This window comes from Cupriavidus consociatus (assembly GCF_017814975.1).
GTDB lineage: Bacteria > Pseudomonadota > Gammaproteobacteria > Burkholderiales > Burkholderiaceae > Cupriavidus > Cupriavidus consociatus.
This window is the reverse complement of the sequence record NZ_JAGIQA010000037.1, coordinates 1-57,671: the sequence shown is the minus strand read 5'-3', so window position 1 is coordinate 57,671 and position 57,671 is coordinate 1. Positions and strand designations below refer to the sequence as shown.

Here is a 57,671-nt window from a genome sequence, read left to right as displayed (position 1 = left end):
CGGCGATTTCAACCACAATGCGTGTGTTCGAGATGTCGAGGCGGCTGTCGCGCGCCAAAGCGCGCGTGGTTGAGTTTCAACGGACGCACCCCATCACAGTGTTGTGGGGAACTGACCAACGAGTCTCGAGCGACTCGATGAGCCTGGATACCTCACCTCATTTGTTTTACGCTCGTGTAGATCGTCGCTCAACGCATCTGCCAGTCGCTGACTTGAACTCTGAGGTGAACGGGTTGCGATTCTTAAGGAGAGCAGGGAGCTACACCGATGATGTTCGCTGCGAGATGCGCCGGGTGCGGGCTAGCGTAGCTGCGCGCGGCACGCAGTGGTGATCTGTGTCGCCTTGCGGTCGGCCGTCAGCGATGCTCGTCGGCAAGCACCGAGAACCGGTTTGCATAATTTTTTCCGAGGCCCAGGAATTGGTGGATCGGTCTGCCGCGCAGCTAGGCTTAGGTCCTAAGCCTAGCTGTCTGCGACTATCATGATAATACTGAACATAACGCCCGATCTAGTGCTTTTCGTCGGCCGCGGCCTTCGGCTTCCCCTTCTTCAGGCCGCCATGACGGAATGCCAAAGCACCATGGCGCCAACGTTCACGGCGACAGTGCCCCAGAACGTCACTTGAAACGCCCGCTTCCGATTCTTGTGTCGAAGCAGGTGCTGGGCGGCAAGCGCGCCCGGCCAACCGCCGCAGAGCGCCAGTAAGTGCAGGGTGGTCTCAGGCGTGCGCCACGTATTCCGGCTGGCCCGCGTCTTGTCGTCTGCATAAGCGAAGAACGTGATGAGGCTGGCCAGGAGGCTGACAATGCCGGCCTGTCGCGGGAAATAGCCAATCAGGGCGCCGCCGACGATGAGCCCCAAGGCGGCCAGACCGGCGAACACTGGCCAAGGGCTTGGGTCTGAGCGCGCCTTCGGTGCACCGACGATTGCAACGTTCAGGGCTTGTATCCGGCCGTCCCGGCCTTTGCCCAGCTCGAAGCTCACGCGGTCGCCAGGCGTCGGCGTCACGGCGCGTGTTTGTAGCGCGGTGATGTGAAAGAAGACATCTTTCGTGTCCGCGTGGACGTCGATAAAACCAAAGCCCTTATCTGCATGCCATGTCTTGACCCGACCTGCTTTTTTCATGGTTTTCGTCTGGTGTTGCTCGAAGGATCCAGTTTAAGGGATACCGTTAGGCGAGACGATGGCGGAATCCGTGAAGTCAGTGGGATATATGGCGGCTGCTCTGCCACCCGTAGTTGGTGGGATGTTGGCTTGTTGCAATCCGTCGGGCATATTAGATCGGGTAGATTTGCCGATGGCGGGATGCTGCGGCAATGAAATGAAGAACAACAATAGGTCGAGAAATGGGTCGCAGAAGGAAGGAGCCGTCGGTTAGCGAGATTTTGATGGACGCGCCATGGTGGATATCCGCAGCACTGGCCGTCGGTGCCTACATTGTGTTTCGCGGGATCGTGCCAGCGATATTCGCGTCGAGTCCATTATTGACGGGCATTTCCGTGTTAAGCCGGTCATTAGCGTGGGTTCCCTCGGCCATGTTCGGCTTCCTGGGTGTGCTGTCATACATCCGTGCGCGGGGTAGGGCGGGAGCTAAGCCGCAAGAAGTCCCGATCAGGGCTCAGCGCTCTCGCACGAGCCGACCGTCATCGCCGCCCACGTCGCCCCGCTACCCCGGCGAATCCATCGGGCCCAGGGAGAAGGTTAGCCCACCCGGCGGGGCCAGCACCCGTACCTGAGAAGCCAGAAATCAATAGTTGGACGCTGGATGCCCTCCAGCAGCTTGCGATTCAAGCTGCTTTGTGTTGGGTACTACGAGGCGATGGGCTTCACGGTCAAGACGGTCCCCCATGGACCCGATGGTGGGATCGATGCTACCTTGTACAAGACAGGCCTGGATGTTCCAGTGGCCGTGGTCCAATGCAAGGCATGGAGTAAGCCGGTAAAGGTGGAACAGGTCTGCGCGCTTGCCGGTGTCATGCACAAACACAAGGTGCGTCGGGCACCTTCTGGGCGTTGTCTGGCTATGTCGGGCGGCCGGTGCAGGAGTTTGCAGAGCGAGCCGGCATTCAATTACTTGATGGGCCGGGCATCGTCGAACGCATTCGCGCACTAGATCAGTATAAACAAGCGACGTTGCTGAAGCAGACGTTTCGAGGCGACTACCGGACGCCGACGTGCGCGGCCTGCGGAATCAAGATGGTTGAGCGGAAAGAGCCGGCTGGGGCATTCTGGGGTTGCCAAAACTATCCCGGTTGCAAGGTCAAGCTGTTCCGTAACGTCTAGGAACCTGCTCGACGGCGCCTTTTCCTGTCAGCGTATTTACCCTCCAAAGGGATGGGGGTTACCAATCCATTTGGCCGATGCGCATCTCCGATAACTATTCCAGTATATGGAGAAACTCCAAAGGGGAAAATCATGAAATTTATGACTCTTAGCGTCATTATTGCAACTGCACTACTTAGCGGTTGCGCATCGACCGTAATCGAGCAGCGCACTTTCAAATCGTATACCGTTGGTCGGGATCTCACCGCGACAACCGGAAGTGTCATGTTTACCGATCAGAACGGCTACGTGACCAAACGGCGTGTATGGGTTGGAATTCTAAACTCGCCAGACGGATGGAAGACCATGACGGAGCCATCGGAAGATTTTTACAAGAAGGAGCTGATTTACTCCGGTCTCTCCGGAACGACTGTGGAACTAAATTATCGGGAATTCCGTCGAGGCTATGCTGCCCCCGCCTTCTATCAAAGCGTCAAATACGATTTAGCAGAATCTAAAACTGTGCAGTTTCAGAATCTCACAATTGATATCATCGCAGCTGATAATAGGCAGATAAAGTACAAGATCGTGCGAGACCGGTAACCTAATCTCTTGCCGATAGGAGAAGGCGCATGGGAAATCTGACAACAAAACAAAAGCGCTTCCTTAGGACGCACAAAATACCCATTGATTCAATGTTTGATGCCACGGGCCTATCAAGGGCTGAGTATCGTCCGAAGATGAAGGAATTAGGCGTGCACTTCTGCTTCGGCTGTACCCCATGCCGACGCGAAGGACACACGTTGCGTTCCCGGAAGGGCGCATGTATCCAGTGCAGTACTGCCGCAATAGCTTTTCAATTGAGATTTCTGGCAGCCGGCTATGTATATGTCGCATACTCAAGCAGCAAGAAATTCGTGAAGATTGGAAGCACTGAGCGCTCTCCCCTCTCTCGCCTCGAAACGTTACGGAAAAGCAAATATGGAGGAGTCAGGGATTGGGAGCTCCGGAGAGCGGTGCAGCTTTCCGGAAAAATTGGTGAGGTCGAAGCCCTAGTGCAACAGGGATTAGAGTGTTACCAGCTTCCAGTGAGCTATCGAAGGTACTTCGATAGGCCAGAAGAGGCTCGCGAGGTGTTCCTCTGCAGTCTCTCCGTCGATTATAAAATCCTTGGTTCTGTTATTAGTCGGCCGGAAATTAGCATCCTGGTCTGCTGAAAAATGCACATCATTCCTACAAAAATAAACCTCCTGCTCCGTCTTAAAAACCCCCACCAACGGCGTTGAGCCATTACTGCGACGGAGTGCAATGATGGCTGCGGTCATATTCTCAAAGAATACAACTCAAAAGCGGACAAGCCAATGAGGTCATTGATACTTTTGACCGCGATGGCGGTTAGCATGCCGGTTTCCGTTGTCGCGGAACCGCCGCCTAGATACTATGAATGAAGGCAGGTCGGTAACGCACGCGAAGCGATCCTAAAGTAAAGGTGCCACCCATTCACCTTGGAGTACGTCATGCAACCGACCCGCATCAGTAATTCTATGCCCGGAGAAGATGTATTGGCAGTGGCCCTGGAGCTATCGAGCGGTGCTTGGAAAATCGCCCTGCACGACGGCAAACGGGAGAAGCCTGCAATCCAGACTGTAGCTGCAAAGGTTCCGGCACACCGCTTGGACGAAGCGATGCAAGCGATCGAGAAGATCAAAACGAAATGGGGACTTGGCCCTGACGTGCGCACTGTCGTATTGTACGAGGCTGGCCAGGACGGCTTCTGGATCGAGCGGGCGCTATCAAGGCTGGGATACGAAGTGGTGATCTGCGATGCGGCAAGCATCCCGGTGGAGCGGCACGCGCGGCGGGCCAAGACCGACCGGCTCGACGCGATCAAGCTGGTGTTGTGCCTGCGCGCCTGGCTGCGCGGCGAACATGACCGCATGCACGTGATTCGCGTACCGGCCGTTGAAACCGAAGCGCAGCGCCACCTGGTACGCGACCGGGGCGAACTTCAAAAGGAAGCGCTACAGCACCGTGACCGGATCCGCAAGCTGCTGCGAACAGTGGGTTGCTGGCAAGAGGTCGAAGGCGATATCGCAAAGCGGCTAGCAAAGGGAGAAATCTCCTGCTACGACGGCGCGGCAATCCCTGCGCACTTGCATGCGCGCCTGACCCGGGAGTGTCAGCGCCTAGCCTTAGTCCAGCAGCAGCTCGCTGCACTGGAAAAAGACTTGGTCAGGCAATTGCCGGAACCCGCACAAAAACGCATTGCCGACCTTCAACGGCTCAAGGCAGTCGGCCAGGTCGGCGCGACACGACTGGTGCTCGAGCTGTTCTGGCGCAGCTTTGACAACCGCCGGCAGGTGGGCGCCTGTGTTGGCTTGACGCCGCAGCCGTACGACAGCGGCCAGAGCCGGGTCGACCAAGGGATCAGTAAGCAGGGCAACCGGCGCGTGCGTTCTCTGCTTATTGAAATGGCGTGGCTCTGGTTACGCTATCAGCCAGGCAGCGCGATGACGCAGTCGTACCTGCAGCGCACCCAAGGAAATAACCAGAACAAGCGGGGCAAGCGGATCGCCATCGTCGCCGTGGCGCGACGACTGGTCATCGCTCTGTGGCGCTATCAGACGCATGGAATCCTGCCCGAGGGAGCGCTTCTGAAAAACAGAAAGACCACAGGATTAAAACGTTCAGCCGGCGAGGTGGCAGCAATTTGAAGCAATGGCGGCAACTCGCATTAGCTATTGCTATCCTCGTATCGGAAGTCAGTTCGAAGTAGACAAGCCCGTGCAGCCTGCTGGTTGCAAACGCAACCGACACTACTAGATGGGGCTTGTCGCATCAAGGTCGCCTTAGCGCAACGCGCATACAGGATTGGGCTGGGCAATACCAGCGGATAGAAGTTGGTGGGACGTCGAAGTCTCACGTAAAGATGACCGGGAACTTTGAAACTGGTGAACAAACGCGACAGACGCTCCAAGGCAACTTCGACGATAAGCGCCTTCGGCAAGCGCGAGCTAGATTAGGAGGGAAGTTGGATCAATTTGCGCAAAAATTCTTGCCTTCCGACTCATCATAGAAGCAGGCTGCTGAAATACCGAGCCCCGAAAGTCAGCGGGGCAGCATGCCAAAGCGTTGATTACCAGACACCACTCCATCCGAGATTCATGCGCGGCGCTGACACCTTCACCGAGATACTATGAAGGGCTGGACAGATTAGCCACTTGAAGTAAAACGAAGCTTCGAGAATCCGTTTTACAAAAGGAGCCTGCAAATGAATGCGCCTGACACAGCCCTTCAAGGACAGGATACGGCAGTTATCGGCCATCTGTATATCGCCTTCGAACTGGGTGAAAAGAGTTGGAAGCTATCACTGAGTGACGCCGTGCTCGCGCCGAGCCGCCATACCGTAGCTGCCGGTGATAAGGAGGCAGTGCTGAGTGTGATTGCCAAAGCCAAAGCACGCTGCCGGCTCCCAACCGGCGGGGCGATCCGCAGTTGCTACGAAGCCGGACGCGATGGCTTCTGGCTGCACCGATGGCTCATGGAGCAAGGTATCCAAAACCTTGTGGTGGACTCAGCTAGTATTGAAGTCAACCGCCGCGCACGACGCGCCAAGACCGACCGGCTTGACGCCGACAAGCTGCTCTCGATGTTAATGCGTTACCACGCTGGCGAGCGTCGCGTGTGGGCCATCGCACGGATCCCCACCCCAGAGCAGGAGGATGAGCGGCGTTTGCACCGCGAACTGGAACGACTCAGCCGCGAACGCACAGCCCACACCAACCGGATTCGTTCGCTTCTAACCTTGCACAACGTACGAGTTGCACACGTTGGCACCCGATCCTGGAAACACTGGTGGACCGTTCATGGCTCACAACTGCCTCCCGGCTTGCGTGCGGAAATTGAGCGTGAAGTCGCGCGACTGGCGTTGGTGGCAACGCAGATCAAAACAATTGAAGCCCAGCAGCACGAGGACATGAAAGCTGGCGCGCAACCGGCCATCGCGATGCTCGCGCGACTCAGCGGGATCGGAGTGCGCAGCGCTTGGGTGCTGACCAAGGAACTGTTTGGTTGGCGGCGTTTTCACAACCGGCGCGAAGTTGCGGGTTGCTTAGGCCTGACACCGACGCCTTACAGCAGCGGCGAAAGTCAGGTAGACCAAGGCATCAGCAAGGCAGGCAACAAACGATCTCGCTGGCTGATGATTGAACTGGCGTGGAGTTGGTTACGCTACCAGCCAACGAGTCATCTCACGCAGTGGTTCAATGCGCGCTTTGCGCCAAACGGTAAGCGCATGCGGCGCGTCGGTATCGTCGCACTTGCGCGTCGTTTGGCAATCGCTTTATGGCGCTATCTCGAGTGCGGTGAGATACCCTCCGGCGCGAGCCTCAAACCAATCGCGAAATGATGCTGCTTAAGGCAACGAAGGGTCAACGGTAGCGACAGCAGGTCAGCGCGCCCGGAACAGGCTTGGGCTACCCAGCGGATAGCCGTCACTGAGATTGGGCGCGCAGGTAACAGGGGTTGTTCCAGCTTTGCGCATGCGGTATGTGGTGCCCGGCCGTCGCGCCGGCACGGATAGAAGATGGTCCTGGGCTGAAGCCCGGCAAATAGCAACCTCGACCTGGCTTCGTGCCGCGTCACTCAGCAAATGAAATCAAATAGCTTGCAAGGAGAAAGCGTATCGCGCCAGACCTGCGTACGATGAAATCGGACGATAGAGTGGTCTTGACACTCTCGCCCTCATAGAAAAGCCTGTTCACCATGCGGCGACTCGAAGATTTCGTGCCGCAATCGCATCCGTTGCGCCCGATCCGCACCATGGTCAACAAGGCCTTGGGGAAGATGGATCGGCTGTTCGCAAGCATGTACGAAGCCGATATCAAGGGCGGGCGCCCGAGCATTGCGCCGGAGAAGCTGCTGCGTGCGATGCTGCTGCAGGTTCTGTATAGCGTCCGGTCGGAACGCCAACTGATGGAGCAAACGCAGTACAACTTGCTGTTCCGCTGGTTCATCGGCCTGTCGATGGACGACGCAGTCTGGGTGCCAACGGTGTTCACCAAGAACCGTGCACGGCTGATCCAACACGATGCAGTGATCACGTTCTTCAACGAGGTGCTGGCCATCGCGCAAAAGCGCAACTTGCTGTCGGGCGAGCACTTCAGCGTGGATGGCACGATGATTAAGGCCTGGGCCGGGCACAAGAGCTTCGTACGCAAGGACGGCGGTGATGGCGATGACAGCGACAGCGGTGGCACCGGCGGCTTCCAAGGAGAGAAGCGCAGCAACGAGACGCATCAGTCCAAGACTGATCCGGACGCCAAGCTCTATCGCAAGGGCAAGACCGCCAGTGAGCTGCGCTATATGGGCCACACCTTGAGCGACAACCGCCACGGCCTGGTGGTAAGCGCGGTGGTGACCCAAGCCGACGGATATGCTGAGCGCGAGGCCGCGAAGGCCATGCTCAACGACGCCCGGCAGGTCGCTAACGAGCCGGGCGTCGAAGTTACCGTGGGCGCGGACAAGGGCTACGACGCCGAGGAGTTCGTTCAAGCCTGCCTTGATATGAAGGTGACTCCGCACATAGCGCAAAACACCTCAGGGCGACGTTCGGCGGTGCCGGATGAGATTGCCCGCAGTGTTGGCTATGCCATCTCGCAGCAGAAGCGCAAACTGATCGAGCAAGGCTTCGGCTGGGTCAAGACGGTCGGGCGCATGCGTCAGGTGATGGTCCGCGGCTTGAAGAAGGTCGACCAGATGTTTGTACTTAGCATGGCCGCTTACAACCTCGTGCGGATGCGATCGCTAGCACAAGTCCGTCCGCAGGGCCTGTAATGGGAGCAAGGAAGCCGAAAATGGGTCTCAAACCGCGTGAAAAATCGATGAAATGACGCGCGGCTTCCGGATTATGAAAAATACGAGGCATGTGCGTCCCGCAGGGGGAAACTCTGCCCTGTCTGCAGCGAGTACTTCAGCGGCCTGCTAGGAGCGGCCGGCGTCAGCCCACCTTGCGCATCCAGTCTGGCTCCGGCACCTTGTTAGCCGCGTAGAACGTCTCGAGCCGCCTCCGGTTCGGCATGCCGGACTTCAAGCCTAGGAACTCGGCCGCGTTGTGGCCGAAGAACGCGTTCGATAGGGTGGTCTGCCGCACGGTGACGCCGCCCTGGGCGGCTTCGACCTTGCCCATCACGTCGATGAAGTCCGACAGGTAATCGTCCACCTTCTTCTGCGGCAGGATCATGGTCCAGTCGGTTCCGTACATCAGGCGCTCCCGCAGGACATGGTTGTCCGAGGCGGTGTACAGCATCTGCAACACCTGAGTCATCTTTGGCTGGTTGGAAAGGACGCCAGCGAAATAGCCGCTGTCGGCAAATATGTTTGCACCGGCCGACCCCGCCGCGCTGCTCATCAGATCGAGGAACTTGCGTGATTTGTTTCCCTGATGATCCTCCAGATCGGTGTCACCGAAATGGCCAAAGCTGGCCCGCAGGCCAGGGAACTTACCCAAGGCCTTTGACCAGTACTCACTGCCGGCAAGGTCCAGGAATGCCTTGTCGGGCCCGTTCGAGTGATTGGAATGCGCCATGATTGGCACGTCGTTGTCGGCGCAATACTTGAAGAGCGTTTCCATGGCCGCGTCCAGATGCGCGCCGAATGCTGGATCCGATGCGGCCGCCGGTAGTCCGGGCTTGCCCACCCAAATCGTTTGACCCGTGTTGCCCCACGGCGCAAATCCCATCGGGGGATACAGCTTGACGCCAAGAAAGCCCTGGGTCTCCACGGCCCGCGTGACAAGACGCATTGATTCTCCGATGCCATCCGCCCCCTTGGTCATCGCCTCCCTGAACGGGCAGAACGGTGCGAAGCCATGCACGCGACCGCCCAGCAGCACGGAAATCTCCCCCATCAGGTCGACCTGCTCCGCGAGCGTGGTCGGAGTTTGCTTACCCTGCGCCAGCCACCAATCGTAGTCCACCATGCTGGCGACCATCAGGTCCACCTTGCGGCTCGAATTTCGTGAGTAGGTCGTCAGGTAGTCGATCGCATTGACATGGCGATGGTTGAAGTTGTGCAGGATGAATCGCAGATACCCGAGAAGCGTGGGATTGGAACCCAGGACGCCAGGTTGTGTCCGCTTCGCCTCGAAGCCCTTGTAGGTGGGCGGAAGCGACCGGATCGCGTCTTCCAGGCGAGAGCCCCCCTTTGTCTTCGGCCCCAGCACGGCGGCGCCCTGAGGCGTCTGACTGAGCGTCTGCGCCGCGGCTTGCAGCTCGCGCCGCCCCAATGCGTAGCCTTCTTCAAAGGCGGGCGCGGCCAGCGTTCTCAATGTCTCCGCACCGCCGCAGCTCCGCGTCTCGGCGGCGTATTGCGCGATGGCCCGCCGTTCGCTTTCCGCATTGGGGGCCAGATGCCAGCCCAGTGTCTGCAGAACGGCACCCATGGCGCTGGCAAACGGGTACAGTTCGGAGCCCTGTTGGACCGTCGTCTTGGCGAAGAATTGGCGAATCTGAAGATCCCGCCCGTTGAAGATGTGGGCGTGCACGTCGATCGTCAACGGTGCATTTACATCCGAAATGGCCGGGTCGGTCGAGCATAGTGGTGCTATGCGACCAATGCTCGGCACGGGTGCCAGACTGGCGGCAAGCGCCACGAGGAAGTTCCGTCGGCTAAAGGGCGTTGTCATAGTTACACTAATGTCGGAAGAAGTCGGATTCAATAGCGAAGGGTTGCGGCCGGGTCGCCGTAGTACGCGTAAAGCAGTCCCAACGGATTCTTCTTTTCGGCATAGAGTTCACGACGGACCATCGTCAATGCGTCACTCACCGCGTCGCCCTTGCCGAGCTTGCCGATCAGGCGGGTAGCTACCTCGTGGCCGAGCGGAATCCAGACTGAGACCTCCGTGACGACCACGCCCTCGGCGCCGAGCAGGAACAGGGCGTCCTGCAGCTTGACGTGGGGCAGATGGGTCGACGGGCCGGTTTCGCAGGCGTTGAGAATGACAAGCGGCATGCTGGTCAGGTAGGGAACGCGCGATTCGAGTTCCTCGGCGGACATGACATTCAGCAGGTTCTCCAGGTTTTCGCTGGTCACGAGGTCGCCGGTGTTGAATTCCAATTGTGGGCCACTCATGTAGTCAGCCGGAGTTTGCGCGCCGGACGAGGCGTGCAGGAATGTCAGTATGGCGGAGACCTGCCGGCGATCCCGTGTCAGCGCATCGTTCAGCAGTTTCGGGCCAGAGTCCACCACGAGTGGTTCCCTGAACGTGATCTGCTTCAGTTGCGCTATCTGCTTAATGGCCTGGTGCACGCTGTCGTCCGCGCTTTTTCCGTAGCGCGCAAACACCACCGTGGGGACCGTTGGCTGGCCAACTTGTGCACCCCGTCCCGCGCCACCGGTGCTGGTGCGCAGCACGCTCAAGCTGAAGCGCATGCCCCAGAACTTGTTCGGATCGACCGACGGGCCAACCGGATGAAGATACTGCCACGGCAACGAGATCCGGTCGGTGATCACTTTCAGGCGCAACGGCCTGGCCCTAGGTTGATCGGCCGCGGATTCGATCTGGCGAATCGCCGTGCGCAAATCGGATTCTTGCGATCTCGTAAAGAGGTGCCGGTACAGTTGCCGTCCGCTTGCCGCGATCGTCTCCGCAACGACCTTCGCTTCAGCATCGTTCAGCTTGAGGGTGGTCTGCGATGCGTCGGACACCGCCGCATCCACGCCCGTGGCACTGAGCCGATCGAGAAACTCCCCTTGTAGGCTGACGGCCGACATCACGCCGTACGAGGTCTTCGTCATGGCGTCCACCATAGTTGCGTCGTCCACGCCTGAGCGAAACTTTCTTCGCGCCCCACTGGCGTCGAGCGTGAGACTGCCGATCAATGCCTTCATCTCCGCGCTGACCGGCTCGATCTCGATGCTGACATAGCGTCCGAGTTCCTCGTACGCGTAGAGAATGAGGTCAGGCTGCCATGCGGGGGATGCCTCGGACGGTTCGACCGCCTTCACCGTCCGCGTCGACACCGTGGAGCCGACGGCCGCCGTTGCGGGCTTGGCCGCATCGACAGCAACATCGATGCTCAGCCGGTCGTGCTCGGTGCCCGTCGTGTCATTGATGATGAGGATCTGCAACGTCGCCGTGTAGGCGCTGCCATCCGCAGATGCCAGAGGGGTGAACGCAAAACTGGCGTCGTTCGATTGGCGCGCATCGGGCTTGTAGACGATGTGCCTTAGGGAGTCCGCACGCGGCGCGCAGAACGAACAGGCGAGCACCACGCTCAGCGGGACATCGGCCTTGCTTGTGCGAATCTCGGTGGCGGCAATTTTCGCCTCAAGGATCGACAATGGATCCTGCGGACCGAGATGGAACCGCAAGGTGGTGGCCTGTCCCGACTTCAAGACTTGGCGCTTCGGGAATGCGCTGCTTCTGGGCAACGCCGGAGACAGGCTGGCGTTATAAACGACGGGGCCATCTGCCCGAGAAGGCGGCGGTGGTGCGGCCACTGCTGTTGCCACTGCTGCTAAGACTGTCGATGACGCTATTATAGTGTGTACTTCCTTGTCATAAACACTGGAACACGCAGCGAGCGCCATGGCGATCCCGATGAACCAGGTGTGGCTGGCAAATGAAAATCCCCGGCGTTGGTTTTTGAATTTAATCATATGCCTTCCTCCCCGGAAGCAAATTTATTCACCACTGGAAGATGTCAATTCTATCCCCAGGATGGGAAAATATTTCCGTTTCAATTCCCGCACGCGGATCATTTGATGCTAGCGACAGCTAACGACCGTTCTTCGCCCTTCGGCCGCTCCGGGGCAGAAGACCGAACATTTTGCCGAAGCGGTCGTTCGCACCCTTTGGCCGGCTGTGAAAACAAGGCGCGTCCGGGAGCTAGAATCGTGAATCGACCAGATGATCTGGCTATGCCTGCGTCGTTAGTAGAATTTTCGTGCGCTACAGTAACTCGTCAACCTAGTGGGCCACGAAGTCTTTGAAGGATTCCCGCTGCCAGGCTTGCACATCTGGGCTTGTCGCACACTAGGTCAGTATCGTCAAGGACCACTCAGGCTGAGGAAAGGTTGGATAGATTTGCTGTAGCCATGTTGAATGCCGGACGAGAAGAAACCACCGCAGTCCGACTTCCTGATGCAAGGCCCGCATTCCGTCGCATACTCGTTCTTCCAGTCAGAGATGGACTTGACGTAGGAGGGCTCGACGTCACGATTCACAAGGCACAGCGGATGGTTATACACGGATGTCCTGAGGCCATAGCTGCTTAGAATTCTCACGGCCTTGCTCAGTTCCGATTTGTATTCGATAGGGTCGATCCAGAGCGCATCGAGGTTTGCTCGTGTGAAGCCTGTCATCTCCAGCGCCATCAGTGCGACATGGTCCACGAACAACAGATTGCGCGCGATGAACTCGGCCAGTTCCGGCAAACTTTGGCAGGTTTGCTTGTGGAGTACGACGCGAATCTCGACCTTCTGATTCAAACGTTTGAGGTTAAGGATGCCCCGGATGGTTTCGTCGAACGCGCCCTTGGCTTGCACAACATAGTCGTGGCGAGCCGGATCGGCGGAGTAGACCGGTATGCCGACCATCATATCGGGGTGGTTGACAGCAGCATACTTCTCGGAAAATTGCGCGTCGGCAAATGTCCGGCCGTTGGACAGGATATGCAGCGAGGTATGCGGCAGCCAATTTTTGATGTGATGGAGCAAGCCAATGAACCCGTCGCCATACAGCGTCGGCTCACCTCCGGTGATGCCCAGATTGCGCGTCTCTCGAGGGATAAGGCGAACGGTCTCCTTGGCTTCCTGTAGGAGCCAACTGTCATCCGCACGCTTGGGAGGCTGCGAGCACATCAGGCAGTAGTTGTTGCACTGCTCTGTGAGCAACAGGCTGTTGTGGTTGGAGCTTGCTCGGTACAGAGAGCGAACACGGCCGTCGCCGCTCAGAGCGATGACATCGCCATCATCCAGATACTCAAACTCGTCACCCAACAGAGTGCATGGGGCCCCGTCCTCGAGAGCTTCAGGCCGAGTGTTGAAAGCCAGGTAGTGAGCAAATCCCGCTGGTATGGGACCCGAGCCTTTTGCTAGGAAAGCCTTGCCTCCGCGTAGCGGTTGGGGAAGGGTACGATTTGTGCTCAGACTCAATATCTGGCGCTGAACGGTACGTTTTTCCTGCCAGATGACGCGCCCTGTGAGAGTTAGCATCGGTTCACCCACCGCATAAAGATTTCTTTTGCTTCAGCATCTCGACGCATGATATCCAACAAGTGTTTTGTCACGCCCATCATGCGTTTGCAAAATTCAGATTCGGGTTTTCGACCTAGGACATCGCCATACATCGCATGATGGAACACCGGCTCGGCTCCGCACCACGGTTCAAAGGCGCAATCGCTGCACATAGGTGCAGAACCCGTAAATGAGTCTTCAAGCGCGTTGAGAAGAGCGTCATTTGTGAAGATCTGCTCGTAGGTGTTCTCGTGCACGTTCCCAAGTCGGAACGTCGTATCGCCCATTTCTCGGAGCATGCGGCTTTCGTCCGACGCATACACATCGCCGTCGTAATTGAACACCACCGCGGCGATACCTGCGCCTGCCGGATTCATCAAGTCAACGAAGCCAGGATCGTTTGATGTCAACATCTTGGTCAGAATGAGACTGGAGTAGTACTCGGTAAACGGCAGGCCGGCCTTGTTGAGTTCCAAGATGTAGTCCAGCCCTTCCTTGTAAAACTGCAGCCAGCGTTCGGCGTTGTATGCCTGGAAGCTCTTCGTCTTCATGGCAAAGCCATAGGGAGACAAGTGTCGCAAGAAGATGCCGCTGAGGCCGTGCTTGACGTACTCGTCGATGATGTCCCTGACCCGATTTAGGCTTGCTGGGGACGTTGTCATCAGGGCCGACACGGAGTCATATCCGACAATGTCCCTAGCCCGCTGGAGTCCTGCCACGAACCGTGCGTGACTATCACGGCCAGGGCGCGGACGATTCTTATTGTGCAAATCCTCCGGGCCATCCAACGATGAAGATAGATAGATGTGATGGTCCCTACAGTACTCGAGGATTTCATCCGTAGCGAGTGCAAGAGTCGTGGTAATAACGAACTCAAGGTCGCGACCTTCTGCTTGGCCGCGTCGCTCGGCTTTGTCAACCACATATCGAATCAGGTCGAAGTTGAGCAACGGCTCGCCGCCCTGAAATTCGATCTTGATGGCTGGGTTGGGCGACTGGAAGACTAGGCCCAGGGCCTTGTCAGCAGTCTCACGCGTCATGTCGAAGGCGCCCTTGTCTTCTGACTGACGAGATACTTGACAATACTGACAGCTATGGTCGCAACGCAATGAGACGACGAACAGATGCAGGTTTGTGAAGTTTGCAAGCTTATTGAATTTCGTGCGTGTCTTCAGCGCGAGGAGTTCCAAGCTCGCCTCGTCTCCCTCTTCGCTAATAAAGTGCCGCGACCGTAGCGCGACGTAATCGCTGTCTGTAGGCTTCAGGCGGTGACCAACCAAGTCATCGAGCTTTTCGCGCGACAAGAAGGTGAACTCACCAACCGCGTTAGTGAGAACCACTTCTTCAGCGTTCAGCGGCTCGAATCGAAAGGGCAAGAGATGATACGTGCCGGAACTATCAAGGAAGCCTTCCAGTGGCAGGAACTTGCTCATCCTTGGAGCCCCGTGCGCGAAAAGGCGTATGCCAGAATGAGATTTCGGGCTGGCTCCGTCTCTTCTTTGATTTGAAGCCGAAGCTGCTGGTCAAGCAACTCCCGCTTGAAGTTAGCCACCATATCGTCCAACGCAGTGCTTCCAGGCTTCACCGGGTCGATTTCGCAGATTAGCTTGTCCCCGCTTTGGGATATCAGGATGGTGAGGCGATCAATGAACCGATAGGCTGCCTTCTGAACAGCCTCCAGACGATAGATGGCAGGGTCCAGTTCCAGGCGTAATGTCATCGTAGGCTCAAAAAAATGGCTCCCAGAAGGAGCCGGTACTAACAATCTGGCAGCCTATTAACGGCCAGAGTAGTGCGACGCATGGGACGCGTGCGAAGCATGAGAGGCATGCGAATGGTGATAGGCCATCAGCTTGCCTTCTTCGCTATTGCGCTTCAGCACAAAGTTGAATGCATCACCGCTCTGGGTACGAACCGCAATTCGTTCCGTAGTTGCCATGTCGGACGGCGCAACTGAATTTTGCGCGGAAGAATCATGCGTAGGAGCTTGCATAGCCGGCGCATTTTGAGCGGCGAAGCCGGCAGCGACTGCGGCGAAAGCTTTGAGAAATCCCTTCATTTTGACCGTCCCCCTGGTTGTTGGTATGGATTTTCCCCTACTTCAACGAGTGCCCGTCTTGAGCGCATTGCTTAAGAACGCTTGCTCGACCTTTGTCCTGACTGCCGCACGGCGTTACAAAGAGTTACGAGTCGGGTTATGCAAGTGTATATCGGCCACAGACGGCATAGTGCATACGCTAAAGGACACGATGGCCCCCCTTTGGAGGGGACATGCCTAGCGGTCGACGAGAATGCGGGATTTCTCGCCGTACACTCAAGAAGTGACGCTTGGTCGCCCCGGCAGGGGGCGCGATGTGGCAACGGACGTGACACGCAGCCAATCTCGTCGGCGCTACACGCCCGATGTAACCGGGGGCTTTCGTGGACGGCTAGCCAATAACGCGCTCTTGAGAAGCTCGACCGCATCGAGGAGGGCGGCCAACTTCGCACCAACAAGCTGACGTCCTGCACGGGCACCACAATAGAGCGCTGTCAAAATCATGTCTATCCTGGTAGTTCGCCTTCCCCATTTCTGCGATGATCTTTGACGGCTTTTTCGCCCAGTTCATCCCCACTATGGCGGGCCGTCGTGAGGGTGGCCTTTTCACCCAGGTCACGGGCTATTCGCCTCGAGCGGGGCGCCACTTGGCCGCCTCCGCCGAGGGCTCGGCGACGCTGCGCCTCTATGTGGCGGCGCAAGCCTTTGAGCTCATGCTCCTCCGCCGTCGCGGAGAGGCTCGCTGCGCCAGGGCGTCGACGATCATCACGCTCGGCGCAGAGCTTTACCAGCGCCCGTGGGAACGCCGACTCGCCGCCGCGCGCGCCGGCGGCGCAGTCATTGCCGTCAAGCCGTGGCCCGAAGGCGCTGGCCTAGGCCTCACTCGCGCTGCCGCTCCAGGCGCTCGCGCCAATCATCCGGACGCCCATCTTCCCTGCGCGACTGCCAAAACTTGTCGGACTAGGGGTTGAGCTGCCCCGATCGGTTGTCGTCGCGGGCTTTGTCCTGGGATCCAACTCCAAGGTTGCCGCCATTGCCACTGTTGCCGCCACTGTTTCTGCTTCCCACGATGATCCTCATTTGGTCGGGGTTGCCGCCTCAAGTCCGGGCGGTGAGAGCATTCTGGATGGAGGCTGCGCGAGATTAATCCCGATTTCTTGCGGAGATGGCTTCGCCAGGCTGGGCGACACCGGCAAGACCGCGAGGGCGATGCCCGCCGGCCACGCGATTAAGGGCGACCTCGACGGAGCGGTGGCCACGGCCGTCAATGCCCGAGCCCTGGCTTCTCGCCGATGCTCTTCGCGCTGGGCCCGTTGGGTAGAAGGGGCGTCGAAACCAAAAATATCATTGGGAGCATTAGCCATGAGGGTCTTTCGGGAGAGGATCGGCTGGCGCACCACTCTGGCGGAAGCGGCCTCGATGCGATCGGCTGGGATGCGACGGGAGGTTCAATGATGGGCGCCGGCGCCGTGGTGCTGGTCGACTTCGAGAGCGTCCAGGATATCGACTTCTTCCAGCTCGCGGGCTCGCGCGGTGGTCTTCGCCGGCGAGGTCCCCATTGAAGTTGGCCATGGGGCTGCAAGCGCTCGGCGAGCGCGCCCGGTGTGTTCGCTCAAGCGGGGTCGGGCCCAACGTCCTCGACTTCCACATTGCCTTCGAGATCGGCCGCATGGTGGAGAAAGGCGAAAGGGGGGGCCGTGTTCGTGCTCTCCCGCGACAAGGGATTCGACCCGCTGCTCGCCTGGCTCGGCACGGAACTTGGGATTCATGCGCGGCGCGTGACCTCGCTCGCCGAGGCGTTCGGGGCCGGCCCGGCCGACGGGGGTGCAGCCGCGGGCCAAGCCTCAGGTTCGGCTCAGACGAGCCTTACGCCCGCGCAGCCCGCGCGCGGGACACCGGCTCCGGCTCAGGAGGCTTCCGCAAAGCCGACCGCGAACGCCAACCATCAGCGACGCCGAAGGGGCAATCGCCTACCATTTCTGTGCGGCAGTTGGCGGGGAAGCACGATGAAGCCGCCGCAATGATGGCGGCCTCATCGCGCGGGCGGACGTTGGCGCCGCTGCCCGGGTCTATCGCGATGGCCGGGCCAACCAGATTCTGATGGCGACTGCGCTCAGCGTCGGATCCGCCCGAATGCGGCCATTGCAGGTCGTTAGTTTAGGCGAGCGTCCCCTAGCGGCCGGCTAATGCCGTTGCATATCCCTAGACTCGCATCAAAGGTGGGCTGCTGCGGGCGCGACAGGCATGGACTCCACTCTGGTGTTACTAGACCATGCGATAAGGCACGATAACGCGCCCTTATGGCGAGTTGCCGGGCATTGCTGCGGCTTGAGCGTCGGCCTCGTCTCGTAGTCCAAGAGAATCATGTCGCTTTTCCGTTATCTAGTGCGCGAGGACCGCGCCGAGATTGAGTTCATCGGCAACCTTCTTCAATCGCTTGTCGCGCGTCCAGATGGTGATGCCTGGTTGTAGGCGCGCGGACGCCAACAGTGACGTGTCGACATATCCGATTCCACGATTGAACAAACCTTCGCGCTCGATTAGGTAGAACGTCTCTTCGGGAGTTGCGACTGGCGCGCGCGGCAGATCGAGCAATGCGCCAAGCACGACATCACGGTCACGCAGACTACCGAGCGAAATCTCGCCTATCACATATGGATGCGCCAGCACACGCTCCTCGGCTAGCAGGCCAATCAGCATAGGATCAGAAGCGTTGATGTGGTCAATCCAAATCGACGTGTCGACAAGAATCATTCGACGTCCTGCCGGCGACGGGGTGCTCCCTTGATGCCCGGTTGGCTACCGCCAAGATTTGCGAGTCGTTTTGCCGCCTCCCGCTGGATCAAGGCCCTGAGCGCTTCGCGCACGAGGGCCGTCTTTTCCTCCAAGCCCGTATAGGCTTGGGCCTTGGCGATCAAATCGTCATCAAGCGCAATAGTCGTACGCATGGGGATCTCCGCAAGAACACGCACCGATTATAGCATCGATTGATGCCTATTATCGTGCATTTTTCCACCTCATAAGGAGCGCGCTTGCCGCTCGAACCCGATGCAGTTGCATCCAAAACTGCGGAAAACCTGACGCGTTATCTGGCCAGGCCATGCGACAACGGCAACTGAGAGTGGCCTCATCCGTAATTTCACGATCGCGAACTTATCTCTGTCGCTGCCGGCTGTACCCGAAGAAATCCGCATTGCGGACCGCACATGTGCCGCTTGGCCAGTCGCCGGTGGCGCGGTTTCCGTAGCTTCCTTCTGGAAGGTCTCAGGTCCTCCTCTCAGCAAAGTGATGAGGTCTACGTAATCGATGGAAGGCCGATTCTGTCTGCGTCAGCTTCTAGGTTTTTAGCCAGCAGCAGCAGTGCCACGGCCGAGAGCAATGAAGCGCCGATCATGTACCAGGCTATCGAGGAGCCACGTCCCGTCATCGACAGCAGAGCGGTCGTAACAAGCGGCGTTGTCGCGCTACCCAGCAGCCCGGACAGCATATAGCTGATTGAAAGGCCCGAGTACCGCACCCGCGCACCAAACAACTCAGCCAGAAACGTGGCGATGGGGCCATAGTTCGCGGCAAAGGCGACCATCATCAGCAGATAGCCGGCAATGGCGAAGCCGACTTCCTTCGTGTCCATCAGCCAGAAAAACGGGAACGCGAATACGGCTTCGGCAAGGATGCCACCAATGATTACCTGCTTGCGTCCGACCTTGTCAGACAGCCAGCCGAACACCGGTAGCATTACGATACAGACGGCGCATGCTAGCAGCACGATCACTAGCATGGCGTCGCGCGTTAGCCCCAGTGATTGCGTACCATAGGTGAGGCCGAATGCCACCAGCAGGTTAAACGAAGCCCCGGTTGACATCGTGGCCACGCCGCCAAGAATCACCTGTTTCCATGATTTTCGGAACACCTCCGCGAGCGGAAGCTTTGCTGCACCTCCAGACTGTTTCACTTTGTCAAAATCTGGCGTTTCCGACGTATGAAAACGAATATGCAGACCGACGCTGATCAGCACAATGCTGGCCAGGAATGGAATGCGCCAGCCCCAGGATAGCAGCGCTTCGGACGACAGCATCGACGCGCTTAGGAGAAAGGCCAGGTTGGCGATCAGGGTGCCGGCCGGTACGCCGACCTGTACCCAAGAGCCATAGAATCCACGCTGACCAGGCGGCGCGTGCTCAACCGCCATCAACACGGCGCCGCCCCATTCGCCCCCGAGTGCCAGCCCTTGTATGACGCGCAGCGTAAGCAGTAACACCGGCGCCCAGATTCCTATCGTAGCGTAGTCGGGCAGCAGACCGATGCAGAACGTAGCCGCACCCATCACGACCAGCGAGATCAGCAGCATCGACTTTCGCCCCAGGCGGTCGCCAAAATGGCCGAATACGGCTGCCCCTACTATGCGGGCAACGTAGGCAGACGCAAAAGTTCCGAACGCCAGCAGCGTGCCGACCAGCGAGTCGAAGCTGGGAAAAAACACTTTGTTGAACACGAGCGCCGACGCCGTAGCGAAGATAAACAGGTCATACCATTCCACCGTGTACCAATAATGCTCGCCACGGCGACTTTCCTGATCTTCGTCACATCCGCTTGCCGCGTAGCCGCCGCGCCAGTTGAAATAGCCTTATCCATCCCAAACCTCCGTCAGGTTTTCCGCACCTCGCGTGAGATGCGAATGCGCAATGCCGGGGCAGCGCCGTCTGGTTACAGCGGCGTGCCCCGGCATCGCTCCTAGTGCGAACTCAAGCGCGAACTCGGCGACCGGACGTGCGCTCGATGTACGAGATCACCTCGTCAGCCGTCGAGATGTCCGCATACCGGCGCCCGACGTCGCGAAGGTTGTCCCGATGCGGTCCTTCCTCGATATCGCCCACGCAGTCCTCCGGCACGATGGTGCGAAATCCCCATTGGAAGCTGTCGATCGTTGATGCACGAATGCAACCGCTGGTATTGCAACCGGTGATGATCACGGTTTCGACGCCCTCACGGATGAAGTAGGGCACAACCGGCGTCTGAAAAAAGATTGACGGTCCAAACTTGCAGACGACGACGTCATAGTCCTTGTCGTAGATCCTTGGGTCCAGCTCCGAGCTGGGATGGTCCAGCCGGAATTGCTCTCGCACTGCCGAAATTTTCCAGTGGGGCATGTCGCGCTCGGACTTGTACGCAGTGAAGCAACTCGCGACAGGCACATTGTGCTGGCGTGCGACGTCGAGCAGCCGTGCCGTGTTCTGCAGACCGCGCATGACCAGCGGCGCGCCGCCCAACGGGTATTGCTCATCGGTGAACGCCATTTGATAGTCGATCACCACGATGCCGACCTTGCCGTGCATGCCGATCTCGACAGCGCCGTATGAGCGATTCTTGTAGTCATCCATGCTTGTATCTCCTTGGTTGAAAAGAACATCGCGATCTGATACGAGGCAGTCTATGGCGCGTATATACTTACAGCAATACGTGTCGGATACCTAAGGAGAACCCCTAGCGCAGCGCTTCGGTGTGCGCCATATCGGGATGCAAAAGCAATGAAGATGACCAAGCCCGCACTTCAGGACGCTGTCGACTACGGTCGCGCATTTGCCCACATGCCTGCCGCCATGATGATCACGAGGCAGCGCATCATCACCGACTGCAATCTCGCCTTCCTGTCGATGTTTCGCGCCGCGCGAGAGCAGCTCGTCGGACAAAGCGTGCGGGTGCTGTATCCGAACCAGGTTGATTTTGAACGCTTTGGAAAGCGCGTAATTCCGATCCTCGCCCAACATGGGCGCTTCACCGACTCGCGGTTGATGAAACGTCTGGACAACGACTTATTCTGGGTCAACGTCGCGGGCGCGAGCGAGTATCGCGACGATCCCTACGCTGAGGCCCTATGGATGTTTGCAGAGATGGCCGATGACGAGGCCGTCCCGGTTGGAACGAAAGGCAAGGGTGTGTGGCAGATCGATTCGCAGGCGCGTAGCGCGATGACTCGCCGTGAACGCGACGTGGCGACCCTCTTGATTGACAGCAAGACTGCGAAGGAGATCGGAAAAGCCTTGGGCATCAGCCCTCGGACCGTCGAGATTTACAGGAGTCGACTGTTGCGCAAGTTCAATGTCCCGAGCACGCCAGAGCTGGTCGAGAAGCTGCTGTCCTGAGGGTAGTAGAGGGATGAATACCTGGGGGCAGGCGGGGGGAAATCGCAGGACCGATGGAACAGCGGCACCACAGGACTGCTACTGCGCCATGGCATCGACCGCGTGAGCAAATCGTTGCGCACCGTCGCAGACCCCACAGGTCCACCTTGGTGCGCATTTCCTCGAGCGGCAGTCGCTTAAAGCTTGGGAGCGTCGAAGTAGTCGGCTCGGACCGCTGCCCCGATCAAGTTGACCATCAGTCGCCCTGCTGCAATGCAACTGATGTTGTTGACGTCTGTCGACGGAGTAATTTCGACGATGTCCATGCCGACTACCCGTCCCTTCTTCACGAGACCGTGAATCAACTGGCGCATCTGCACGTACGTGATGCCACCCAAGGCGGGCCCGGCCACAGCGGGCATCACTGAAGGATCGATTCCGTCGGCGTCAATCGTCAGGTAGTAGTTGCCACCATCGGGAATGTCATCGAGTACAGACTTCATGCCGTTCTCGTGAACATCGTAGGCCGTATACAGGTGCGCTCCATAGGCGAGCGCCGCCTCGTACTCTTCCGGGCGGCCGCTGCCCTGGGCGCGCAGGCCAATTTGGAAAATTTCGCCGACATGATCCATCTCCGATGCGCGACGAATGGGACTGGACAGACCATCTCGAACCCCAGACGTGGTCTCGCCAGTCTAGGTGAGCATCGATATGGATCAGTGTGATCGGTCCACGTCCCTCGTATGATCGCAGGATTGGAATGGGAATACCGTGGTCACCACCTAGCGTTATGGGAAGCGCGCCAGCATCGAGAATCTTGCGCACGGCTTGCTCCGCCCTCTGCGAGTGAGAACTCAGGTCCTGAGGATCAGCTGGAACGTTACCGCAGTCGACCACTTTGAGCGCGCGGTTGTCATAGATCGGCCCACCGACGTCAAAATCGTAATGATTGAGATTGCGACAAATGCGATCACTCATGGCACGTACAGCATCGGGTGCCTTGCTCTGGTCATTGCTGATATGTTCCGCAGAGTAGGCTTGGCCATAAGGAATACCAAGGATAGCAACGTGAGCTTCGAGCTGATCCAGGTCTGTGCAGAGCGGCGACCACAGGAAGCTCTGGTGCATTTTTGACGGGGGAACGGTGAGCGGAAAGGACATGATTTTCTCCATACAGCGAGGTGGTGCCGGAATTTCGGGCGAACAGTGGCCAACCACCGCACGCAACGGCAGGCCACATAGAGACAACGGAAGATGAGTGTTTAGTGGATGCTGGAAAGGAACTGCCGCAGCTCGGGCGTCGCTGGCGACGAGAAGAGTCGATCAGGCGGTCCCATCTCATGCACCTTTCCCTGATGCATGAAGATGACGCGGTCACTGACCTTTCGCGCGAAGTTCATTTCATGCGTCACCATGAACTCGGAGAGGCTTATGGATATTGATCGGCTAGCGGTCTTCGATTGCGTGCTCGAGGAGATCAGCCTTGATAGGACCCAGCGCAAAGATGTAGATGAGGCAACCGACGAGGGCGACGATAGATGCGGACACCAGCCCTGGCGTGAATGAGCCGGTCCGGTCTTTGAGGTAGCCTATGACAACCGGGCTGGCGAGCCCCGCGAAGTTTGCGACGCAGTTCTGGAATCCGGCGATCGCCGGCTGCAGCTGCCATCTATTTCAAGTCACATTGCATGCAGAGACCTGGTGGCATTCCCGCCGACGTTAAGGTATGCGAGGTCCGTACACTGACAGGAAGGGTGATCGTAGATACCAAAGAAAAGCCGTAGCGAGAAAAGAAGCTGGGGCACTTCGCGGTGGCAAGTACCGCGCGTTCGCACCCCTCTGCGCGCGCGCGCATTAGAACGGCCGAAACCAAGTGCTTCGCAATACCGCGATCCCGATACTCGCGCAGGACCGCTACTAGACAGACAACCACTACGTCAGCGTGTCTCTCCCCACCAGCACAAGCGACAATGCGGCCATCCATCAGCGCAATATGGAACATACGCGGAAGCAACGATGCGTCGTTCGTCAAACCACATTCGTGTAGCACCGTGTTGATCGCGGGCAGGTCCGCAGTGGTGGCGGAGCGGATCTGTAAAGCTCTAATCATTACTGCTCTATGACGAAGTGCATTATTCGTAATGCACTTACTTAATATCCGTGGTTGAACACACAATAGCGCGGCACAGTATTTTTGCCTACCTGTCCGATTTCGGAAAAAGCCAAAATTCAGGGTAAATCCGGAGGGTACGACGCCTCAGGGCCTGGCGTCTGGATTCGCGTCGGCTGCCCATCGGTATCGTATCCGCGATAACCAGGTCATGGGCTACCCAGCCGTTGCGGCTTTTGGCTCGACCGTCATGCGTTGGCCCCCCGGGTTGACGTCACGCTGCATGGCACCGCCGCCACTGCCCACACCCTGGAAGCCATTGTCGCGGCCTTGAACTGGCGCGCAGGCAACCGGTTCGACCCCCAATCTGTTGCATGCGTGAAACGCCATACGGAGGATGCCGTCAGGCTTCCCCGTTGCCCCTGTTGCGCCATTTGCAGGATGGGCGCACGTCCGACCGTCGCATACGCTTGCAAAAAACGTCACACCAAATGGGACCGGGGGAACCATGGATGGATGCAATCGACGCATGCGTTGTGCATGGCACGTGGCAGCGGCGGGCTGCGGCAAGCTGGTGGCGCCATGCCAAGCGGCACCGCAGCGCGGCAGCGCGCGCGGACGCTGAGGCGCGAGGGCCCAGACCATGCATGCCGCCGCCATCCCTGTGCGGGAGGTCGGGGATACCGGCTGGAACCTGCCGGACCCGGCATGCCGCGACGCGCGCCCGGACGATCCGCTGCTGGATTGCCTGCTTTGGCTGGCCCGCCACTTCCACCAGCCGGCGACGGCCGAGGCGCTGCTTGCCGGCCTGCCGCTTGCATCCCATCGCCTGACCCCGGCGCTGTTCGCGCGGGCGGCGGCCCGGGCTGGCATGTCGGCGCGGCTGGTGCGGCGCAAGCTGGAAGAGATCCCCGACCTGGTGCTGCCCGCGATCCTGCTGCTCGACAAGGGACAGGCCTGCGTACTGCTGCGCCGCGGCGAGGCGGGCACGCTGGTGCTCGCGCTGCCCGAGTGCGGGAGCGGCGAGCAGGCCGTGCGCACCGAAGACCTGCTGGACCGCTACTCGGGCCATGCCATCTTTGCCCGGCCCGCACATCGCCTGGATGCGGCGCACAACGGTGCGCCGGCTCTGCCCCATGAATGGTTCTGGGGGGTGATGCGCGAGTCGTGGCCGGTTTATGGCGAGGTGATGGTCGCCTCGCTGCTGCTGAGCCTGTTCGCGCTGGCCATGCCGCTGTTCACCATGAACGTCTATGACCGCGTGGTGCCGAACCATGCGCTGGAGACGTTGTGGGCGCTGGCCATTGGGGTCGGCCTGGTGCTGCTGTTTGAGTTGGCGATGCGTACGCTGCGCAGCTATTTTGTCGACGTGGCGGGGAGACGCATCGACGTGACCGTGTCCGCAACGGTGTTCGGCAAAGTGCTGGGCATCGAGATGAAGTCACGGCCTGCGTCGGTGGGCAGCCTTAGCAGCCAGCTGCACGAGTTCGAGTCGGTGCGCGATTTCCTGACCTCGGCCACCATCACGACGCTGATCGACTTGCCGTTTGCTGCGGTCTTCATTGCCACGATGTTCTGGGTCGGCGGCCCGCTCGCCTGGGTGCCGCTGCTGACGGTACCGTTGGTGCTGGGCGTCAGCCTGGCCTTGCAGGGACCGCTGTCGCGCGCGGTGCGCGCCAGCAGTGCCTGCGCGGCGCAGCGACAAGCCGCGCTGGTGGAAACCCTGGTGGGGCTCGAGACCATCAAGACCGTCGGCGCCGAAGGGGCCGCGCAGCGCAACTGGGAGCAGGTGGTCGGGCAGATGGCAAGACTGGGTCTGCGGGCACGACTGCTGTCGGCGTGCGTGATCAACGTGTCGCTGTTCGCGCAGCAGGCCGCCACGCTGGTGGTAGTGGTCATCGGCGTCTACCTGATCGCCGAAGACCGGCTCACCATGGGCGGCCTGATCGCCTGCACCATCCTGGCCGGGCGTGCGCTGGCGCCACTGTCGCAGATGGCCGGGTTGACCACGCGCTACCACCAGGCACGCACCGCGCTGGCCGGCATCGACCGGATGATGGCATTACCGGTAGAGCGCGAGCCCGGCAGGCATTTCGTGCACCGCCCGCCGTTGCGCGGCGAGATCGAATTCCGGCAGGTCAGCTTTCGCTACCCGGGCCGTGAGGGCGCCGCCCTGGACGGCGTGTCGTTCCGCATCGGCAGCGGCGAGCGCGTCGGCCTGATCGGCCGCATCGGCTCGGGCAAGACCACTATCGAGAAGCTGATCCTGGGTCTGTACCCACCGGATGCTGGCTCGGTACTGGTTGATGGCGCAGACGTGCGGCAGCTCGACCCCGCGGCGCTGCGGCGCGATATCGGCTATGTGCCGCAGGAGGTGATGCTGTTCAGCGGCACTGTGCGCGACAACATCGTGATGGGCGCACCATACGCCGACGATGAGGCGATGCTGCGCGCGGCGCGGCTGGGTGGTGTCAGCGACTTTATCGATCGCCTGCCGGACGGCTATGACCTCCGGCTCGGCGAGCGCGGCGAAGGCCTGTCGGGCGGGCAACGCCAGGCTATCGCGATCGCCCGCGCCGACCTGCTGCAACCGCCGCTGCTGCTGCTGGATGAACCAAGCAGCGCGATGGACAACCGCACCGAGGAGCAGTTCAAGTCGCGGCTGTCCGCGGCGCTGGGTGGACGCACGCTGCTGCTGGTGACGCACCGCGGTTCGCTGCTGAGCCTGGTCGACCGCCTGATCGTGATGGACCAGGGCCGCATCATCGCCGACGGGCCCAAGGCCGATGTGCTGAACGCGCTCGCGGGGAGGAAGCTCCATGTCGCTTCCGCCTGAGACCCGGAACCTTTTGCATCGCGTGGCCGCCGCACTGCGGCCGCACGCCGACGACACCGCGTTCATGGGCGAGCGCGAGGCGGCAGCGGTGGCGGGGCCGCGCTGGTTCACGCACTGGATCCTGTTGTGCGCGCTGCTGTTCGTAGTGGTGGCGCTGGCCTGGGCCGCGCTGGCACGCGTGGATGAAGTGACCGTGGGCGAGGGCAAGGTGATCCCGTCCAGCCAGGTGCAGGTGGTGCAGAACCTGGAAGGCGGAATCGTCGCGCAGATCATGGTGCGCCCGGGGCAGGTTGTGAACAAGGACCAGCCGCTGATGCGCATCGACGATACCCGCTTCACCGCCTCGTACCAGGAAGGCCGCACCAAGGACGATGCGCTGGTGGCGCGCATCGCGCGCCTGAGCGCCGAGGCCGCCGGCACCGCGTTCGTCGACAGTGCGGCCGGCGATGCCGACAGCCGCCGCTTTGTCGCCGAGGAGCGCTCGCTGTTCGAGTCCCGCAAGCGCGCGCTGGAAGCCAACCTGGCGGTGCTGCGCCAGCAGTCCGAGCAGCGCCGGCAGGAACTGACCGAGAAGCGCTCTCGCGAACAGCAATTGCGGCAGAGTCATCGCCTGGTGGCGCAGGAGCTGGCGATGATGCGGCCAATGGTGGCGCAGGGCGTGGTGTCCGACGTGGACGTGCTGCGGCTGGAGCGGCAGACCAACGACCTCAAGGGCGAGCTCGACGCCACGCGGCTGGCCATGCCGCGCCTGGAAGCGGCCTACCGCGAGAGCCAGCAGAAGCTGGACGAGGCGGCCACGCATTTCCGCGCCGAGGCCATGCGCGAACTGAACCAGGCCAAGGCGGATCAGGCCGCGCAGAGCGCCACCAACACCGCGCTGCAGGACCGCGTCGACCGCACCCTGGTGCGCGCGCCGCTGGCCGGCATCGTCAAGCAGCTCAAGGTCAATACCGTGGGTGGGGTGGTGCAGCCCGGCATGGACCTGGTGGAGATCGTGCCGCTGGAAGACACGCTCCTGGTAGAGGCGCGCGTGCGCCCGGCCGATATCGCTTTCCTGCGGCCCGGGCAGCCGGCGGTGGTCAAGCTGTCGGCCTATGACTTCTCGATCTATGGCGGCTTCCCCGGCACGGTCGAACATATCAGCGCCGATACGCTGACGCCGGAGCGCCCGGGCGAGCGGCCCGAGAGCTACTACCTGGTACGCGTGCGCACGCGCGACAACCGTCCCGGCGGCAGCGCCGTGCAGGTGCCCATCCTGCCCGGCATGGTGGCCACGGTCGATGTACTGACTGGCCAGAAGACAGTGCTCCATTATCTGCTCAAGCCCATTATCAAAACCCGGGAGCTGGCGTTCCGGGAACGATAGGCGCAAAAAGGCATCCACGCTGCCTGCGCACAAACATAACCAGCAAGACGCGGCTACCAGGCCGGCATTCAGGACGGAGAGAGGGAAACCATGGCAACACTGACCGGCGGCAACGGCACCGACAACATCAACGGAACCACTTCCAGCGATACCATCCTGAGCGGCAACGGCAATGACTATGTCAGCGCCGGCGATGGCAATGACTACGTCGACGCCGGCAACGGCGACGATATCGTCGAAGGCGGCGACGGTAACGACACCCTGCTCGGCGCGAATGGCAAGGACCGCGTCTTCGGCGGACGCGGCAACGACAGCCTGTCGGGCGGCAACGGCGCCGATGCGGTCTATGGTGGCAGCGGCGACGACGTGATCGGCAGCCCGGATGGGAGCTCCACGCTCTACACCAGCGACAATGGTGGCGATACGCTCTACGGCGACGGCTTCGACAGTTACGCCGATTACCAGCTCGGGCGCGGCCATGAGTCGGCCCAACCCGGCAACGACCGCATCGTCGGAGGCAATGGCGACGACCTGATCTACGGGGACAACGGCAACAACGGCGCCGTGGGTGGCGACGACGTCATTAGTGGCGGCAATGGCAAGGACACTGTCTATGGCGAAGGCGGGAACGACACCATCGGCGGCGGCGCTGGCGGCGATCTGCTGAGCGGCGGCGCGGGCCGCGACGTGTTCGTCTACACCGCCGTGCTGGATTCCACTGCAGGCGGCATGGATGTCATCACCGACTTCCAGCGCGGCATCGACCGTCTCGACCTGCGGCCGGTGCTGGGACAGACCGGCTTCGAGTGGGGCGGGCGCACACCGACGGCTCACGGAGCCTGGTTCGCTCAATCGGGCGGAAATACCTATGTCTATGTGGATGTCGATGGCAATCCCGCCACGGCAGAGATGGTCATCCAGCTCAACGGCCTGCACGAACTGGCCAAGACCGATTTCGCCGGCTACGACAACCATGCGCCCACGGCCGCTGCCGATACCCATGGCATGGGCGAAGACAACCATCCGAATCCGATCACCGGCAATGTGCTGTCCAATGACAGCGACATCGATGCCGGCAATGTGCTGGCGGTGGCCAGTCCCGGTACCTATGTCGGCCAGTATGGCACGCTGCAAATCAACGCCGACGGCAGCTACAGCTACACGCTGGACAACAGCAATGCGCTGGTGCAGGCACTGCGGGCGGGTGACCATGTCGACGACACGTTCAGCTACAGCGTAACCGATGGGCAGGCGGTGGCGGCGTCGACGCTGAGCATCCGGATCAACGGTGCCAACGATGTGGCCTCCATCACGGCATCGGCCAGCGAAGATACATTGTTGACAGAGGCTGGGGGACTGGCCAACGCTGTTGCCGGCGATCCTTCGGCCAGCGGCACGCTGGCGGTCAGCGATGTCGATACCGGTGAAGCGCATTTTGCTTCGGTGCCGCCGGACAGCCTGGCGGGCCAGTATGGCACCTTCAGCTTCGACAGCAATACTGGCGCCTGGAGCTACACGCTCGACAACAGCAAGGCCGATACGCTGACCGCAGGTCAGCAGGTCAGCGATTCGCTGACGGTGGTGTCAGCGGACCAGACCGCGCAGCAGACCATTACGGTCAACATCACTGGTGCCAACGACCACGCCACCATCACCGCATCGACCAGCGAAGACACGACGGTGACCGAAGCCGGCGGGCTGGCCAACGCTGTTGCCGGCGACGCTTCCGCCGGCGGCACGCTGGCGGTCAGTGATGTCGATACCGGTGAAGCGCATTTTGCTGCAGTGCCGCCGGACAGTCTCGTGGGCCAGTACGGCACCTTCAGCTTCGACAGCAACAACGGGGCCTGGACCTACACCCTGGACAACAGCAAGGCCGATGCGCTGACCGCGGGCCAGCAGGTCAGCGATTCGCTGACAGTATTGTCGGCGGACCAGACCGCGCAGCAGACCATTACGGTCAACATCACGGGTACCAACGACGCGGCGACCATTACCGCGTCGACGAGTGAAGACATAACGGTGACCGAAGCCGGCGGGCTGGCCAACGCGATCGCCGGCGATGCATCGGCCAGCGGCACGTTGACGGTCGGCGATGTCGATACCGGTGAAGCGCATTTTGCTGCAGTGCCGCCGGACAGTCTCGTGGGCCAGTACGGCACCTTCAGCTTCGACAGCAACAACGGGGCCTGGACCTACACCCTGGACAACAGCAAGGCCGATGCGCTGACCGCGGGCCAGCAGGTCAGCGATTCGCTGACAGTATTGTCGGCGGACCAGACCGCCCAACATACCATTACGGTCAACATCACCGGTGCCAATGACGCGGCGACCATCACCGCATCGGCCAGCGAAGATACGTTGGTGACGGAGGCTGGGGGACTGGCCAACGCTGTTGCCGGCGATCCTTCGGCCAGCGGCACGCTGGCGGTCAGCGATGCCGATACCGGTGAAGCGCATTTTGCTTCGGTGCCGCCGGACAGCCTCGCGGGCCAGTATGGCACCTTCAGCTTCGACAGCAACACCGGGGCCTGGACCTACACCCTGGACAACAGCAAGGCCGATGCGCTGACCGCGGGCCAGCAGGTCAGCGATTCGCTGACAGTATTGTCGGCGGACCAGACCGCGCAGCAGACCATTACGGTCAACATCACGGGTACCAACGACGCGGCGACCATTACCGCGTCGACGAGTGAAGACATAACGGTGACCGAAGCCGGCGGGCTGGCCAACGCGATCGCCGGCGATGCATCGGCCAGCGGCACGCTGACGGTCGGCGATGTCGATACTGGCCAGGCGCAATTTGCTGCAGTGCCGCCGGACAATCTCGTGGGCCAGTACGGCACCTTCAGCTTCGACAGCAACACCGGGGCCTGGACCTACACCCTGGACAACAGCAAGGCCGATGCGCTGACCGCAGGTCAGCAGGTCAGCGATTCGCTGACAGTGGTGTCGGCGGACCAGACCGCGCAGCAGACCATTACGGTCAACATCACTGGTGCCAATGACGCGGCGACCATCACGGCGTCGACCAGCGAGGACACGACGTTGACCGAAGCCGGCGGGCTGGCCAACGCCATCGCCGGCGATGCATCGGCCAGCGGCAAGTTGACGGTCAGCGATGCCGATGCCGGCCAAGGCTATTTTGCTTCGGTGCCGTCTGCCAGCCTGGCTGGCCAATACGGCACTTTCACCTTTGATAGCAACACCGGTGCCTGGACATATACCCTGGACAACGCCAAGGCGAACTCTCTAAGCGCCGGCCAGCAGGCCACGGATACCCTGACAGTCCACTCCGCGGATCTCACCACCAGCCAGGAAATCACGGTCAATATTACCGGCGCCAACGATGCGGTCGTCAACTCCGTTCCGGTGGCGGAGTCCGTCAACGAAGACGTGCCGCTGGAATTCGGCACGGCCACCGGCAATGCGCTTAGCATTTCCGACGTGGACAACGCCACTCACACTGTGACGCTGACCGCCACGGCCGGCGCCATCACGCTGGACGGCATCGCTGGACTGCAGTTCCTTGCAGGCGACGGCACGGCGGACCGCACCATGACCTTTACCGGCAGCGACGCGGCGATCAATGCCGCGCTGGATGGGCTGCGCTTTGCCGGCGACAAGGACTATGCAGGCCGCGCATCTCTGCAAATGCAGAGCAGCGACGGGTTTGCAGTCGACACCGACACCGTGGCGATCACGGTCAATCCCGTCAATGACGCACCTGTGTCGGCAGCTGACGTAATTTATGTCTCGAACAACACCAATGGTGTCCTGATACCAGTCAGCGCCTTGCTCGGCAATGACGGTGACGTCGATGGCATGGCGTTGTCGGTGATTGCGCTTGGATCCGCCACCGGTGCGGTCAGCAACTTGAAGTTCGCTCCGGGAACCAACAACGCCTACGTCATGTTCGACTCCGACAACTCGGCGACGGGCAGCTTCAGCTATACCATTGCCGATGGCGCGGGCGGCACCAGTATCGCTACCGTCACGGTCAATGTCTCGTCAACCAACGGCGCGGCCACGGTGTCGCTGGCGAGCCAGAGCTACCAGGCATCCTATCTCGATGGTGGCAGCAACGTCGATTCGCTGACCGGCGCCGCAGCCAGCGACATTTTCATTGGTGGGGCAGCCGGCGATACGCTTCGGGGCGGCGCCGGTGATGACGTCCTGCGCGGAGGCGCAGGAGACGATACGCTCGATGGCGGCCTCGGCACCGACCTGCTGGATCTCTCCGATGCCAGCAGCGGGGTCACGTTCTCGCTGGCGCAGGGCAACGGCAATACAGTCAACCTGTCCGGTGTGAGCCTGGGCACGGATACATACAGCGGCATGGAAGGCGTAATCGGATCGCGCTTCAATGACAGCCTGACCGGCAGCTCCGCCAACGACATCCTGCGCGGTGGCTTGGGCAACGACACCCTCGACGGCGGCGCCGGCATCGACCTGCTGGATTTCTCCGATGCAACCGGCTCCGTCAACTTCACGCTGGCTCAGGATAGCAGCATCAACTCCGCAAACCTCATCGCGGCGGGCCTTGGCACCGACAGCTACAAAAACATGGAAGGCGTGATCGGTTCGGCCTTCAGCGACACCCTCACCGGCTCGGCCGGCAATGACGTGCTGCGTGGCGGTGCAGGGGACGACCAGCTGGCGGGCGGCCTGGGCAACGACGTGCTGGTTGGTGGCGCCGGGGCCGACATGCTGGCCGGCGGGGCCGGCAGCGACACCTTCCAGTTTCTGCGCGCCGATGTCGCTTCGGTGGACACCATCACCGACTTCGATCGCTCGCAGCCGGGCGCCGGCGGCGATGTGCTGGACTTGGCCGACCTGCTGGCGGGTGTCAGCGTGACCAATGACAACGCGGCACAGTTCATGCGGCTGTCGGAAGTCGCTGGCAATACCGTGGTCAGCGTGGATCGGGACGGCAATAGTGCCGGAACCGCATTCCAGGATGTCGCAGTGCTGCAGGGTGTGGTGGGGCTGGACCTGAACACGTTGCTGAGCAACGGTAATATCCACACCGCCTGAAGAGGCCTGGCAAGCAAGCAAGAAAGGCGGAAAAAGAGAGAAGACCGACAAAGAGCGGAAATGCAGGATGGCAGTTTCACTGCCCAGCCAGTGTAAAACCATAATAGACGGGCAGGGCACCGCGTTCCGTCGTGCGCAGCATGCGAGCGCGGTGTACCCGATCTGGGGGAAGCATGACGACGACATGGCGGCGGCTGACACCCGTACTGCTATGGGCAGCCATGGTGGTGCCGCTGCACGTGGCAGCACAGGCGCTACCACAGGCGGTCGATCAGGCCGTGCACACGAATCCCGATGTGCTGGCAGCGGGTAGCCGTCGCCTGGCCGCCGACGAGGGGCTGAAGCAGGCGCGCGCCGGTTACCTGCCGCGGATCGATCTCAACGCTGCCACCGGCCGCGTGCGCCTGGACAGCCACAGCACCCGCGTGACGGGCCTGTCTGACACATCGTATGCGCGTCATGCCGCCGACATCACGATCACGCAGATGCTGTTCGACGGCTTTGGCGTCAGCAGCGACGTCGAGCGCCAGGGCGCGCGGATCGACGGCGCGGCCTACCGGGTCGGCGCCACCGCCGAAGATATCGCGCTGCGCACCGTCGGCGTCTATGTGGAGGTGCTGCGCCGCCAGGAAACGGTGGCCATCGGCGTCGCCAACCTCGAGGCCCACCAGCACATCTATGACCAGATCCGGCTAGGCGCCGACAACGGCGTGCTGCGCCGCGCCGACCTGTACCAGGCTGAGAGCCGGCTGGCGCTGGCCCAGGCCAACCTGCGGGCCGAGGAGGGGGCGCTGCAGGATGCCATGACGGCCTTCCTGCGCGTGGTCGGGACGCCGCCGCAGCGCTTGTCCCGTCCGGAATCCCTAGCTGCCGTGCTGCCCGCCACCGAGCCCGAGGCACAGCGGGTGGCCAATGCCAGCCATCCTGCGCTGGGCGCAGGACAGGCGGATATCGCCGAAGCGCAGGCCATGCGCTCCCAGGCCCGCTCTGCCTTGTGGCCACGGCTGGACCTCGAGGTTGGCGCAGCGCGCGACCGCGACCGCGTGCTGGGCACCACCGACGAGCGCAGCGTAATGCTGCGCGTGCGCTATAACCTGTTCCGCGGCAACGCTGACAAGGCTCGCATCAACGAGGCCAGCTACCAGATCGAGGAAGCCGAGCAGAACCTGGAGCGGCTGCGCCGGCAGGTGCAGGAAAGCATGTCGCTGGCCTATAACGCGTACCGGACGGCGCAGGACCGACTGGTGAGTCTCCGGCAATATGTGCAAGCCAGCGATGCTACGCGCGTCAGCTATGGCAGGCAGTTCCGCATCGGACAGCGCAGCCTGCTCGACCTGCTCAATGCCGAGAACGAGTACTTCAGCGCGCGTACGGCCTATGTGGCTGGCCAGTACACCGAACTGGCCAGCCAGTACCGCATCCTGGCGGGGATGGGATTGTTGCTGGCGACGCTGCAGGTGGCGCCGCCCAGCGAGGCGCTGATGCAGGTCGGAATGCGCGCGGGCATGCGATAAAGCCACGGCTCACGTTGATCCTGGCCACACTGCGGCCCACGGAATTGCAGCTTGAATCTCCACCGGAAAGGGCTCGTCAAGCTGGAACGGAGCCCATCCATTACGGGGGGTACTCGACTATCCCATTTAAGCGGGATGGCCTGTTTGCCTTAACGGGCGCCGTCCGAAAAAGAAAAACCCTCGGCCGAATCGGTCCGAGGGCTGTGAGTGGCGACAAGATTATTCGCAGACTTGTCGCCAATATCGTCCCATCGCAGGTGCTGGACGGCATCCCCCCGTTCGAGGGTGACCGAAAAGCTGCGTATTGCGACAACGCAGTTGCAGTAGTTCGACGTTGCATCGGCCGACGTCATCAAGCACACAAACCTCAGCGTCAAGGAGGTAGGCGAAATTCCTGCAGACACGATGAAGCACGTACGCAAGGTTCAGCTAGCCGTCAACAGGAACCACACCGTGTTGGCCCTAGCCCATACGAATGCAAGGTGCACAGGGATCAGCCGCACCGCCAGTTGATAGCCCGCGACTGAAATAACTGCGACCAACCTGCTCATCTCGATAGGACGGCGTTAACAAGTTCTTCATCATGCACTTCGCCGCTTGCGATAGGCAAGTGCATGCTGTACAAGTGAGCGATGTTTTAGAAGTGCGCCAAGGCTTTGGTGCATGTTGGCGCGAATCTCCTGGGCCGTGGAACAGTCGATGCCGTCCCGCTTCAATTGCGCAATCCGCGCTTCCTGGGCTCCAATGCGTCTCTCCAGGCGCTCGATAGCCAGTTCTGTCTCGTCTAGGTCTTTGAGGTTCTCCCCAATGCTGCGTGGCGCTTCTATCCCCGGTCGCATGATGGACTCCTTTGCCGAGCTTGTGTCTTTTTGATAGTCCAGAAGAGATTGCGCCGCTATCGGGCGCTGTCCGACAAAAAGAAGAGCCCCTCGCCGAGAGGTCGAGGGGCTGAATCGGCTGGCAGTATCGCAGACTGTCGCTGATATCGACAAGTGGGTGCCTTTGGTAGGCATCCCCCCATTAGTTGGGGTGTTCGAAATTTCGCAGTTATGGTCATCGGGCATTTCGCCAGCGCGCGTGCAGATTCATCTACAGTCCGATCGTCTCACAAGACGACTAGCAAGTCGCCGAGCTGGCGGTAACCTCTGTGTCAACCCGCTGGAAAAATATTGTATCGCAGCCCTCTGTTGATTTTCGGCTGCCATCCAGCTCATTTACGAACCCAAGCATGCGCATGACGTCGAGCGTTTCCAGCCACGCGTTCCCGCCAGCCACGCCGACGATGCGATAGAGCTGACCAGTTTCGTTCCTGATGCCAAGCTGCATCCATTCGCGATGGACGGAGCGCAGATCCGCAACCCTGAGTTCCAGCGCCTTGACGACCTCCGTATCAAATGAGGGGATGACGGTTTCGGCCATGACTTCGTCGGTGACCGAGCTGATGAAGTCCGGGGAGACTTCGGTTCCATAGGCTTCCTGGGAGTGAAAATGTTGCGTTCGAACGCTGTGTGCCCCCGAGCCGCACTAGGACCAACTTGACTGCCGACCTCTCATCTCAATCTTGATCCTCGATTTCACATTGGCGACTATCCCGTAGCGCCTTCAGGTGTTCAGATATCGCGTCTCTCTGAGGAAGGCGCTCTTGTGAATGCACGGTTTGCGATGACCACCCTGAACTGAAACGACGCGGGGCATTTTGGGGATCTTGCTACGCTCGTGGCTATGCATTACGCCGAACGGGTCAGGATCGTTATCCTTCTCTGGTTCCTTGCCATGGTCCCGTTCCAACCTGTTTCTCATAAATCGGAGGGTGACATCGGCCAGTTTGTGTTCGCGATAGCCTCCGCCGATGTCAGCATGAACGCCCCTGAACCATATCTCCTTTACCCTTACGTCATCGTCTTCGCTCCGCGTCAGCAAGGTAGGCTGGAATGGCTGCCGGTTTTCATCGATCGCTAGCAGGTGGATGACATTCCTGACATTGCCTGGAATGGACAGCTGGCAATCATGTTGGCCAACATACGGGCGATTGCGGCGCCCCGGCAGAATCCAAAAATATAAATGCTATCACCGCGATGATAGGCCTTGACCAACTCAACATATGCAGCATCACGTATTCTATTCGCCCCTTTTTCTCCAAATTGTCGAAACAGTACTCGTATTGGATTCGGGTCGTCCTGTTGGCTACCTACGCCCGCAAAGTAGGTTGCATATTGATTGCATTGCTTTTGAATTACCGCTCTGTACAGGCGGTAAACTTTACAAATTCTAGGCAAGGAACCGAAGGCCGGCATAATTCATGTCTGGGTGTCAACGCGGAAAATTCGTCACAGGGGAGCAAGCTGGGCGTGGCGTAGCAGACACCACCCATCTTGTCCCGGTCCCGCAGGCCTGGCCGCACGCACGCTACTTCGACCTGAGGCGTTCAACGCGTCAATCATTTGGCTGATAACCGTTTGCGCGGGCGATATCTATCCTTTTTTCAACTGCAGCACGGCTGCCGAAAGAGAACGCTGATGGAAGAAGCAAGATCTGGGGGCCGCAGTGCCCGTGCTATGGGGAATGATGCCGACCGTCCGCATTTCGCCCGCATCGCATCTTCAGACTGATGCGGCGCCCGACTTTAATCTCTTTGCCCTGAAGCTGCTGGCGCAAGGCGATTCCTGGTTTTCTATCAACGGTCTCAGCCTGTTTGCCGCTTCATCCTTGCTCATGAGGCTGAGGTTCAGCCAGGACACGGCTATCGTCAACTGCGCCGACCCTGCCGATACGCTCAAACATATGGTCGAATGGCGTCAAGACCCCTTCTTCTTCCGGCACTTTGCCGCAGGCGCGGGGTTCGAGGAAAACTGGGATGGGCTGCTCCTGTCTGGCGGGGGAAATGATCTGATTGACGCGCTGGCGGTGTTGCCGCATGACAGGAATGGCGTACCACGGATGACTGGCGAGCGTCTACTTCTGACCAAGTCCGAGCGGGCAGCCATGGGGCCGGTCGGTCGGTATGTGTCGCCGGACGGCTGGGCAGCCTTTCGAGATCACATGCTTGCCCAATACCGGGCATTGGATAGGCTGCGAGCCAGGAGTGCCAAGAACCGGCACATTCCGATCTTCACGCATTGCTACTCCTATGCACAGCCGCGCGATGTCGGGGCAGGGCCATTGGGACCCTGGCTCTTTCCATCGTTGCTTGCCTATGAAGTGCCGCCGGTCGACTGGCTGGAACTCACCAGGCATTTCATCGATCTTCTGCACGATGAGATCATCGCCGGCGCAGCGCTGGAGAATTTTCACATCCTCGATTCACGCGCCATGGCCCCCCCGGCCCCGGCCGATCCGACGGCGGCGGACCCAAACTGGCTAAACGAAATTCACATGACCGCGAAGGGTTACGACCTGATTGCCCCAGCGTTCGTCAAGATGGTTGAAGCCGTCCTACGCCAGTAAGCGCTCGTGCACATGCCGGCCTTCCAGAATCCAAACCGCAAAATGCTCTCGCGTCATGGCTGCCGTCTCGCGATGCCTTTTCTACTGATTCATCGTCGCAGGCGGAGAGGGCTTGCACCGCGGCATCCCTCTCCAACAGGCCAGACTGCCCGTTAGCGCTTGCCTGCAACGCGCGCCGACTGCGCATTGGCCTTGTGCGCGACGTTTGCCGCCGCCGCGGCGGCGCTCGCAACTTGATTCTCCGCCAGTTCGAGAGCTTGGCGGGTGGATTGCTGTATGGATTCGCAGAGCGTCGTTCCGGATGCCATTGCCGCCTGCCACGCGCTCAGCGCGCCTTCGGAGCCGGCCGGGGCATTTTCCGAAAGCTTCTCGAAGACCTCCTGCAAGTTGCGCTTGTTGGCTTCGAACTGCGCTTCTGCCACCTTTCGAAAGTCCGAGCGCGTGGCCGCCGCGATTTCCTGGACTTTTTCGAGGAATATTCGTCCCTTCTCCGCGGCGGGCTCGACAAGCGTTACCTGCAACGCCAACAACTCCTGCGCGTCCTTGGCGGCGAATGCCTTACGCATTGTCTCATGGTTGTCGGCCACCGCCTCCCTCATGGTTTGCAGGCCGAGGTCAGCAAGCTTCTGATAGGCATCCAGCGCCTTGGTCGTTATGCCAAAAACGATATCCATGGCTGCTGCCTGTGCTCCGTACAAGGGTTGTAGATTGACTGCTGGCATCATGGTCTCCTTTGGGTTATCCCCGACTGTCGGGGTGCCACATGTCCCGTACAGCCTGATCGGGAAATCTGTGGAAGTCGATGTGCGGATTTGGCGAGCCGTCTTGCGACTGCGCCAAGCGATGGGACAAGGGCAAAGGGCCAGTCTTGTGCAGGCCAGGTCCCGCAGCGCCCTGGGAAGCTTGACCGTGAAGCCACGCAACGAGAACGCGAGAGGCTCCGTTAGTATTGGTTGATCTGCCGACGGGCGGGGCAGGTCCTCGGTGTCGCGTTGATCTCATGGTCCGATGCCGTTCAATGCATATGCTGGCCGCCATTGATGGCGATATTGGCGCCGGTCACATAGCCGGCGTCATCAGAGCACAGGAAGGCAATCAGCCCCGCCACTTCTTCGGGCTTGCCCACCCGGCCCATTGGAATCTGCGGCAGGATCTTGCTGTCCATGATGTCTTGCGGCACGGCGGTCACCATCTTGGTGGCAAGGTAGCCCGGCGATACAGTATTGACTGTCACGCCCTTGCGCGCGACTTCGAGCGCCAGCGCCTTGGTGAATCCATGCATGCCGGCCTTGGCGGCCGCATAGTTGGTCTGGCCGAACGCGCCCTTGGATCCGTTGACCGAAGAGATGTTGATGATCCGGCCCCAGCCGCGTTCCACCATGCCGTCGCACAGCGGCTTGGTCACGTTGAACACGGAGTCGAAGTTGGTGCGGATCACGGCATCCCAGCTCGACTGGTCCATCTTCTTTAAGGCCATGTCTCGGGTAATGCCGGCGTTGTTTACCAGGACGGATGGCGATGGCCTCGCCCAAGCCACCCATGCCGCCAGTTACCAGTGCGATTCTGTTCAGGTTCGTCATGCTGATCTCTCTATGGCTCATTGTTGAAGAAGATAGGCCCGGGTCCGCCCGCGAGGCAGGCCGGACTGGTCGGTCCGGCGCACTCGCCATTGCGCTGCCGACGCTGCGCGGCAGGGGAGTTGTCGGCTGCCCTGGAGAATCGAACGGCTAGGTGCCGGCCGTGCCGGCGCTGCATCACGACTTGCTGGCGACGCCCGCGCCTGCGGCGAGATTGGCAGTGGTCAGGTCGGCGACCTGCTGCGAGAGAGCCTGAGCCGAGCGGTAGGATTGGTTGGCCGCGTCCACGGTTGACTGGAGCAAGGCGCAGATTGCTTCGGAGCCGGCCGGCGCGTTCTTCACAAACGTGTCGACGAATGCCTGCACATTGCGATAGTGCTGCTCGTACTGTTCCTCCACGACCTTGGCCAGTTCAGTATGCGCCTGCGATGCGATCTCGCAGACGTAGCGCGCATAGGAGATGGCCATGTCAGCGTTCTGGGACAGGGTTCCCTGCACCGCCAGCGCCTCGCGCAAGTTCGTGCCGGCTGCCACGCGCAGGAAGCGGTCCTGGCCCTCCGCCAGCGCGGCTTTGGCTGCCTGCAGGTTCAATTCCGCCAGCTTCTGGATCCTTTGAAGCGCCGTGTTAGACAGCGTAGCCATATTGTCCAGGTTGGTCTTGTGGACTGCCGCAAACTGATCGGAGGTAAAAAAGGACATGGTTGGATTTCCCTTGGTTGCCACCGGAGCCGTTGCCGCGATCGTCGAAGCGCCGATCGACCGGAATCGTGTAACGGTCATGGGCAGTTGTTGCTGCTTGGCACAACCGAGCCAAGAGACTAGAGTAGAAACGCCGATTCGTTCCTTAGGGATAATCCCGAATTATATGGTTAATGAGACATTTGAATTACGATTTTTTTATAAATATTGTTGCAATGCGGGATGTTGGACAATCAGGGCAGGGAAGATGCGGGTAGCCTGAGCGAGCAATATCTTCTGACTAGTTAGCGTCAAGTCTCATCACAACATGCGAGTCCGAAGACAGCATTTTGACGCATTGCAGCAGGGTGTGGAATTAAAATTTACACCAGGATTAAGCGTGCCTAAATTCACCGCCGCGGAAATCGCAAGCCCTGGGGCCAGTCTGAGCTACCCCGCGTGAGCCTAGCGCGCAAATTATAGAAGTCGGCAGTTTGCACCCGTGGTATGTAGCGGCCGGCGGTTCCCCATGGCGACACGGATAAAAGTAGTCCGGCCTGGACCCTACACTGAACTCGACCGGGTCTCGTGTCGCGTAAGTCCGCGACGAAAATTGAAGAGGACTATGGCACCTGACCTATCTACGCTGAAATCTTATATTAGTGCGACTCAGGCCATTGCACTTATAAAGCCATATTCAACTTCATGCGGGAACTGAGCAGCGGCGTTAATATTGACACGTGACGGAATTGGTAGCAGGATCCACAAATCGCCTCCCTTTTACCAAACGGCAAAACAATGAAAAACACCAGGCAGGCTCCTGCTGATATTAAGGACCCCATAGCGTGGCGTGAAGGTTATGATGCCTGCCGTCGCGGGTCGCCAGTAACGGCTTGTCGATACGCATCTAATTCGCCCGAAGCACTGGCGTGGCTGAGTGGGTATTTCGAGGCCAAAGAACCCAAACGTCAGGCGACCCACCGTTCGCGCCGTTAGGCAAGGTTTTTGTCATTACGAAGCACTCGGAAATTGCGCCGCCTGAGAATCGCCTGGCAGGACGCACGTTCAGCAGCAACCCGTAGCAACTGCGTTAGAAGTGCTGCAGATTGCTTCGTGGGTAGGCGGTCGGAAGCTGGTTACCGCGCTTCGCTAGCGCTCGCACGACCGCAACACTATATGCACCGTGGTCTAGCGCATCCGCGATGGCATCGCAGGCGTGTGGAAAGAAGCCATAGTAGGTGCCCCGTCCATTGACCACGATCCGGAACAGGATCATGGATCGGACCGGTTGGAAAGCGGACAGTTCTTCGGGTGTCCAATGAGGCCTCTTTGCAAAATCACGACCGGCGCTCGCAGACGAAGTCCAATGCATTGTGCCTCCTCGAATGGGGGCCCGTTCTGACATCGGCCAGAATCTCTTCGTCACCGCAGCAACTTCCTGACACGCAGCGTCCGCCCCAGGGAAAAAGCATACTCGCAAGATCAAAGAGCGCCATTAGCCAGAGGACTACGCTCATTGTGGATGCAAGGCGCGCGCAATTTGACTGACAGGATTCGATTCAACGGGCGCTCTCCTCCGACATTCGCTTGATTTCAATCGCGTCTTTTTCTACTTGGCCTGTGCGGCGTCGGTGTCCGCGTCGGCCTCGCCCTTGGCGCCTTCGAGGTGCACATCGGCCATGCCCCCATTGAGCTGGTTCAGAAAGTGCACCAGCGAAACCTTGTCGTCGAACCGGAAGCTCGCCAGGGCCTGGCGATAGAACTCATAGATCCGGGGCTGCAGGCTGGACCAGAACGCGCGTCCCTTTGGGGTCAGCACCACGTTCTTGGCGCGCCGGTCCACGGTGTCAGCCACCCGCACCACGTGTTTGTCGCGCTCCAGGCGCTTGAGCACGCCATCCAGGCTTTGCCGGCTGACCACCAGATATTCGGCCAGCTCCGAGAAGGACATGCCTTGCGCGGCTTGCGGCCGCGTCAGCGCGCCCAGCACTGACCACTGCACCGTCGTGATACCCAGGTACTTGATGGTCTGCCGGTCCAGCGTGTTGCCCGCCTGAAACAGCCGGAAGAACAGGCGGTTGTGAACGGACGAGACAGACTGGTCATAGGAGGGGGCGGAATCGGTCATGGCTCGGATTGCGGGTAGCGCGGCTGGGGCGGGCGCGATGGCGACATTCTACGGCTGGGGTGCCGCCCGCGCCGGAATACTGGATGCGCCGGATAAGTGATTTTTCAGCAATGTATGACATGTAGATTGCATGATTGTTCGTGCCAAGCTCGGTTCTTTCGCAAAACTATATCAAGTACTTGACGTATATTCGCAGGATACCTAGTATGTGTTCACGCAACCACCAGAACGAACGAGGACCCCATGGAGACACTCGACAAGATCCTGACGCCGCTGAGGATAGGTAGCCACGTCATTCCCAACCGGATGGTAATGGGCGCGATGCATACGCGGCTGGAGACGCTGGACCGGCCGCACGAGCGCCTTGCCGCCTTTTATGCCGCGCGCGCCAGTGGCGAGATCGGGCTGATCCTGAGCGGCGGCTTCTCGCCGAATCCGGAAGGGGTCATGGAGGCGGGCGGGCCGCTGTTCAACAGCGCCGACCAGCTTGACGAGCATCGTGCCGTGACCGGCGCCGTGCACGAGGCGGGCGGCAAGATCGTGCTGCAGATCCTGCATGCCGGCCGCTATGCCAAAGTGCCGGAGTGCGTGGCCCCGTCGCCGGGCAAGGCGCGCATCAATACCTTCTCGCCGCACGCACTCACCACGGACGAGGTCTGGCGGACGATCGCCGACTTTGCCCATACCGCGGCGCTGGCGATCGAGGCCGGCTATGACGGTGTGGAGGTCATGGGGTCCGAGGGGTACCTGATCAACGAATTCACCGCCGCGCCGACCAACCGGCGCGACGATGAATTCGGCGGCAGCTTCGCCGCGCGCATCCGCTTCCCGCTCGAGGTCGTCCGCGCGGTGCGCGAGCGGATCGGCCGCGATCCGATGCTGGTCTACCGGATTTCCGCGATCGATCTGATCGAAGGCGGCATGACGGGTGAAGAAGTCGCCGAATTTGCCAGGCAGGTCGAAGCTGCCGGAGCGGACCTGATCAACACCGGGGTGGGCTGGCATGAGTCGGCGGTGCCGACCATTGCCGCCACGGTGCCGCGGGCCGCATGGAGCGAGGCGGTGAAGAACGTCAAGCAGGCGGTGAGCATTCCCGTCATGGCCTCGAACCGGATCAACGCGCCGGATGCCGCCGAACAGGTGATCGCTGCGGGCGTTGCCGACCTGGTGTCCATGGCGCGGCCGCTGCTGGCCGATCCGGACTTCGCCCGCAAGGCACGGCTTGGCATCACCGACGAAATCAATACCTGCATCGCGTGCAACCAGGCCTGCCTGGACCGGATCTTCACGGAGCGCACCGCGACGTGCCTCGTCAACCCGCGCGCTGGCAGGGAAATCGAATTTCCCGTTGGGGTCGTGTCCGCACCCAAGCGCATCGCCGTCGTGGGGGGAGGGCCGGCCGGGATGGCATTTGCTATCAATGCCGCGGAGCGCGGCCACCGCGTCACGCTGTTTGAAGCGGACGCCCAACTCGGCGGCCAGCTCAACCTGGCCAGGATGGTGCCCGGCAAGGCCGAGTTCCACGAGATGCTGCGCTATTTCCGCGTCAGGCTGGACAAGCTGAAGGTCGCGCTGCGGCTGGGCGAGGCCGCCACGCCCGCGGCGCTTGACACGGGCGGGTTCGATGAGATCGTGCTGGCCACGGGCGTGTCGCCGCGTGTGCCGGACTTCGCCGGCGTGGATCATCCCAAAGCCGTGTCCTACATCGACGTGCTGAGCGGCAAGGTCACGCCTGGCCAGCGCGTGGCAATCATCGGCGCAGGCGGAATCGGCTTCGACGTCGCGGAATTCCTGCTCGGCGATCCAGAGGAATCGCTCGATCCGCAGGCCTTCTTCCGTGCATGGGGCGTGGATCCGAAGAGCGTCACGCCAGGTGGCCTGACCGCGGCGGCCGACGCGGGCACGCCACGTCGCAGCGTCTTCATGTTTCAGCGCAAGGACGAGCCTCTCGGCAAGCGCCTGGGCAAGTCCACGGGCTGGATCCTGAAGGCCAGGCTGCGCAAGGCCAATGTCGCCATGACGGCAGGCGCGACCTATGACGCGATCGATGACGAAGGGCTGCACTATACGGTCCAGGACAAGCCATATGTGCTTCCCGTCGATCACGTCGTTCTTTGCGCGGGGCAGAACTCGAACCGCTCGCTGTATGAGGAGCTGGTGGCACGTGGACTCAAGCCCCGCCTGATCGGGGGCGCCGATGTCGCCAGCGAGCTCGATGCGCTGCGCGCCATCGACCAGGCCACCCGGCTCGCGGTCTCCCTCTGAATTCCACCCTCTGACTCCGCCAGCCTTCCGCAGGAGACACCAGTGCTGACCAAATACGACCAGGGCCTGGAGAAGTGCCAGGCCAATTTCCAACCCCTGACGCCGCTGCATTTCCTGAAACGCGCTGCGGACGTGTTCCCGGAGCGCGCCGCCGTGATCTATCAGGATCGGCGCTATACCTGGCGGCAGTATGCGCAGCGCTGCGAGGCGCTGGCCAGGGCGCTGATCGCCGCCGGCATCGAGCGCGGCGACACGGTGTCGGTCCTCGCGCCGAACGTCCCGGAAATGCTCGAGGCGCACTTCGGCGTGCCGCTGTCCGGCGCCGTGCTGAACAGCATCAATATCCGCCTTGACGCGCCGGCCATTGCCTTCATTCTTCTGCACTCCGAGACCCGGCTGCTGTTTGTCGACACCCAGTTTGCCGCCGTAGCACACGAGGCCGTCACCCAGTCCGGCCGTGACATCCGGATCGTCGACATCATCGATCCGGCATCCGGCTGCGACGAGCGGCTCGGCGCGATCGACTACGACTCCTTCCTGGAGACCGCAGCGCCTGACACTGCCCTGCGCTATCCGGCCGACGAGTGGGATGCCATTGCACTGAACTACACGTCCGGCACCACCGGAAACCCCAAGGGCGTGGTCTACCACCACCGCGGTGCCTACCTGAACGCGTTGGGCCAGTCCATCAATGCCGAGATGCCCGGCAGCAACCCCGTCTACCTGTGGACGCTGCCGCTGTTTCACTGCAACGGGTGGTGCTTCGCGTGGGCCATGGCGGCGATGGGGGGCACCAGCATCTGCCTGCGGAAGGTGGTGGCCGACGACATCTACGAAGCCATCGAAGCGCACGGCGTGACGCATTTCGGCTGCGCGCCGACTGTGCTTGACTTCCTGGTGGACGGCACGCCGGCCAACTGGGTCAAGCCCGCACGGCCGATCCGGATCATGTGCGCGGGGGCATCGCCGCCGACGGCGGTGCTGCGCAAGGTGTCAGCGCTCGGCTTTTCCTTGCTGCATGTGTATGGCATGACCGAGATGCACGGCGTCAACACGCTGTGCCAGTGGCAGCAGGAGTGGCGCGACGAAGGCGAGGACGGCTTCTTCGTCCATCTGTCCCGGCAGGGGGTACGCAGCGTGGTGATGGAAGACATGGTGGTGGTCGACCCCTCGTTTGCACCGGTGCCCCGTGACGGCCAGACCATGGGCGAGGTGATGTTCCGCGGCAACCTGGCCATGAAAGGCTACCTGAAGAACCCGGAGGCGACGGCGGAAGCGTTTGCCGGTGGCTGGTACCACAGCGGCGACCTCGCCGTGGTGCACGGCGACGGCTATATCGAGATCAAGGACCGGGCCAAGGACATCATCATCTCCGGCGGCGAGAACATCTCTTCGCTGGAAGTCGAAGAGGTGCTGTACACGCATCCGGCCGTCCAGACCGCGGCCGTGGTGGCGGTGCCCGACGCCAAATGGGGCGAAGTCCCGTGCGCGCTGCTGGAGCTGAAGCCGCAGTTTGCGGGAGCATTGAGCGCGGAAGAGGTGATCCGGTACTGCCGCGAGCGGCTGCCCGGCTTCAAGACGCCGCGCCACATCGTATTTGAAACGCTGCCACGCACGGCGACGGGCAAGCTTCAGAAATTTGTCCTGCGCAAGCTGGCCGCTACGGCGGTAGCCAGCCGGACTTAGTCACGAATTCATTCAGGAATTCACTCAGGAGATAGCAGTATGCGAGGTCTGAACGACAAGGTGGTCGTCATCACCGGTGCGGCCGGTGGCATTGGCAAGGCGCTGTGCCAGCGGTTCTGCGAAGAAGGGGCGCGCGTGGTCGCCGTCGACGTCAATGCCGATGCGCTGGAGCAGCTCGGCGCAGCGCTCAAGCCAACCGGTGCGAGCGTCACCGCGGTCAAGGTCGATATCACCGACCACGGCGCGGTAAAGCAGGCAATCGACACCGTTGCGCAGGAGCTCGGCGGCATCGACGTGCTGGTCAATAACGCAGGCTGGGACGTGGCGGCGAAGTTTCTCGAAACGACGCCCGAGTTCTGGAACAAGGTAATTGCCATCAACCTGGTGGGGCCGCTGAACCTGCATCACGCCGTGCTGCCGTGGATGGTCAAGGCGAAGCAGGGCAAGATCGTCAATATCTCGTCGGATGCCGGCCGCGTGGGCTCGTCGGGCGAGTCGGTCTACTCGGCCTGCAAGGGCGGCGTCATTGCCTTCAGCAAGACCATTGCACGCGAATGCGCCCGCAGCAATATCAACGTCAACGTGGTGTGCCCCGGCCCTACCGACACGGCATTGCTGCAGTCGTTCCTCGGCGAAGGCGAATACGGCCAGAAGATCTATGAAGGCCTGAAGCGCGCCATCCCGTTCAATCGGCTCGGGCAGCCCGCTGACATTCCCGGCATTGTCAGCTTCCTCGCGAGCGACGACGCGAACTTCATCACCGGCCAGGTCATCAGCGTATCCGGTGGCCTGACCATGCACGGCTAAAGGGCAAGCACACACCATGAACCAATATACCGATATCCTTTATGAAGTACGTGCGGGCGTTGCGCGTATCACGATCAACCGCCCGGAGAAGTACAACGCGTTTCGCGGGAAGACTTGCGACGAGCTGATTGACGCCCTGAACGCCGCCTCGTGGGACAAGTCCGTTGGCGTGGTCGTGCTGACGGGTGCCGGCGACAAGGCGTTCTGCACCGGTGGCGACCAGTCGGCGCATGACGGCGGCTACGACGGGCGCGGCGTGATCGGCCTGCCTGTCGAGGAATTGCAAGGCATGATCCGCGAATGCCCTAAACCGGTGATTGCACGCGTCAACGGTTATGCCATTGGCGGCGGCAATGTGCTGGTCACTTGCTGTGATCTGGCCATTGCCTCCGATACCGCGCAGCTGGGCCAGGTGGGGCCGAAGGTCGGTTCGGTCGACCCAGGATTTGGCACAGCGCTGCTGTCGCGTGTCGTGGGAGAGAAGCGGGCGCGCGAAATCTGGTTCCTGTGCCGGCGCTATACCGCGGCGGAGGCCCTGAACATGGGTCTGGTGAATGCCGTCGTGCCGCACGACCAGCTCGACGCGGAAGTCGACAAATGGTGCCAGGAAATCCTGGCCATGAGTCCCACGGCACTTGCCATCGCCAAACGCTCGTTCAATGCCGACACCGATTCGATCCGCGGCATTGGCGGGCTGGGTATGCAGGCACTCGCGCTGTACTACGAGACTGACGAATCGCAGGAGGGCGTACGCGCGTTCCTCGAAAAGCGCAAGCCGCGTTTTCGCGAGGTCTATGAAGACAAGCGCGAGCATGCGGATGGAGGCCAGGCATGACCATCGCCCTGCGCTATGACGGCGAGCTGGCCGTGCTGACGATCGATCGGCCGGCTGCGCTCAACGCGCTGAACCTGGACATGCTGAAAACCTTGTCAGGCCATGTTGACGACATTGAACGGTCTGGCGTGCGCGGCGTTGTCATCGTCGGCGGGGGGGATCGCGCGTTCTGCGCCGGCGCGGACATCGCGGAATTGCAGGACCGCACCCCGCAGCAGCACCTGGATGGTTCGGTGTTCGGGCAATTGGTGCTTTCGAAACTGGCTGCGCTGAGCATGCCCAGTGTTGCGGTCATCCGTGGCGCGGCACTCGGGGGCGGTCTGGAGCTCGCCATGGCATGCAGCTACAGGGTGGCGTTGGCCGGCGCGAAACTCGGGCTGCCGGAGGTCAAGCTCGGCTTGATCCCGGGCTATGGCGGGACGCAACGGCTGCCACGACTGGTCGGCACAACCCGGGCGCTGGATCTGATTATCACCGGCCGAATGATCGCCGCAGACGAGGCACTGGAGATTGGCCTGGTCGACCGGCTGGTCGAGGGCGGCGACCCGGTCGCTGTCGGGAAGGCGCACCTGGCCGACGTCTCGGAAGGCCGGCCTTCCGCGGTCCATCTGGCGCGCGAGGCGGTGTTGTCTGCAACGCGGCTGGATCTGGATGCCGGCCTGCGCGCAGAGGCGGCATTGTTCTCCCGGGCCACGCGAACCGATGACGCGCGCGAAGGCATCGCAGCATTCCTTGCCAAACGGGCGCCGCAGTTCACCGGCAAATAACGTATCGCGTGAAAGAGCGCGGCGCCGATGGTGCCGGCACGGCGCTCAACGCCGGTTACAGCTCGTGGCGGCCAGAGCGCAACCGGCGCCATTCCATGAAGGAGGGGCAATCCATGACATTCGAGAACATCAAGATCACGACAGGGGCGGCAGTCGCGCGCATTACTCTTGACCGGCCAGAAAGGCTGAACAGTCTCGATGAGGCAACGATGATCGAATTGCTTCGTGCCGTCGACCTGGTCGCCAATGACCAGACATCACGCGTACTGGCGATCACTGGCGCGGGCCGCGCATTCTGCGCCGGGCAGGATCTGGCCGATCCGGCGATGCAGATCGTGGACGGGAAGCTGCCCGACATCGGCATCCACGTCGAGCGGTACTTCAAGCCCCTAGTCATGAAGCTGCAAAGCCTGCCTGTCCCGAGCGTTGCTGCTGTGAACGGTCTGGCTGCGGGCGGCGGGGCGTCGCTCGCGCTCGCCTGTGATGTCGTGGTGGCGGCAAAGTCCGCGTACTTCCTGCAGGCGTTCTCGAAGATCGGGCTCACACCAGACACCGGCAGTACCTGGTTTCTGACGCACCGCGTCGGAGTCGCCCGGGCCATGGGCTTGGCACTGTTCGCGGACAAGTTATCGGCAGAGAAGGCCGCCGAATGGGGACTGATCTGGGACGTACTCGAGGACGCCGCATTTGCCGCGGGCGTTGACGAGCTCCTTGAAAGGATGGCATCCATGCCGACCAAGGCCATGGTGCGTACGCGACAGTTGATGCTTGCCGCCGCGGTGCATTCGCTTGAACAGCAGTTGTCGATGGAGGCTACCTTTATTCGGGAGCTTGGCTGGAGCCAGGACTACCAGGAAGGCCTTCATGCATTCAGCGAGAAGCGACAGCCCACGTTCTCCGGCTCCTGAGTTCGTGCTGGCCACGCGGCATGGCAAAGGGCTAATGGCCATCCGTGTCTAGCATCACATCAAGGTTGGTCCCTTCTGCTCGTTTCCAAGGGCTTGTTGCTGTGCGCCATCGGCGTGTCCCCGCCGCATCAACTGCTGACGGGCCAGGCGCAATCGGTGGGGTTCCGGGGGATGCAGACGGCACCAGCCTGAGCCGCCAACGGCGAGGTAGCCGTCCAGAAATGAACGGTAGCCGTCCAGAAATGAATGAAGGGCACTGGCGCTGGTCTGCATCCGCCACAGCCGCTTCGCATCCAGCACGGTGGAGCCTGTCGGCAGTCAGCTCACCACGCCGGCCCCCACCGTATTCCACTGCACCTTTCCGACGAGGATGGGAGCACTTCGCGACGGCGCTGCCAGATCCAGGCTGCGCTTCAATTCACTTCCCCATCTAACTGAGGTATCCATGACCTACGCTGCACCGCTTGACGACATGCTGTTCAATCTCCGGCACTTGGTCCAGCTCGATGCAATGACCGCTCTCGACGGTTTCGAGGACGCCGGCATGGCAACGGCGGCAGCCGTACTGGCGGAGTGCGCCCGCTTTAACGAGGAGTCGATTGCGCCGCTCAATGCTGTAGGCGACCGCGAGCCGGCAGTCATTGCGGATGGCAAGGTGACGACAACACCGGGCTTCAAGGCGGCGTTCCGGCGCTACGCAGAGGGCGGATGGCTAGGTATTCAACATCCTGCGCAGTACGGTGGACAGGCGCTGCCCCGGGTGATCGCCACTGCTTGCTCCGAAATCGTCAATGCTGCCAACCTCAGCTTTGCGCTTTGCGACCTGCTCAGCAACAGTGCCATCGCGGCGCTAATAGCAGTGGGATCGGATGCCATGCGCGATACGTACTTGCCAAAGCTGATCTCGGGCCAATGGACTGGCACCATGAACCTGACCGAGCCCCAGGCCGGTAGCGACCTGGGGCTGGTACGCACGCGGGCGGAACGCCAGCCGGATGGTACCTACAAGCTGTTCGGCACCAAGATCTTCATCACGTACGGCGAGCATGACCTGACCGAAAACATCATTCATCTGATCCTGGCGCGCGTTGCGGGCGCGCCGGCCGGAGTGAAAGGCATCAGCATGTTCCTGGTGCCCAAGGTGCTGGTGAACGCCGACGGCTCGCTGGGTGCGCGCAACGACGTGCATGCGGCGAGCCTCGAGCACAAGCTGGGTATCAAGGCGAGCCCAACCGCTGTCATGCAATATGGCGAGCACGGCGGGGCAACCGGCTACCTGATTGGTGAAGAGAATCGTGGGCTGGAATACATGTTCCAGATGATGAACTCCGCCCGCTTCGCCGTTGGCGTGCAGGGTGTCGCCGTTGCCGAACGCGCCTACCAGCAGGCTGTCGCGTATGCGCGCCAGCGGGTACAGGGGCGAAGCGTCGGCGCGGCCGCAGCCGGCAGCGTGCCGATCATCCAGCATCCGGACGTACGCCGCATGTTGATGGAGATGCGCAGCAGGATCGAGGGCTGTCGCGCGATGATTCTTGCCGGTGCTGCGGCGGCCGATATTGCCGAAAGGCACCCTGACGCCGCAGTGCGGCAGTCCGAGCACGATTTCTACGAATTCCTGCTGCCGCTGATCAAGGGCTACTGCACGGAAATGAGTCTCGTCGTGACCTCGCTCGGGATCCAGGTGCATGGCGGCATGGGATTCATCGAGGAGACCGGGGCTGCCCAGCACTACCGTGACGCACGCATCCTGCCCATCTATGAGGGCACGACCGCGATCCAGGCCAACGACCTGGTCGGACGGAAGACCCTGCGCGATGGCGGTGCAGTCGCGCGCGATCTCGCCGCGCGGGTCGAGCGGACAGAAGCGGAGCTTGCGCAATCCGGCAGTTCAGCCGCCAGTGCGGTGCGGCGGGCGCTGGAGACTGCTCGCCGGGCTTTTCTCGCGGTGGCGGCTCATGTCGCGAGCCGCGGCCGCGACGAAGCGGAGTCTGTGTACGCAGGGAGCGTTCCCTATCTGGTGCTGGCGGGCGAACTGGTCGCCGGATGGCAGTTGGGGCGAGCACTGCTCGCTGCGGAACGGGCGGCCGCGACCGGGGAGCGGCCGGCGTTCATGGCGGCGAAGGTGGCCACGGCACATTTCTTTGCCGAGCACGTACTGGTCCACGCACCTGTCTATCGGGATCGCGTGCTGGCCGGCGCCGGCAGCGTCCTCGCCATGGCCGCCGACCAGTTTTGACGGTGTTGAGCCCGGCAGTTTGAAGCCTTCCGGACTGTCTTCGGCGAAGACATGTTCGCAGGCACGAGTGTACTCAGAACTGGGTCGAAGACACCTCCAACGCCTGGTTTATCGACAAAATGGCCATTTTCGAAGCTGGCACCGAAGTTGCAGATATGCGGGTATGGACAGTGAATGTCGTTGAGGAAAACGCTGTCCGTCACGATAACGAACGATTGGAGACATCCATGAAAGCACCCGCACTGCGCTTCGGCGCTCTTGCCGCCCTGGCGGCGTTCTGCCAGGTGGCTTCCGCCGCGGAGCCCTTCCGTATTGGCGCATTGGTAGACATGACCGGGGTCTATTCCGGCATTGGCGGCCCTGGCGGCATTGCTGCCGTCAAGATGGCGGTTCAGGATTTCGGTGGCAAGGTTCTGGACCGGCCCATCGAGGTGTTGAGTGCCGACTATCAGAACAAGGTCGATATCGCTTCCACCCGTGCCCGGGAGTGGTATGACCGGAACAATGTGGAGATGATCATCGAGTCCACGGACTCGGCCTCGGCGCTGGCGCTGCAGAAGCTTGGCGAGAGCAAGAGGAAGGTCACCATCTTCGCGGGTTCCGCCACCACGGAGCTGACGGGCAAGCAATGCTCGCCTTACGGCATTCACTACGTCTACAACACGTACGCGCTGGCAAACGGCACGGCACGCGCGATCCTGGAAGAAGGCAAGAAGGACTGGTTCTTCATCACCGCCGACTATGCGTTTGGACATTCGCTCGAGTCGAATGCCGTCAGCGTGGTGGAACAGTCAGGGGGCAAGGTCACCGGCAAGGTCCGCCATCCACTCTCGGCATCGGACTTCGCATCGTTCCTGCTGCAGGCGCAGGCGTCGAAGGCGCAGGTGATTGCGCTGGCCAATGCGGGGCGTGATACCCAGAACGCGGTGCGCCAGGCCTCGGAGTTCGGGCTGGGGGGCGGAAAACAGGTGGTGGCGCCGCTGCTGATTTTCGATAGCGACCTGAAAGGCATGGGCCTGAAGGCGGCGCAGGGGCTGCAGTTCACCACGGCATTCTATTGGGACTACAACGACGAGACCCGCGCCTTCGGCAAGAAGTTCTTCGCGCAGACGAAGATGATGCCGACCATGGTGCAGGCGGGCATGTATTCGGCGGTGATGCATTACCTGAAGGCGGTACAGGCGGCCGGCAGCGCGGACGCCGACAAGGTCATGGCAAAGATGCGCGCGACGCCGGTCAACGACTTCTTTGCCAAGGACGGCCGTATTCTGGCAAACGGGCTGATGGCGCATGACATGTACCTGGCTGAAGCCAAGAAGCCGTCCGAATCCAAGAGCGAATGGGACCTGCTGAAGATCCGCAAGGTCATCCCCAGGGACAAGGCCTTCGAGCCCCTGGAAAAGAGCGCCTGCCCGCTCAAGGGCTGACGCACACGGGAACTGAAGTGGCCAGGTAGCTGGCCACGCTTCAACGTCCTTGTCTCCGGGCGTCTTTCCACGGCCGCTGCGTTGCTCCGGCCGTGTGGAAGATGCTTCCTTTTCTCTCCAGATTGGCTTTCCAACTGTTATGCCGGATTTCATTCTGCAGACGCAGCGGTTGTCCAAGTCATTCAGGGGCTTCACTGCCGTCAGTGAAGTCGACCTGAATGTACGCCGCGGCTCGATCCACGCCTTGATCGGGCCGAGCGGCGCGGGCAAGACCACCTGCTTTAACCTGCTCACCAAGTTCCTGGAGCCGACCGCCGGCACCATCCTGTTCAATGGCATCGATATCACGCGCGAAAAGCCGGCGCAGATAGCGCGGCGTGGCGTGATCCGCTCGTTCCAGATATCCGCCGTGTTCCCGCACCTGACCGTGCGCGAGAACGTGCGCATTGGCTTGCAGCGTCAACTGGGCACCGCCTTCCAGTTCTGGCGCGGCGCTCGTTCGCTCGACGTGCTGAATGCCCGCGCGATGGAGTTGCTCGAACAGGTCGGGCTGACCGAGTTTGCCGAAACCGTCACGGTCAACTTGTCTTACGGTCGCAAGCGCGCGCTGGAAATCGCCACCACCCTGGCGATGGAGCCTGAACTGATGCTGCTCGATGAGCCAACGCAGGGCATGGGCCACGAAGACGTGGACCGCGTGACGCAGCTGATCAAGCAGGTCTCTGCCGGCCGCACGATCCTGATGGTCGAGCACAACATGAATGTCGTGTCGTCGATTGCCGACATTATCACCGTGCTGCAACGCGGGGCGATCCTGGCCGAAGGGCCCTACGCCGAAGTCTCGCGGGATCCGCGCGTCATGGAAGCGTACATGGGCACGGCCGACGCCGCGCTGCAGGGCGCGCATTAAGGGGACACCGAGATGGCTAACGACAACACACCCGCCCTCGAACTCCGGGACCTGCATGCCTGGTACGGCGAGTCGCACATCCTGCACGGCGTCAACCTCGCCGTGAACCGCGGCGAAGTGGTGACGCTGCTGGGCCGCAACGGCGCCGGCCGCACCACCACGCTGCGGGCGATCATGGGGCTGACCGGCGCGCGCAAGGGCTCGATCAAGGTCAACGGTCATGAAACCATTGGCTTGCCGACGCACAAGATTGCGCACTATGGCATTGGCTACTGCCCGGAAGAGCGCGCGATCTTCTCCAGCCTGTCCTGCGAAGAGAACCTGCTGCTACCGCCGGTGCTAAAGGGCGCCAATGGGGAAAACGGCATGAGCAAGGCCGAGATTTACGACATGTTCCCGAACCTGAAGGAGCGCCGCCAGAGCCAGGGCACGCGCCTGTCCGGCGGCGAGCAGCAGATGCTGGCCGTGGGCCGGATCCTGCGGACAGGGGCGAACCTGCTGCTGCTCGACGAGATCTCCGAGGGGCTCGCACCGGTGATCGTGCAGGCGCTGGCACGCATGATCCTGATGCTCAAGAAGAAGGGCTACACGGTGGTGATGGTGGAGCAGAACTTCCGCTTCGCCGCGCCGCTGGCCGACCGCTTCTACCTGATGGAGCACGGCGCGATCGTCGAGCGCTTTGCCGCCGGCGAACTGCAGGCCAAGATGCCGGTGCTCAACGAGCTGCTCGGCGTGTAACGGAACGGGGGACCGCAATGAATCTTGATCTTGGAATTCCCTTGCCGGCGCTGCTGTCGCAGTTGCTGCTCGGGCTCGTGAATGGTGCGTTCTACGCGATGCTGAGCCTGGGGCTGGCGGTGATCTTTGGATTGCTCAACGTCATCAACTTTGCACATGGCGCGCTGTTCATGCTGGGCGCCCTGCTCGCGTGGGCCGGCATGGCGTACGCAGGGATCACCTACTGGGTGATGCTGCTGTTGTCACCGCTGGTCATCGGCCTGTTGGGCGTGCTGATCGAAAAGACGATGCTGCGCTGGATCTACAAGCTCGACCATATCTACGGGCTGCTGCTCACGCTGGGGATCACGCTGGTGATCGAAGGCGTGTTCCGGTCGATCTACGGCGTTTCGGGCCTGCCGTACTCCGCACCGGAGTTGCTGCAGGGCGCCACCGACGTGGGCTTCATGCACCTGCCCAACTATCGGGCCTGGGTCGTGATGGCGTCGATCGCGGTTTGCCTGGGCACCTGGTTCATCATCGAGAAGACCAAGCTCGGCGCCTACCTGCGCGCGGGCACCGAGAACCCCAAGGTGGTCGAGGCGTTCGGCGTCAATGTGCCGCTGATGGTCACCCTGACCTACGGCTTCGGCGTGGCATTGGCCGCGTTCGCCGGAGTGCTGGCCGCGCCGGTGATCCAGATTTCGCCGCTGATGGGGCAGAACCTGATCATCGTGGTCTTTGCCGTGGTGGTGATCGGTGGCATGGGCTCGATCCTCGGCGCCATCATAACCGGCCTGGGCCTGGGCGTGATCGAGGGCCTGACCAAGGTGGTCTACCCGGAGGCGTCCTCAACGGTGGTGTTCGTGGTGATGGTGATTGTCCTGCTGCTTCGTCCCGCAGGGTTGTTTGGCAAGGAAAAATGATGACCGAATTCTCTCTCCCTTCCACGGTGACGCCGGCGGGCAGTGCGCGCGCGTCGTGGCATAGCCGCGTATCGTCGTACGTGGCCGTGGCGCTGGTCGTGCTGTTGTTGCTAGCGCCGCAACTTGGTGTCTATCCGGTCTTCGTGATGAAGATCCTTTGCTTCGCGCTGTTTGCCGCGGCCTTCAACCTGCTCCTCGGCTACACCGGCCTGCTGTCGTTCGGCCATGCTGCCTTGTTCGGTGGCGCTGGCTATATGGCGGGGTATGCGATCAGGACCTGGCATGTCTCGACGGAGGTCAGCCTGCTGATCGGCGTGGCAACTGCCGTTGCGATCGGATTCCTGATGGGAGTGCTGGCGATCCGCCGCCAGGGCATCTACTTCTCGATGATCACGCTCGCGCTGGCCCAGATGTTCTTCTTCATTTGCCTGCAGACACCGCAGACCGGCGGCGAGGACGGCTTACAGGGGGTTCCGCGCGGTGCGCTGTTCGGGGTGATCGATCTGTCCTCTGACGTAAGTTTCTACTATCTCGTAGTTACCGTCTTTGTTGCGGCGATGTGCCTGATTGCCCGGATTGTCAGTTCACCCTTTGGCCAGCTACTTCACGCGGTCAAGGAGAACGAGAGTCGCGCCATCTCGCTGGGCTACAGTACGGATCGTTTCAAGCTGATGGCATTCGTGCTTTCCGCCGCGCTGGCGGGACTAGCTGGAGCGATGAAGGCGCTGGTGCTTGGCTTCGCGACGCTGGCCGACGTCCATTGGGCCATGTCGGGTGCTGTCATCCTGATGACGCTGGTGGGCGGCATGGGGACCTTGAGCGGGCCGGTCGTCGGTGCGCTCGTGATCGTGATCCTGGAGAACAAGCTGGGCGAGATGGGTGCCGGGCTGGCCGGTATCACCGGGATCGAGTGGTTTGCCTCGCTTGGCGAGTCCGTCACGCTCGTGACGGGCGTCATCTTTATCGTGTGCGTTCTGCTGTTCCGGAAAGGGCTGGTGGGCGCGGTAATTGGCCGGTTCCCTTCGGCGCGCTGACCGGCGGCACGGCGGTTGGCCCCCCGGTCATCGCTACCAGACGCCGCTGGCAGAGAAATTCAACCTTGCCAGCGGCTGTCCAGCAGACGATGCAGCATCGCAGTGTTCACCCCGAAGCGATCGTAGATCGCATCTTCAAGACGAGCGCGATCCGGAAAGCCATAGCATCCGGCTCTTGCGGCTTGCCCGCCAGTGCCAGCCAGGTCAAACAGCGCGCGCATCAGGCGCTGCGTTGCCACCAGGTCGACAAAGCTCTCGCCTTCACTCATCAGTGATCGGGACAGTCGTCCGGGTCGATCAATGCTGAGTTCCTGCGACGCCGATGCGAGCCGCCACGGTCTTTGCGGTGCCTGGAACACCGCCAGGGCCAGCGTGCTCGCGATCGGCTTGTGTCGCCGCTCTCCTGCCTCCGCCTGCCGGCCCGACAGCGGCAACTGGCGGAACGCCACGCGCGCCCGCTCCGCCAGCACAAGCCGCGGTGACTCGAGTGGCCGGATCGTGTGCCACACGCCGTCGTGGCTTGCCCGCATCTGACCCGGCACGATCAGTTCACAATCGCCCTTGATAACCTCTGCAACGACGGGGAACGGGAAGCGCAGGCCGCGCAGCTGGACACGCGCATACGCTGGCGATTGCAGGATGAGCGAACGGGGCGCGACCTCCGGCGGCACTGCATTGACTTCGGTCATCCCGGTCATCGCTGGCAGGACGACCTATCAGGCTTCGCCCGCCAGCAGCGACTGGCCGAGGCCGGCACGGCGCCACAGCCACGGGCTCGGGCGGTAGCGCATGTCGCCGGTCAGCGC

48 protein-coding genes and 4 pseudogenes (1 of these 52 running past the window's edge) are annotated in these 57,671 nt (G+C 61.1%); 28 read left to right on the top strand and 24 right to left on the bottom strand.

Features of this window, described 5'->3' with window-relative positions:
• Window positions 1-197: pseudogene (locus tag J8I82_RS33280) on the top strand (Tn3 family transposase); its annotated part reaches 197 nt to the left of the window's first position; the annotation flags it as partial.
• A 352-nt stretch (window positions 198-549) separates the two neighbouring features.
• On the opposite strand, the gene J8I82_RS33275 reads toward J8I82_RS33280, so the two are convergent.
• A complete protein-coding gene (locus J8I82_RS33275) occupies window positions 550-1,125 on the bottom strand; it encodes a cold shock and DUF1294 domain-containing protein (protein ID WP_209763913.1) in 576 nt (191 codons plus the stop codon).
• A gap of 640 nt (window positions 1,126-1,765) precedes the next feature.
• Here J8I82_RS33275 and J8I82_RS38670 point away from each other — a divergent pair.
• The 7 genes from J8I82_RS38670 (at window position 1,766) to J8I82_RS33245 (ending at window position 8,097) form a co-directional block, all read left to right on the top strand.
• Window positions 1,766-2,113 carry a restriction endonuclease gene (locus J8I82_RS38670; protein WP_336620923.1) on the top strand — a complete coding sequence of 116 codons (348 nt, stop codon included), beginning with the start codon at window positions 1,766-1,768 and terminating at the stop codon, window positions 2,111-2,113.
• 83 nt (window positions 2,114-2,196) lie between these two features.
• Window positions 2,197-2,283, top strand: a complete 87-nt coding sequence (locus tag J8I82_RS38665; RefSeq protein WP_245180415.1) for a hypothetical protein — start codon at window positions 2,197-2,199, stop codon at window positions 2,281-2,283.
• A gap of 132 nt (window positions 2,284-2,415) precedes the next feature.
• Window positions 2,416-2,865, top strand: coding sequence for a hypothetical protein (locus J8I82_RS33265; protein ID WP_209763912.1), 450 nt, complete (start codon window positions 2,416-2,418; stop codon window positions 2,863-2,865).
• Window positions 2,866-2,894: 29 nt separating this feature from the next.
• Window positions 2,895-3,479 (top strand): GIY-YIG nuclease family protein, encoded by a 585-nt coding sequence (locus J8I82_RS33260; RefSeq protein WP_209763911.1) that lies wholly within the window; start codon window positions 2,895-2,897, stop codon window positions 3,477-3,479.
• A gap of 300 nt (window positions 3,480-3,779) precedes the next feature.
• Window positions 3,780-4,976, top strand: coding sequence for an IS110 family RNA-guided transposase (locus J8I82_RS33255; RefSeq protein WP_209763910.1), 1,197 nt, complete (start codon window positions 3,780-3,782; stop codon window positions 4,974-4,976).
• A gap of 557 nt (window positions 4,977-5,533) precedes the next feature.
• Entirely contained in the window at window positions 5,534-6,670 is a 1,137-nt protein-coding gene (locus J8I82_RS33250) for an IS110 family RNA-guided transposase (protein ID WP_209763909.1), read from the top strand.
• A 356-nt stretch (window positions 6,671-7,026) separates the two neighbouring features.
• Complete coding sequence (locus J8I82_RS33245; protein WP_209763908.1) at window positions 7,027-8,097, top strand: IS5 family transposase; 1,071 nt, start codon at window positions 7,027-7,029, stop codon at window positions 8,095-8,097.
• A 163-nt stretch (window positions 8,098-8,260) separates the two neighbouring features.
• On the opposite strand, the gene J8I82_RS39440 is transcribed toward J8I82_RS33245, so the two are convergent.
• The 6 genes from J8I82_RS39440 to hxsA2 form a co-directional block, all read right to left on the bottom strand.
• Window positions 8,261-9,913, bottom strand: coding sequence for an amidohydrolase family protein (locus J8I82_RS39440; protein WP_209763907.1), 1,653 nt, complete (start codon window positions 9,911-9,913; stop codon window positions 8,261-8,263).
• A 62-nt stretch (window positions 9,914-9,975) separates the two neighbouring features.
• Window positions 9,976-11,922, bottom strand: a complete 1,947-nt coding sequence (locus tag J8I82_RS33235; RefSeq protein ID WP_209763906.1) for a CHAT domain-containing protein — start codon at window positions 11,920-11,922, stop codon at window positions 9,976-9,978.
• 390 nt (window positions 11,923-12,312) lie between these two features.
• Window positions 12,313-13,263 carry a His-Xaa-Ser system radical SAM maturase HxsC gene (gene hxsC, locus J8I82_RS33230; RefSeq protein ID WP_245180401.1) on the bottom strand — a complete coding sequence of 317 codons (951 nt, stop codon included), beginning with the start codon at window positions 13,261-13,263 and terminating at the stop codon, window positions 12,313-12,315.
• 209 nt (window positions 13,264-13,472) lie between these two features.
• Window positions 13,473-14,933, bottom strand: coding sequence for a His-Xaa-Ser system radical SAM maturase HxsB (gene hxsB / locus J8I82_RS33225; protein ID WP_209763904.1), 1,461 nt, complete (start codon window positions 14,931-14,933; stop codon window positions 13,473-13,475).
• Window positions 14,930-15,220 carry a His-Xaa-Ser system protein HxsD gene (gene hxsD, locus J8I82_RS33220; protein ID WP_209763903.1) on the bottom strand — a complete coding sequence of 97 codons (291 nt, stop codon included), beginning with the start codon at window positions 15,218-15,220 and terminating at the stop codon, window positions 14,930-14,932. Before hxsD ends, hxsB begins: the two co-directional genes overlap by 4 nt.
• A gap of 57 nt (window positions 15,221-15,277) precedes the next feature.
• Window positions 15,278-15,559 carry a His-Xaa-Ser repeat protein HxsA2 gene (gene hxsA2, locus J8I82_RS33215; RefSeq protein ID WP_209763902.1) on the bottom strand — a complete coding sequence of 94 codons (282 nt, stop codon included), beginning with the start codon at window positions 15,557-15,559 and terminating at the stop codon, window positions 15,278-15,280.
• 1,271 nt (window positions 15,560-16,830) lie between these two features.
• Between hxsA2 and J8I82_RS38655 the strand changes: the two genes are divergently transcribed.
• Complete coding sequence (locus J8I82_RS38655) at window positions 16,831-17,100, top strand: hypothetical protein (protein WP_245180400.1); 270 nt, start codon at window positions 16,831-16,833, stop codon at window positions 17,098-17,100.
• Between the two features lie 820 nt (window positions 17,101-17,920).
• Here J8I82_RS38655 and J8I82_RS33205 read toward each other — a convergent pair.
• The 4 genes from J8I82_RS33205 to J8I82_RS33190 all read right to left on the bottom strand — a co-directional run bounded on the left by J8I82_RS33205 (window position 17,921) and on the right by J8I82_RS33190 (window position 20,916).
• A complete protein-coding gene (locus J8I82_RS33205; RefSeq protein WP_209763901.1) occupies window positions 17,921-18,292 on the bottom strand; it encodes a type II toxin-antitoxin system VapC family toxin in 372 nt (123 codons plus the stop codon).
• On the bottom strand, window positions 18,289-18,486 hold the full coding sequence (locus tag J8I82_RS33200) for a type II toxin-antitoxin system VapB family antitoxin (RefSeq protein WP_209763900.1): 198 nt from the start codon (window positions 18,484-18,486) through the stop codon (window positions 18,289-18,291). Before J8I82_RS33200 ends, J8I82_RS33205 begins: the two co-directional genes overlap by 4 nt.
• Before the next feature lie 347 nt (window positions 18,487-18,833).
• A complete protein-coding gene (locus J8I82_RS33195) occupies window positions 18,834-20,075 on the bottom strand; it encodes an MFS transporter (RefSeq protein WP_284183236.1) in 1,242 nt (413 codons plus the stop codon).
• Window positions 20,076-20,280: 205 nt separating this feature from the next.
• Window positions 20,281-20,916: an isochorismatase family protein gene (locus J8I82_RS33190; protein WP_209763898.1), complete on the bottom strand. Its 636-nt coding sequence runs from the start codon at window positions 20,914-20,916 to the stop codon at window positions 20,281-20,283.
• Between the two features lie 147 nt (window positions 20,917-21,063).
• On the opposite strand from J8I82_RS33190, the gene J8I82_RS33185 reads away from it, so the two are divergent.
• A complete protein-coding gene (locus J8I82_RS33185) occupies window positions 21,064-21,678 on the top strand; it encodes a helix-turn-helix transcriptional regulator (RefSeq protein ID WP_245180399.1) in 615 nt (204 codons plus the stop codon).
• A gap of 176 nt (window positions 21,679-21,854) precedes the next feature.
• On the opposite strand, the pseudogene J8I82_RS33180 reads toward J8I82_RS33185, so the two are convergent.
• The 3 genes and pseudogenes from J8I82_RS33180 to J8I82_RS33175 form a co-directional block, all read right to left on the bottom strand.
• Window positions 21,855-22,818: pseudogene (locus J8I82_RS33180) on the bottom strand (agmatinase).
• A 101-nt stretch (window positions 22,819-22,919) separates the two neighbouring features.
• Window positions 22,920-23,072 (bottom strand): annotated as a pseudogene (locus J8I82_RS38650) (amino acid ABC transporter ATP-binding protein); the annotation flags it as partial.
• A gap of 254 nt (window positions 23,073-23,326) precedes the next feature.
• The gene (locus tag J8I82_RS33175) at window positions 23,327-23,659 is read right to left on the bottom strand and encodes a GNAT family N-acetyltransferase (protein WP_280908675.1); all 333 of its coding nucleotides are present in this window, start codon (window positions 23,657-23,659) and stop codon (window positions 23,327-23,329) included.
• Window positions 23,660-24,410: 751 nt separating this feature from the next.
• On the opposite strand from J8I82_RS33175, the gene J8I82_RS33170 reads away from it, so the two are divergent.
• The 4 genes from J8I82_RS33170 (at window position 24,411) to J8I82_RS33155 (ending at window position 34,520) form a co-directional block, all read left to right on the top strand.
• Entirely contained in the window at window positions 24,411-26,603 is a 2,193-nt protein-coding gene (locus tag J8I82_RS33170) for a type I secretion system permease/ATPase (RefSeq protein ID WP_209763895.1), read from the top strand.
• Window positions 26,587-27,969, top strand: coding sequence for an HlyD family type I secretion periplasmic adaptor subunit (locus tag J8I82_RS33165; protein WP_209763893.1), 1,383 nt, complete (start codon window positions 26,587-26,589; stop codon window positions 27,967-27,969). The genes J8I82_RS33170 and J8I82_RS33165 overlap by 17 nt, the downstream gene beginning before the upstream one ends.
• A 90-nt stretch (window positions 27,970-28,059) precedes the next feature.
• Window positions 28,060-33,006, top strand: coding sequence for a beta strand repeat-containing protein (locus tag J8I82_RS33160; RefSeq protein ID WP_209763891.1), 4,947 nt, complete (start codon window positions 28,060-28,062; stop codon window positions 33,004-33,006).
• Between the two features lie 173 nt (window positions 33,007-33,179).
• A complete protein-coding gene (locus J8I82_RS33155; protein ID WP_209763889.1) occupies window positions 33,180-34,520 on the top strand; it encodes a TolC family outer membrane protein in 1,341 nt (446 codons plus the stop codon).
• 581 nt (window positions 34,521-35,101) lie between these two features.
• Here the strand turns inward: J8I82_RS33155 and J8I82_RS33150 are convergent.
• The 4 genes from J8I82_RS33150 to J8I82_RS39745 form a co-directional block, all read right to left on the bottom strand.
• The gene (locus tag J8I82_RS33150) at window positions 35,102-35,359 is read right to left on the bottom strand and encodes a hypothetical protein (RefSeq protein ID WP_209763887.1); all 258 of its coding nucleotides are present in this window, start codon (window positions 35,357-35,359) and stop codon (window positions 35,102-35,104) included.
• A gap of 277 nt (window positions 35,360-35,636) precedes the next feature.
• The gene (locus tag J8I82_RS33145; protein ID WP_209763885.1) at window positions 35,637-35,939 is read right to left on the bottom strand and encodes a hypothetical protein; all 303 of its coding nucleotides are present in this window, start codon (window positions 35,937-35,939) and stop codon (window positions 35,637-35,639) included.
• A 183-nt stretch (window positions 35,940-36,122) separates the two neighbouring features.
• Entirely contained in the window at window positions 36,123-36,473 is a 351-nt protein-coding gene (locus J8I82_RS39750) for a phospholipase effector Tle1 domain-containing protein (RefSeq protein ID WP_431831605.1), read from the bottom strand.
• Between the two features lie 2 nt (window positions 36,474-36,475).
• Window positions 36,476-36,814 (bottom strand): T6SS phospholipase effector Tle1-like catalytic domain-containing protein, encoded by a 339-nt coding sequence (locus J8I82_RS39745; RefSeq protein WP_209763882.1) that lies wholly within the window; start codon window positions 36,812-36,814, stop codon window positions 36,476-36,478.
• A 268-nt stretch (window positions 36,815-37,082) separates the two neighbouring features.
• Between J8I82_RS39745 and J8I82_RS33130 the strand changes: the two genes are divergently transcribed.
• Window positions 37,083-37,964: a hypothetical protein gene (locus tag J8I82_RS33130; protein WP_245180396.1), complete on the top strand. Its 882-nt coding sequence runs from the start codon at window positions 37,083-37,085 to the stop codon at window positions 37,962-37,964.
• Between the two features lie 152 nt (window positions 37,965-38,116).
• Here the strand turns inward: J8I82_RS33130 and phaP (J8I82_RS33125) are convergent, their stop codons facing one another.
• The 3 genes and pseudogenes from phaP (J8I82_RS33125) to phaP (J8I82_RS33115) form a co-directional block, all read right to left on the bottom strand.
• Entirely contained in the window at window positions 38,117-38,689 is a 573-nt protein-coding gene (gene phaP / locus J8I82_RS33125) for a TIGR01841 family phasin (RefSeq protein WP_245180393.1), read from the bottom strand.
• A 290-nt stretch (window positions 38,690-38,979) separates the two neighbouring features.
• Window positions 38,980-39,474 (bottom strand): annotated as a pseudogene (locus tag J8I82_RS33120) (SDR family oxidoreductase); the annotation flags it as partial.
• 244 nt (window positions 39,475-39,718) lie between these two features.
• Window positions 39,719-40,321, bottom strand: a complete 603-nt coding sequence (gene phaP, locus J8I82_RS33115) for a TIGR01841 family phasin (protein ID WP_245180392.1) — start codon at window positions 40,319-40,321, stop codon at window positions 39,719-39,721.
• Window positions 40,322-41,017: 696 nt separating this feature from the next.
• On the opposite strand from phaP (J8I82_RS33115), the gene J8I82_RS39740 reads away from it, so the two are divergent.
• On the top strand, window positions 41,018-41,215 hold the full coding sequence (locus tag J8I82_RS39740) for an Rmf/CrpP family protein (protein WP_431831604.1): 198 nt from the start codon (window positions 41,018-41,020) through the stop codon (window positions 41,213-41,215).
• A gap of 613 nt (window positions 41,216-41,828) precedes the next feature.
• On the opposite strand, the gene J8I82_RS33110 is transcribed toward J8I82_RS39740, so the two are convergent.
• On the bottom strand, window positions 41,829-42,347 hold the full coding sequence (locus J8I82_RS33110) for a MarR family winged helix-turn-helix transcriptional regulator (RefSeq protein ID WP_209763880.1): 519 nt from the start codon (window positions 42,345-42,347) through the stop codon (window positions 41,829-41,831).
• A 243-nt stretch (window positions 42,348-42,590) separates the two neighbouring features.
• On the opposite strand from J8I82_RS33110, the gene J8I82_RS33105 reads away from it, so the two are divergent.
• The 6 genes from J8I82_RS33105 (at window position 42,591) to J8I82_RS33080 (ending at window position 49,615) form a co-directional block, all read left to right on the top strand.
• Complete coding sequence (locus J8I82_RS33105) at window positions 42,591-44,612, top strand: oxidoreductase (RefSeq protein WP_209763878.1); 2,022 nt, start codon at window positions 42,591-42,593, stop codon at window positions 44,610-44,612.
• A gap of 42 nt (window positions 44,613-44,654) precedes the next feature.
• On the top strand, window positions 44,655-46,298 hold the full coding sequence (locus J8I82_RS33100) for an AMP-binding protein (protein ID WP_209763877.1): 1,644 nt from the start codon (window positions 44,655-44,657) through the stop codon (window positions 46,296-46,298).
• A 39-nt stretch (window positions 46,299-46,337) separates the two neighbouring features.
• Window positions 46,338-47,105: a glucose 1-dehydrogenase gene (locus J8I82_RS33095; protein WP_209763875.1), complete on the top strand. Its 768-nt coding sequence runs from the start codon at window positions 46,338-46,340 to the stop codon at window positions 47,103-47,105.
• A gap of 16 nt (window positions 47,106-47,121) precedes the next feature.
• On the top strand, window positions 47,122-47,940 hold the full coding sequence (gene badI / locus J8I82_RS33090) for a 2-ketocyclohexanecarboxyl-CoA hydrolase (RefSeq protein ID WP_209763873.1): 819 nt from the start codon (window positions 47,122-47,124) through the stop codon (window positions 47,938-47,940).
• Window positions 47,937-48,707, top strand: a complete 771-nt coding sequence (locus tag J8I82_RS33085; protein WP_209763872.1) for an enoyl-CoA hydratase-related protein — start codon at window positions 47,937-47,939, stop codon at window positions 48,705-48,707. The genes badI and J8I82_RS33085 overlap by 4 nt, the downstream gene beginning before the upstream one ends.
• Before the next feature lie 113 nt (window positions 48,708-48,820).
• The gene (locus J8I82_RS33080; RefSeq protein WP_209763918.1) at window positions 48,821-49,615 is read left to right on the top strand and encodes an enoyl-CoA hydratase-related protein; all 795 of its coding nucleotides are present in this window, start codon (window positions 48,821-48,823) and stop codon (window positions 49,613-49,615) included.
• Window positions 49,616-49,669: 54 nt separating this feature from the next.
• On the opposite strand, the gene J8I82_RS33075 is transcribed toward J8I82_RS33080, so the two are convergent.
• Entirely contained in the window at window positions 49,670-49,915 is a 246-nt protein-coding gene (locus J8I82_RS33075; RefSeq protein ID WP_209763870.1) for a hypothetical protein, read from the bottom strand.
• A gap of 145 nt (window positions 49,916-50,060) precedes the next feature.
• Between J8I82_RS33075 and J8I82_RS33070 the strand changes: the two genes are divergently transcribed.
• The 6 genes from J8I82_RS33070 (at window position 50,061) to J8I82_RS33045 (ending at window position 56,865) form a co-directional block, all read left to right on the top strand.
• A complete protein-coding gene (locus J8I82_RS33070) occupies window positions 50,061-51,851 on the top strand; it encodes an acyl-CoA dehydrogenase (RefSeq protein WP_209763869.1) in 1,791 nt (596 codons plus the stop codon).
• A gap of 227 nt (window positions 51,852-52,078) precedes the next feature.
• Window positions 52,079-53,278, top strand: coding sequence for an ABC transporter substrate-binding protein (locus J8I82_RS33065; RefSeq protein ID WP_209763868.1), 1,200 nt, complete (start codon window positions 52,079-52,081; stop codon window positions 53,276-53,278).
• A gap of 139 nt (window positions 53,279-53,417) precedes the next feature.
• Window positions 53,418-54,188, top strand: a complete 771-nt coding sequence (locus J8I82_RS33060; protein WP_209763867.1) for an ABC transporter ATP-binding protein — start codon at window positions 53,418-53,420, stop codon at window positions 54,186-54,188.
• A 12-nt stretch (window positions 54,189-54,200) separates the two neighbouring features.
• The gene (locus J8I82_RS33055) at window positions 54,201-54,926 is read left to right on the top strand and encodes an ABC transporter ATP-binding protein (protein ID WP_209763866.1); all 726 of its coding nucleotides are present in this window, start codon (window positions 54,201-54,203) and stop codon (window positions 54,924-54,926) included.
• Window positions 54,927-54,943: 17 nt separating this feature from the next.
• The gene (locus J8I82_RS33050) at window positions 54,944-55,831 is read left to right on the top strand and encodes a branched-chain amino acid ABC transporter permease (protein ID WP_209763865.1); all 888 of its coding nucleotides are present in this window, start codon (window positions 54,944-54,946) and stop codon (window positions 55,829-55,831) included.
• Window positions 55,828-56,865 (top strand): branched-chain amino acid ABC transporter permease, encoded by a 1,038-nt coding sequence (locus J8I82_RS33045; protein WP_431831603.1) that lies wholly within the window; start codon window positions 55,828-55,830, stop codon window positions 56,863-56,865. Before J8I82_RS33050 ends, J8I82_RS33045 begins: the two co-directional genes overlap by 4 nt.
• Window positions 56,866-56,924: 59 nt before the next feature.
• Here J8I82_RS33045 and J8I82_RS33040 read toward each other — a convergent pair whose 3' ends face one another.
• On the bottom strand, window positions 56,925-57,554 hold the full coding sequence (locus tag J8I82_RS33040) for a hypothetical protein (RefSeq protein WP_209763864.1): 630 nt from the start codon (window positions 57,552-57,554) through the stop codon (window positions 56,925-56,927).
• Window positions 57,555-57,671: the final 117 nt, after the last annotated feature.

Bases quoted from the DNA above. Each gene is read 5' to 3' on its own strand.
- hxsA2 (WP_209763902.1), bottom strand. From the start codon at position 15,559: ATGAAGGGATTTCTCAAAGCTTTCGCCGCAGTCGCTGCCGGCTTCGCC.
- phaP (WP_245180393.1), bottom strand. From the start codon at position 38,689: ATGATGCCAGCAGTCAATCTACAACCCTTGTACGGAGCACAGGCAGCA.
- J8I82_RS38665 (WP_245180415.1), top strand. From the start codon at position 2,197: ATGGTTGAGCGGAAAGAGCCGGCTGGGGCATTCTGGGGTTGCCAAAAC.
- J8I82_RS33040 (WP_209763864.1), bottom strand. From the start codon at position 57,554: ATGACCGAAGTCAATGCAGTGCCGCCGGAGGTCGCGCCCCGTTCGCTC.
- J8I82_RS33170 (WP_209763895.1), top strand. From the start codon at position 24,411: ATGCATGCCGCCGCCATCCCTGTGCGGGAGGTCGGGGATACCGGCTGG.
- J8I82_RS33110 (WP_209763880.1), bottom strand. From the start codon at position 42,347: ATGACCGATTCCGCCCCCTCCTATGACCAGTCTGTCTCGTCCGTTCAC.
- J8I82_RS33105 (WP_209763878.1), top strand. From the start codon at position 42,591: ATGGAGACACTCGACAAGATCCTGACGCCGCTGAGGATAGGTAGCCAC.
- hxsB (WP_209763904.1), bottom strand. From the start codon at position 14,933: ATGAGCAAGTTCCTGCCACTGGAAGGCTTCCTTGATAGTTCCGGCACG.
- J8I82_RS33085 (WP_209763872.1), top strand. From the start codon at position 47,937: ATGACCATCGCCCTGCGCTATGACGGCGAGCTGGCCGTGCTGACGATC.
- J8I82_RS39745 (WP_209763882.1), bottom strand. From the start codon at position 36,814: ATGCCGGCCTTCGGTTCCTTGCCTAGAATTTGTAAAGTTTACCGCCTG.
- J8I82_RS33175 (WP_280908675.1), bottom strand. From the start codon at position 23,659: ATGTTCCATATTGCGCTGATGGATGGCCGCATTGTCGCTTGTGCTGGT.
- phaP (WP_245180392.1), bottom strand. From the start codon at position 40,321: ATGACCGTTACACGATTCCGGTCGATCGGCGCTTCGACGATCGCGGCA.
- J8I82_RS33095 (WP_209763875.1), top strand. From the start codon at position 46,338: ATGCGAGGTCTGAACGACAAGGTGGTCGTCATCACCGGTGCGGCCGGT.
- J8I82_RS33275 (WP_209763913.1), bottom strand. From the start codon at position 1,125: ATGAAAAAAGCAGGTCGGGTCAAGACATGGCATGCAGATAAGGGCTTT.
- J8I82_RS33205 (WP_209763901.1), bottom strand. From the start codon at position 18,292: ATGATTCTTGTCGACACGTCGATTTGGATTGACCACATCAACGCTTCT.
- J8I82_RS33190 (WP_209763898.1), bottom strand. From the start codon at position 20,916: ATGGATGACTACAAGAATCGCTCATACGGCGCTGTCGAGATCGGCATG.
- J8I82_RS33235 (WP_209763906.1), bottom strand. From the start codon at position 11,922: ATGATTAAATTCAAAAACCAACGCCGGGGATTTTCATTTGCCAGCCAC.
- J8I82_RS33265 (WP_209763912.1), top strand. From the start codon at position 2,416: ATGAAATTTATGACTCTTAGCGTCATTATTGCAACTGCACTACTTAGC.
- J8I82_RS33050 (WP_209763865.1), top strand. From the start codon at position 54,944: ATGAATCTTGATCTTGGAATTCCCTTGCCGGCGCTGCTGTCGCAGTTG.
- badI (WP_209763873.1), top strand. From the start codon at position 47,122: ATGAACCAATATACCGATATCCTTTATGAAGTACGTGCGGGCGTTGCG.
- J8I82_RS33155 (WP_209763889.1), top strand. From the start codon at position 33,180: ATGACGACGACATGGCGGCGGCTGACACCCGTACTGCTATGGGCAGCC.
- hxsD (WP_209763903.1), bottom strand. From the start codon at position 15,220: ATGACATTACGCCTGGAACTGGACCCTGCCATCTATCGTCTGGAGGCT.
- J8I82_RS33245 (WP_209763908.1), top strand. From the start codon at position 7,027: ATGCGGCGACTCGAAGATTTCGTGCCGCAATCGCATCCGTTGCGCCCG.
- J8I82_RS33045 (WP_431831603.1), top strand. From the start codon at position 55,828: ATGATGACCGAATTCTCTCTCCCTTCCACGGTGACGCCGGCGGGCAGT.
- J8I82_RS33145 (WP_209763885.1), bottom strand. From the start codon at position 35,939: ATGGCCGAAACCGTCATCCCCTCATTTGATACGGAGGTCGTCAAGGCG.
- J8I82_RS33065 (WP_209763868.1), top strand. From the start codon at position 52,079: ATGAAAGCACCCGCACTGCGCTTCGGCGCTCTTGCCGCCCTGGCGGCG.
- J8I82_RS33200 (WP_209763900.1), bottom strand. From the start codon at position 18,486: ATGCGTACGACTATTGCGCTTGATGACGATTTGATCGCCAAGGCCCAA.
- J8I82_RS33070 (WP_209763869.1), top strand. From the start codon at position 50,061: ATGACCTACGCTGCACCGCTTGACGACATGCTGTTCAATCTCCGGCAC.
- J8I82_RS33185 (WP_245180399.1), top strand. From the start codon at position 21,064: ATGAAGATGACCAAGCCCGCACTTCAGGACGCTGTCGACTACGGTCGC.
- J8I82_RS33250 (WP_209763909.1), top strand. From the start codon at position 5,534: ATGAATGCGCCTGACACAGCCCTTCAAGGACAGGATACGGCAGTTATC.
- J8I82_RS38655 (WP_245180400.1), top strand. From the start codon at position 16,831: ATGCTCTTCGCGCTGGGCCCGTTGGGTAGAAGGGGCGTCGAAACCAAA.
- J8I82_RS38670 (WP_336620923.1), top strand. From the start codon at position 1,766: ATGCCCTCCAGCAGCTTGCGATTCAAGCTGCTTTGTGTTGGGTACTAC.
- J8I82_RS33260 (WP_209763911.1), top strand. From the start codon at position 2,895: ATGGGAAATCTGACAACAAAACAAAAGCGCTTCCTTAGGACGCACAAA.
- J8I82_RS33055 (WP_209763866.1), top strand. From the start codon at position 54,201: ATGGCTAACGACAACACACCCGCCCTCGAACTCCGGGACCTGCATGCC.
- J8I82_RS33130 (WP_245180396.1), top strand. From the start codon at position 37,083: ATGATGCCGACCGTCCGCATTTCGCCCGCATCGCATCTTCAGACTGAT.
- J8I82_RS33150 (WP_209763887.1), bottom strand. From the start codon at position 35,359: ATGCGACCGGGGATAGAAGCGCCACGCAGCATTGGGGAGAACCTCAAA.
- J8I82_RS33255 (WP_209763910.1), top strand. From the start codon at position 3,780: ATGCAACCGACCCGCATCAGTAATTCTATGCCCGGAGAAGATGTATTG.
- J8I82_RS33080 (WP_209763918.1), top strand. From the start codon at position 48,821: ATGACATTCGAGAACATCAAGATCACGACAGGGGCGGCAGTCGCGCGC.
- J8I82_RS33165 (WP_209763893.1), top strand. From the start codon at position 26,587: ATGTCGCTTCCGCCTGAGACCCGGAACCTTTTGCATCGCGTGGCCGCC.
- J8I82_RS39740 (WP_431831604.1), top strand. From the start codon at position 41,018: ATGAAAAACACCAGGCAGGCTCCTGCTGATATTAAGGACCCCATAGCG.
- J8I82_RS33160 (WP_209763891.1), top strand. From the start codon at position 28,060: ATGGCAACACTGACCGGCGGCAACGGCACCGACAACATCAACGGAACC.
- J8I82_RS33060 (WP_209763867.1), top strand. From the start codon at position 53,418: ATGCCGGATTTCATTCTGCAGACGCAGCGGTTGTCCAAGTCATTCAGG.